At 72.0% G+C, this 53496-nt stretch carries 64 protein-coding genes, 1 tRNA gene and 2 pseudogenes (2 of these 67 running past the window's edge); 16 read left to right on the forward strand and 51 right to left on the reverse strand.

Going from position 1 to position 53496, the window contains the following annotated elements; translation table 11 throughout:
- The 7 genes from RM572_RS00630 to RM572_RS00660 form a co-directional block, all read right to left on the reverse strand.
- Positions 1 to 711, reverse strand: the 5' portion of a protein-coding gene (locus tag RM572_RS00630; protein WP_311671286.1) for a hypothetical protein. It extends 81 nt beyond the left edge of the window; the window shows 711 of its 792 coding nt (coding positions 1-711); it begins with the start codon at positions 709 to 711; its stop codon lies off the left edge, out of view.
- Positions 708 to 1406, reverse strand: a complete 699-nt coding sequence (locus RM572_RS00635) for a nuclease-related domain-containing protein (protein ID WP_311671287.1) — start codon at positions 1404 to 1406, stop codon at positions 708 to 710. Before RM572_RS00635 ends, RM572_RS00630 begins: the two co-directional genes overlap by 4 nt.
- Positions 1407 to 1416: 10 nt before the next feature.
- Positions 1417 to 2520 carry a hypothetical protein gene (locus RM572_RS00640; protein ID WP_311671288.1) on the reverse strand — a complete coding sequence of 368 codons (1104 nt, stop codon included), beginning with the start codon at positions 2518 to 2520 and terminating at the stop codon, positions 1417 to 1419.
- Between the two features lie 85 nt (positions 2521 to 2605).
- Positions 2606 to 3280, reverse strand: a complete 675-nt coding sequence (locus RM572_RS00645) for a hypothetical protein (RefSeq protein WP_311671289.1) — start codon at positions 3278 to 3280, stop codon at positions 2606 to 2608.
- Between the two features lie 98 nt (positions 3281 to 3378).
- Positions 3379 to 3618 carry a hypothetical protein gene (locus RM572_RS00650; RefSeq protein WP_311671290.1) on the reverse strand — a complete coding sequence of 80 codons (240 nt, stop codon included), beginning with the start codon at positions 3616 to 3618 and terminating at the stop codon, positions 3379 to 3381.
- The gene (locus tag RM572_RS00655) at positions 3618 to 3776 is read right to left on the reverse strand and encodes a hypothetical protein (RefSeq protein WP_311671291.1); all 159 of its coding nucleotides are present in this window, start codon (positions 3774 to 3776) and stop codon (positions 3618 to 3620) included. Before RM572_RS00655 ends, RM572_RS00650 begins: the two co-directional genes overlap by 1 nt.
- Positions 3773 to 3997, reverse strand: a complete 225-nt coding sequence (locus tag RM572_RS00660) for a hypothetical protein (protein ID WP_311671292.1) — start codon at positions 3995 to 3997, stop codon at positions 3773 to 3775. Before RM572_RS00660 ends, RM572_RS00655 begins: the two co-directional genes overlap by 4 nt.
- A 253-nt stretch (positions 3998 to 4250) precedes the next feature.
- On the opposite strand from RM572_RS00660, the gene RM572_RS00665 reads away from it, so the two are divergent.
- Entirely contained in the window at positions 4251 to 4544 is a 294-nt protein-coding gene (locus RM572_RS00665; RefSeq protein WP_311671293.1) for a helix-turn-helix domain-containing protein, read from the forward strand.
- Positions 4545 to 4710: 166 nt separating this feature from the next.
- On the opposite strand, the gene RM572_RS00670 is transcribed toward RM572_RS00665, so the two are convergent.
- The 18 genes and pseudogenes from RM572_RS00670 to RM572_RS00755 all read right to left on the reverse strand — a co-directional run bounded on the left by RM572_RS00670 (position 4711) and on the right by RM572_RS00755 (position 16008).
- Positions 4711 to 5316 carry a DUF4352 domain-containing protein gene (locus RM572_RS00670; RefSeq protein ID WP_311671294.1) on the reverse strand — a complete coding sequence of 202 codons (606 nt, stop codon included), beginning with the start codon at positions 5314 to 5316 and terminating at the stop codon, positions 4711 to 4713.
- A 113-nt stretch (positions 5317 to 5429) separates the two neighbouring features.
- Complete coding sequence (locus RM572_RS00675) at positions 5430 to 6098, reverse strand: hypothetical protein (RefSeq protein ID WP_311671295.1); 669 nt, start codon at positions 6096 to 6098, stop codon at positions 5430 to 5432.
- A 143-nt stretch (positions 6099 to 6241) separates the two neighbouring features.
- A complete protein-coding gene (locus RM572_RS00680; protein ID WP_311671296.1) occupies positions 6242 to 6676 on the reverse strand; it encodes a hypothetical protein in 435 nt (144 codons plus the stop codon).
- A gap of 51 nt (positions 6677 to 6727) precedes the next feature.
- Entirely contained in the window at positions 6728 to 7039 is a 312-nt protein-coding gene (locus RM572_RS00685; RefSeq protein WP_311671297.1) for a hypothetical protein, read from the reverse strand.
- Between the two features lie 33 nt (positions 7040 to 7072).
- Positions 7073 to 7489, reverse strand: a complete 417-nt coding sequence (locus tag RM572_RS00690; RefSeq protein WP_311671298.1) for a hypothetical protein — start codon at positions 7487 to 7489, stop codon at positions 7073 to 7075.
- A gap of 171 nt (positions 7490 to 7660) precedes the next feature.
- Positions 7661 to 7858: a hypothetical protein gene (locus RM572_RS00695; RefSeq protein WP_311671833.1), complete on the reverse strand. Its 198-nt coding sequence runs from the start codon at positions 7856 to 7858 to the stop codon at positions 7661 to 7663.
- Between the two features lie 744 nt (positions 7859 to 8602).
- Positions 8603 to 9115 (reverse strand): annotated as a pseudogene (locus RM572_RS00700) (DNA cytosine methyltransferase); the annotation flags it as partial.
- A gap of 98 nt (positions 9116 to 9213) precedes the next feature.
- Positions 9214 to 9822 carry a hypothetical protein gene (locus RM572_RS00705; RefSeq protein ID WP_311671299.1) on the reverse strand — a complete coding sequence of 203 codons (609 nt, stop codon included), beginning with the start codon at positions 9820 to 9822 and terminating at the stop codon, positions 9214 to 9216.
- Between the two features lie 284 nt (positions 9823 to 10106).
- Positions 10107 to 10874, reverse strand: coding sequence for a hypothetical protein (locus RM572_RS00710; protein ID WP_311671300.1), 768 nt, complete (start codon positions 10872 to 10874; stop codon positions 10107 to 10109).
- Positions 10871 to 11161: a hypothetical protein gene (locus RM572_RS00715; RefSeq protein ID WP_311671301.1), complete on the reverse strand. Its 291-nt coding sequence runs from the start codon at positions 11159 to 11161 to the stop codon at positions 10871 to 10873. Before RM572_RS00715 ends, RM572_RS00710 begins: the two co-directional genes overlap by 4 nt.
- Positions 11155 to 11355 carry a hypothetical protein gene (locus RM572_RS00720; RefSeq protein ID WP_311671302.1) on the reverse strand — a complete coding sequence of 67 codons (201 nt, stop codon included), beginning with the start codon at positions 11353 to 11355 and terminating at the stop codon, positions 11155 to 11157. Before RM572_RS00720 ends, RM572_RS00715 begins: the two co-directional genes overlap by 7 nt.
- Positions 11352 to 11858 carry a DUF7352 domain-containing protein gene (locus RM572_RS00725; RefSeq protein WP_311671303.1) on the reverse strand — a complete coding sequence of 169 codons (507 nt, stop codon included), beginning with the start codon at positions 11856 to 11858 and terminating at the stop codon, positions 11352 to 11354. Before RM572_RS00725 ends, RM572_RS00720 begins: the two co-directional genes overlap by 4 nt.
- A 21-nt stretch (positions 11859 to 11879) precedes the next feature.
- Complete coding sequence (locus tag RM572_RS00730; protein ID WP_311671304.1) at positions 11880 to 12482, reverse strand: hypothetical protein; 603 nt, start codon at positions 12480 to 12482, stop codon at positions 11880 to 11882.
- Entirely contained in the window at positions 12479 to 12757 is a 279-nt protein-coding gene (locus tag RM572_RS00735) for a hypothetical protein (RefSeq protein ID WP_311671305.1), read from the reverse strand. The genes RM572_RS00730 and RM572_RS00735 overlap by 4 nt, the downstream gene beginning before the upstream one ends.
- Before the next feature lie 316 nt (positions 12758 to 13073).
- On the reverse strand, positions 13074 to 13874 hold the full coding sequence (locus RM572_RS00740; protein WP_311671306.1) for a hypothetical protein: 801 nt from the start codon (positions 13872 to 13874) through the stop codon (positions 13074 to 13076).
- 65 nt (positions 13875 to 13939) lie between these two features.
- Positions 13940 to 15382 (reverse strand): glycosyltransferase family 2 protein, encoded by a 1443-nt coding sequence (locus tag RM572_RS00745; RefSeq protein ID WP_311671307.1) that lies wholly within the window; start codon positions 15380 to 15382, stop codon positions 13940 to 13942.
- Complete coding sequence (locus RM572_RS00750; protein WP_311671308.1) at positions 15379 to 15618, reverse strand: hypothetical protein; 240 nt, start codon at positions 15616 to 15618, stop codon at positions 15379 to 15381. The genes RM572_RS00745 and RM572_RS00750 overlap by 4 nt, the downstream gene beginning before the upstream one ends.
- Before the next feature lie 99 nt (positions 15619 to 15717).
- Positions 15718 to 16008, reverse strand: a complete 291-nt coding sequence (locus tag RM572_RS00755; protein WP_311671309.1) for a hypothetical protein — start codon at positions 16006 to 16008, stop codon at positions 15718 to 15720.
- A gap of 114 nt (positions 16009 to 16122) precedes the next feature.
- Here RM572_RS00755 and RM572_RS00760 point away from each other — a divergent pair, with 114 nt between their 5' ends.
- On the forward strand, positions 16123 to 16344 hold the full coding sequence (locus RM572_RS00760) for a helix-turn-helix transcriptional regulator (RefSeq protein WP_311671310.1): 222 nt from the start codon (positions 16123 to 16125) through the stop codon (positions 16342 to 16344).
- Between the two features lie 35 nt (positions 16345 to 16379).
- Here RM572_RS00760 and ssb read toward each other — a convergent pair whose 3' ends face one another.
- From ssb to RM572_RS00820, 12 genes are all read right to left on the reverse strand, one after another.
- Positions 16380 to 16862 (reverse strand): single-stranded DNA-binding protein, encoded by a 483-nt coding sequence (gene ssb / locus RM572_RS00765; RefSeq protein WP_311671311.1) that lies wholly within the window; start codon positions 16860 to 16862, stop codon positions 16380 to 16382.
- A 4-nt stretch (positions 16863 to 16866) separates the two neighbouring features.
- Positions 16867 to 17208: a zinc finger domain-containing protein gene (locus tag RM572_RS00770; RefSeq protein WP_311671312.1), complete on the reverse strand. Its 342-nt coding sequence runs from the start codon at positions 17206 to 17208 to the stop codon at positions 16867 to 16869.
- 118 nt (positions 17209 to 17326) lie between these two features.
- Positions 17327 to 18724 carry a helix-turn-helix domain-containing protein gene (locus RM572_RS00775; protein WP_311671313.1) on the reverse strand — a complete coding sequence of 466 codons (1398 nt, stop codon included), beginning with the start codon at positions 18722 to 18724 and terminating at the stop codon, positions 17327 to 17329.
- 198 nt (positions 18725 to 18922) lie between these two features.
- The gene (locus RM572_RS00780; protein ID WP_311671314.1) at positions 18923 to 19249 is read right to left on the reverse strand and encodes a WhiB family transcriptional regulator; all 327 of its coding nucleotides are present in this window, start codon (positions 19247 to 19249) and stop codon (positions 18923 to 18925) included.
- Positions 19246 to 19830 carry a hypothetical protein gene (locus RM572_RS00785; protein WP_311671315.1) on the reverse strand — a complete coding sequence of 195 codons (585 nt, stop codon included), beginning with the start codon at positions 19828 to 19830 and terminating at the stop codon, positions 19246 to 19248. Before RM572_RS00785 ends, RM572_RS00780 begins: the two co-directional genes overlap by 4 nt.
- Positions 19827 to 20135: a hypothetical protein gene (locus RM572_RS00790; protein ID WP_311671316.1), complete on the reverse strand. Its 309-nt coding sequence runs from the start codon at positions 20133 to 20135 to the stop codon at positions 19827 to 19829. The genes RM572_RS00785 and RM572_RS00790 overlap by 4 nt, the downstream gene beginning before the upstream one ends.
- A 108-nt stretch (positions 20136 to 20243) precedes the next feature.
- On the reverse strand, positions 20244 to 21725 hold the full coding sequence (locus tag RM572_RS00795; RefSeq protein WP_311671317.1) for an AAA family ATPase: 1482 nt from the start codon (positions 21723 to 21725) through the stop codon (positions 20244 to 20246).
- Positions 21725 to 22384, reverse strand: coding sequence for a hypothetical protein (locus RM572_RS00800; protein WP_311671318.1), 660 nt, complete (start codon positions 22382 to 22384; stop codon positions 21725 to 21727). Before RM572_RS00800 ends, RM572_RS00795 begins: the two co-directional genes overlap by 1 nt.
- Entirely contained in the window at positions 22381 to 23142 is a 762-nt protein-coding gene (locus tag RM572_RS00805) for a BN159_2729 family protein (RefSeq protein ID WP_311671319.1), read from the reverse strand. Before RM572_RS00805 ends, RM572_RS00800 begins: the two co-directional genes overlap by 4 nt.
- A complete protein-coding gene (locus RM572_RS00810; protein ID WP_311671802.1) occupies positions 23139 to 23750 on the reverse strand; it encodes an RNA polymerase sigma factor in 612 nt (203 codons plus the stop codon). The genes RM572_RS00805 and RM572_RS00810 overlap by 4 nt, the downstream gene beginning before the upstream one ends.
- A gap of 45 nt (positions 23751 to 23795) precedes the next feature.
- Positions 23796 to 24098, reverse strand: coding sequence for a hypothetical protein (locus tag RM572_RS00815; RefSeq protein WP_311671320.1), 303 nt, complete (start codon positions 24096 to 24098; stop codon positions 23796 to 23798).
- The gene (locus RM572_RS00820; protein ID WP_311671321.1) at positions 24095 to 24418 is read right to left on the reverse strand and encodes a helix-turn-helix domain-containing protein; all 324 of its coding nucleotides are present in this window, start codon (positions 24416 to 24418) and stop codon (positions 24095 to 24097) included. The genes RM572_RS00815 and RM572_RS00820 overlap by 4 nt, the downstream gene beginning before the upstream one ends.
- A gap of 180 nt (positions 24419 to 24598) precedes the next feature.
- On the opposite strand from RM572_RS00820, the gene RM572_RS00825 reads away from it, so the two are divergent.
- The 3 genes from RM572_RS00825 (at position 24599) to RM572_RS00835 (ending at position 27509) form a co-directional block, all read left to right on the forward strand.
- Entirely contained in the window at positions 24599 to 25072 is a 474-nt protein-coding gene (locus RM572_RS00825; RefSeq protein ID WP_311671322.1) for a helix-turn-helix domain-containing protein, read from the forward strand.
- A gap of 86 nt (positions 25073 to 25158) precedes the next feature.
- Positions 25159 to 25992 (forward strand): hypothetical protein, encoded by an 834-nt coding sequence (locus tag RM572_RS00830; RefSeq protein ID WP_311671323.1) that lies wholly within the window; start codon positions 25159 to 25161, stop codon positions 25990 to 25992.
- On the forward strand, positions 25989 to 27509 hold the full coding sequence (locus RM572_RS00835; protein WP_311671324.1) for a site-specific integrase: 1521 nt from the start codon (positions 25989 to 25991) through the stop codon (positions 27507 to 27509). Before RM572_RS00830 ends, RM572_RS00835 begins: the two co-directional genes overlap by 4 nt.
- Positions 27510 to 27620: 111 nt before the next feature.
- On the opposite strand, the gene RM572_RS00840 is transcribed toward RM572_RS00835, so the two are convergent.
- A tRNA-Val gene (locus tag RM572_RS00840) sits at positions 27621 to 27692 on the reverse strand.
- Positions 27693 to 27821: 129 nt separating this feature from the next.
- Here RM572_RS00840 and RM572_RS00845 point away from each other — a divergent pair.
- Positions 27822 to 29081, forward strand: coding sequence for a coiled-coil domain-containing protein (locus RM572_RS00845; protein WP_311671325.1), 1260 nt, complete (start codon positions 27822 to 27824; stop codon positions 29079 to 29081).
- A gap of 66 nt (positions 29082 to 29147) precedes the next feature.
- Positions 29148 to 29369: an FmdB family zinc ribbon protein gene (locus RM572_RS00850; RefSeq protein ID WP_311671326.1), complete on the forward strand. Its 222-nt coding sequence runs from the start codon at positions 29148 to 29150 to the stop codon at positions 29367 to 29369.
- Between the two features lie 60 nt (positions 29370 to 29429).
- On the opposite strand, the gene RM572_RS00855 is transcribed toward RM572_RS00850, so the two are convergent.
- The 3 genes from RM572_RS00855 to RM572_RS00865 are packed head-to-tail and all read right to left on the reverse strand — an operon-like array spanning position 29430 to position 33999.
- The gene (locus tag RM572_RS00855) at positions 29430 to 30257 is read right to left on the reverse strand and encodes an HAD family hydrolase (protein WP_311671327.1); all 828 of its coding nucleotides are present in this window, start codon (positions 30255 to 30257) and stop codon (positions 29430 to 29432) included.
- Entirely contained in the window at positions 30254 to 32824 is a 2571-nt protein-coding gene (locus RM572_RS00860) for a phosphoribosyltransferase (protein WP_311671328.1), read from the reverse strand. The genes RM572_RS00855 and RM572_RS00860 overlap by 4 nt, the downstream gene beginning before the upstream one ends.
- Positions 32825 to 32832: 8 nt before the next feature.
- The gene (locus RM572_RS00865) at positions 32833 to 33999 is read right to left on the reverse strand and encodes an HpcH/HpaI aldolase/citrate lyase family protein (RefSeq protein WP_311671329.1); all 1167 of its coding nucleotides are present in this window, start codon (positions 33997 to 33999) and stop codon (positions 32833 to 32835) included.
- 186 nt (positions 34000 to 34185) lie between these two features.
- Between RM572_RS00865 and RM572_RS00870 the strand changes: the two genes are divergently transcribed.
- Positions 34186 to 35163, forward strand: coding sequence for a TerD family protein (locus RM572_RS00870; protein WP_311671330.1), 978 nt, complete (start codon positions 34186 to 34188; stop codon positions 35161 to 35163).
- A gap of 54 nt (positions 35164 to 35217) precedes the next feature.
- Here RM572_RS00870 and RM572_RS00875 read toward each other — a convergent pair whose 3' ends face one another.
- From RM572_RS00875 to RM572_RS00900, 6 genes are all read right to left on the reverse strand, one after another.
- On the reverse strand, positions 35218 to 35967 hold the full coding sequence (locus RM572_RS00875; protein ID WP_311671331.1) for a Tellurium resistance: 750 nt from the start codon (positions 35965 to 35967) through the stop codon (positions 35218 to 35220).
- A gap of 147 nt (positions 35968 to 36114) precedes the next feature.
- On the reverse strand, positions 36115 to 37251 hold the full coding sequence (locus tag RM572_RS00880; protein ID WP_311671332.1) for a DUF475 domain-containing protein: 1137 nt from the start codon (positions 37249 to 37251) through the stop codon (positions 36115 to 36117).
- Positions 37252 to 37297: 46 nt separating this feature from the next.
- A complete protein-coding gene (locus RM572_RS00885; RefSeq protein WP_311671333.1) occupies positions 37298 to 37876 on the reverse strand; it encodes a TerD family protein in 579 nt (192 codons plus the stop codon).
- Positions 37877 to 38004: 128 nt separating this feature from the next.
- Complete coding sequence (locus RM572_RS00890; RefSeq protein WP_027762897.1) at positions 38005 to 38580, reverse strand: TerD family protein; 576 nt, start codon at positions 38578 to 38580, stop codon at positions 38005 to 38007.
- Positions 38581 to 38695: 115 nt separating this feature from the next.
- Complete coding sequence (locus RM572_RS00895) at positions 38696 to 39157, reverse strand: peroxiredoxin (RefSeq protein WP_311671334.1); 462 nt, start codon at positions 39155 to 39157, stop codon at positions 38696 to 38698.
- Positions 39158 to 39302: 145 nt separating this feature from the next.
- A complete protein-coding gene (locus tag RM572_RS00900) occupies positions 39303 to 39743 on the reverse strand; it encodes a DUF3052 domain-containing protein (RefSeq protein WP_027762895.1) in 441 nt (146 codons plus the stop codon).
- A 393-nt stretch (positions 39744 to 40136) separates the two neighbouring features.
- Here RM572_RS00900 and aceE point away from each other — a divergent pair, with 393 nt between their 5' ends.
- Positions 40137 to 42869, forward strand: a complete 2733-nt coding sequence (gene aceE, locus RM572_RS00905; protein ID WP_311671335.1) for a pyruvate dehydrogenase (acetyl-transferring), homodimeric type — start codon at positions 40137 to 40139, stop codon at positions 42867 to 42869.
- Positions 42870 to 42945: 76 nt separating this feature from the next.
- Here aceE and RM572_RS00910 read toward each other — a convergent pair whose 3' ends face one another.
- Positions 42946 to 43338 (reverse strand): peptidase inhibitor family I36 protein, encoded by a 393-nt coding sequence (locus tag RM572_RS00910; protein WP_394813506.1) that lies wholly within the window; start codon positions 43336 to 43338, stop codon positions 42946 to 42948.
- 375 nt (positions 43339 to 43713) lie between these two features.
- Positions 43714 to 45330: an MFS transporter gene (locus RM572_RS00915; RefSeq protein ID WP_311671337.1), complete on the reverse strand. Its 1617-nt coding sequence runs from the start codon at positions 45328 to 45330 to the stop codon at positions 43714 to 43716.
- Positions 45331 to 45442: 112 nt separating this feature from the next.
- Here RM572_RS00915 and RM572_RS00920 point away from each other — a divergent pair, with 112 nt between their 5' ends.
- Both RM572_RS00920 and RM572_RS00925 read left to right on the forward strand, forming a co-directional pair.
- A complete protein-coding gene (locus tag RM572_RS00920; RefSeq protein ID WP_311671338.1) occupies positions 45443 to 46066 on the forward strand; it encodes a TetR family transcriptional regulator in 624 nt (207 codons plus the stop codon).
- Positions 46067 to 46145: 79 nt separating this feature from the next.
- The gene (locus RM572_RS00925) at positions 46146 to 47057 is read left to right on the forward strand and encodes a DUF4429 domain-containing protein (protein ID WP_311671339.1); all 912 of its coding nucleotides are present in this window, start codon (positions 46146 to 46148) and stop codon (positions 47055 to 47057) included.
- 31 nt (positions 47058 to 47088) lie between these two features.
- Here the strand turns inward: RM572_RS00925 and RM572_RS00930 are convergent, their stop codons facing one another.
- Entirely contained in the window at positions 47089 to 47901 is an 813-nt protein-coding gene (locus RM572_RS00930; protein ID WP_311671340.1) for a serine hydrolase domain-containing protein, read from the reverse strand.
- Between the two features lie 81 nt (positions 47902 to 47982).
- Between RM572_RS00930 and RM572_RS00935 the strand changes: the two are divergent.
- Positions 47983 to 48456 (forward strand): annotated as a pseudogene (locus tag RM572_RS00935) (MerR family transcriptional regulator); the annotation flags it as partial.
- 122 nt (positions 48457 to 48578) lie between these two features.
- Positions 48579 to 49595, forward strand: coding sequence for an aldo/keto reductase (locus RM572_RS00940; protein ID WP_311671341.1), 1017 nt, complete (start codon positions 48579 to 48581; stop codon positions 49593 to 49595).
- A 33-nt stretch (positions 49596 to 49628) separates the two neighbouring features.
- Here RM572_RS00940 and RM572_RS00945 read toward each other — a convergent pair whose 3' ends face one another.
- Positions 49629 to 50300: a pirin family protein gene (locus RM572_RS00945; RefSeq protein ID WP_311671342.1), complete on the reverse strand. Its 672-nt coding sequence runs from the start codon at positions 50298 to 50300 to the stop codon at positions 49629 to 49631.
- A gap of 42 nt (positions 50301 to 50342) precedes the next feature.
- On the opposite strand from RM572_RS00945, the gene RM572_RS00950 reads away from it, so the two are divergent.
- The 3 genes from RM572_RS00950 to RM572_RS00960 all read left to right on the forward strand — a co-directional run.
- On the forward strand, positions 50343 to 51581 hold the full coding sequence (locus tag RM572_RS00950) for a PucR family transcriptional regulator (protein WP_311671343.1): 1239 nt from the start codon (positions 50343 to 50345) through the stop codon (positions 51579 to 51581).
- A gap of 101 nt (positions 51582 to 51682) precedes the next feature.
- Complete coding sequence (locus RM572_RS00955; protein ID WP_311671344.1) at positions 51683 to 52618, forward strand: ACP S-malonyltransferase; 936 nt, start codon at positions 51683 to 51685, stop codon at positions 52616 to 52618.
- Positions 52619 to 52631: 13 nt separating this feature from the next.
- A protein-coding gene (locus tag RM572_RS00960) for a ketoacyl-ACP synthase III (protein WP_311671345.1) crosses the window boundary here: on the forward strand, positions 52632 to 53496 show its 5' portion. 170 nt of this gene lie beyond the right edge of the window; the window shows 865 of its 1035 coding nt (coding positions 1-865); its start codon is at positions 52632 to 52634; its stop codon lies off the right edge, out of view.

Genomic DNA, 53496 nt, shown 5'->3' on the forward strand with positions numbered 1-53496 from the left:
CCAGGCGTTCCGGGTCTTGCGGTCGAGGACGTACAGGCCGGCGGCGAGGACGTAGTGGTCTGCGAGGTCCCAGGTGGCGAGGGTGGGCTGCTGGGCGAGGTAGGCGGCCTCGGTGGTGCCCCAGGTGACGAGGTCGAAGCCGGTGAGGGTGCCGAGGACCCAGCCGGAGCCGGCGAGGGCAGCGGTGCCGTTGTAGATGAGCCAGCGGTCTCGTCCGCGCATGGAGGTGAGGACGTCGGCGAGGGCGGCTCTCGGGGCGCGGCCTGCGGGGGTGAGTCGGCCGAGGACTGTCCTGCGGGGGTGGTGTCCGTCCGGGGTGTCCGGCGTCCTGTCCTGTCCCGTGTCCTCTCGGGGTGTCCCGTCCTGTCCGGTGTCCGTGTCCGGGGCGTCCGTGTCCGGCCGGTCGGAGTGCGCCGAGTCGGCGGTGTCCGTAGGCTCCTCGTCCGGGCGGCTGGTGGTGTCCGCGTCCGGCTGTCCGCTGTCCCGTCCGGTGTCCTGTCCCGTGTCCGGCGTCGTGTCCTGTCCCGTGTCCGGCGTCGTGTCCTGTCCCGTGTCCGGGGTGTCCTTGTCGAGGTTGAGGGTCTGTCCGGTGCGCCAGTCCGGGAGGCGCCCGGAGCGGCCGGTGACGCGCACGACCCGGCCGGGCCGGGCGGCGGTGTCCGTGGACGTGCCGTCGTAGAGGCGGTCCCACCAGTCGGGCGGTGTGGTCATCGCGTGGTCCTGGTCTCGTAGTGCGGGAGGAGGCGGTCGGCTCGGCGCGCGAGGGTCCGGCCCGGCACGGCCGGGGACGGGGTGGTGCGGTCAAGGCGCTGCAGCACGGCGAGGGCGCGGTCGGCGGGCACGATCAGCACGCCGCGGTGGCGGAGTTCGCCGCCGGCGACGGGGGCGCCGTCGATGACCGCGACCGGCAGGACGGCGGTGCCGAGGAGTTCGGCGACGGTGGACGCCTCGTGGTGGAGGCCGTCCAGCCGGTGGGTGACGTCGCGGGTGCCGTGGAGGAGCCGGTCGCGGGCGGTGTGGAGGCGGTAGCGGGCGGACCAGCGCTTGGAGTCGACCAGGACGACGACACCGCGGCGGCTGATGGCGAGGTGGTCGACGTTGGCGCGGCTGCTCGGTAGGGCTCGGTCGTGGAGCAGCGTCCAGCCCTGGTCGGTCAGGGGTTGGAGGCGGTCGGCGGTGCGGCGTTCACCGTCGGCTCCGGCCTGCCAGCGTGCGGCCTGCCGCCCTCGGCGGGTAGTGATGCCGAGGGCGTCCGCGAGGCGTACGGCGGGGGTGCGGATTTGGCGGGCACGGTTGGCGGCGGAGGCGCCGGCGCCGTGCCGAGGGCGGCGCCAGAGGCGGCCGCGGTGGAGCCAGGCAGCGGTGCCGGCGGCAGCTGCAATGAGGAGGAGGTCGGAGAGGTCCACCGAGGGCCTTTCAGGCGTAGAAGCCCTCGCCCTTTTCGAGGGCTTTGCGGGCGCGGTTGCGGGACTTGATGAACGTGTCGGGCTTCACCTCGCCGTGGACCTCGCGGACGGCGGCGAGGAGGGCGTCCCGGTCCTCGATGTCCACGCCTTGCTTGCGGACGGCGGTGACGATGGTGTCCTTCACGGATGGATCGCCCGTGCGCGGCTGCATGACGGCACGGGCGGGGACTGTCCGGGCTGGTGTCCTGTCCTGCTGTCCGGTCTCCTGCTGTCCCGTGTCCGGGCGGGCGTCCTGTCCGGCGGGGGCGTCCTGGGCGGTGACGAAGACGGGGCGCCTGTCCTCCTGCGCGGTGGTGTCCGTGTCCCGTCCGGTGTCCTGTTCGGCCTCGTGTCCGGTGTCCTGTCCGCGTGCGGCGGTGTCCGCAGACGTGAGCGCGCGGGCGGCGCCGGCGGCCGGGCCGTAGACGGCGGCGGTGTACGCCTCGTCGTCGTGCAGGCGGCGGAGCTGTCCGGACAGGGCGCGCTGCGCGTTGATCTCCTCCCGGCGCTGCTGGAGCCACCCGGCGGTGCCCTCTCCGAGCGTCACGGCGAAGTGGCGGAGGACGAGGGTCCACAGGCCCTTTGCGATGACGGAGATGCCTGCGCCGACGATGCCGGCGGCGAGCTGGTCGAGTTGCGAGCCGTGAGCGATGACCGCGGCCACTGCGATGCCGAGGGCGAACCAGCCGACGACGGCGGCGGCGCGTGCGCGCTTCGGGTCGTAGCGGTCGAGCCACTGGAGGACGAGGCAGGTGATCCACGCGAAGTCGAAGACTCCGGCGGCGGCGTAGGCGACGGCGGCCGGGGCGGTGAGGGCCAGGAGCTGGCCGATGCTGGCGGTCGTCCAGGCGACGGAGACGGCGGTGGCGGCGACGGCGGCGCCGGTCACGGCGCGGAGGAGGATGTGGTCCCAGTCGCGGGGCGGTTGGGGCACCAGGACCTCGTAAGTCTTCTGTGTCTGGCGGGGCTGGCCGTCGAGTTCGGTGGTGACGGTGCGGGTGCGCTCCTCGGCGCGGTAGCGGACGCCGGAGATGGGGTGGCCGGGCAGGTGCTCCGGGGGCGGCTTGGTGGCCATCGGGGGGCGGGTCCTTCCGTGGGCGGCTGGGCGTGGGCGGAGCGGGGCGGGGTGCCCGCCCCGATGCCGGGGCGGGCAGGAGCGGTCAGCCGGTGGCGCGGGTGGTGAGCTGGGAGACCTGCTGGACGTGGGTGCGCTGCTTCTGGACGGCCTCGCGGACGATCCGTGTGAGGGGCGCGCCGCAGTAGGCGTCGTAGTCGTAGGTGCAGCCGACGACCCACCCGTCCGTCTCGACGCCGGCCCGCTCGTACGCCTCGTGCTGAGCGAGGTCGCTGTAGACGTAGTCGTCGTGGACGCGGGCGATGCCACGCGCGAGGTCGTCCCAGTCGCGGGCGGCGTCGAGGGCCTTGTCCTGGGCGTCCACGAGCTGGGAGACGGTGGAGGTCCAGTAGGTGTCCGGGGTGGTGTCGAGGGTGCGGCGCAGATCGGTCATGTGCTGCTGCGCCCGCTGGTAGGCGTCCCACAGGGCCGGGGCCTCGGTGGTCGCTGTCTTGAGGTCGCGGACGTAGCGGGCGCTCCACCACAGGCGGCGGGCCGCGTCGTACTCGGCGGTCAACAGGTCACGGGCCGCGTCCGGGAGGTCGTCGTCCCGGTAGGAGTCGCGGGGCCGGATCGGCTCCTCCTCGTTGCCGGTGAACGGCGCGAACGCGAAGACGACCCGGCCGTACCGGTTACGGCCGGTGCCCTGGTAGTGGGCGTGGTGGTACTTCGCCGCCTGCTCAGCGGTCTGCTCGACGTCCCCCGGGGTGGCGGTGGTCATATGTGTACTCCGATGCTTCGGCAGAGGTGGGTGGTTGGGGCCGGGCCGGTCCCTACTCGGGGTCAACGGAGTAGGAACCGACCCGGCGGGCGAAGGGGTTAGCGGCGTCGGCGGCCGAGGGACCGGCCGTGCTGCTCCTGCCAGCGGTCGGCGTCCTCCCAGGCCTGGCCCTGGCGGGCCGCGCTGGTGGCTCCGCCACGGTGGTGGCGGGCGACGCGGCGGGCGGTGGCCGCCTCCTCGCGCTGCCGCGCCCGCTCGCTCGCGGACTTCTGGCCGGAGTACTCCTCGGCGGCCAACTTCGCGTCGTCACCTCCGAGGAGCCAGGACAGAGCACCCATCAGCGGGCACCTCCCTGGCTGCGCCAGGCACCGGCGGCGGCGTTGCCGTTCGTGCGGGCCTGCCCGAGCTGGGCGCGGGCCTGCGCGGCGCGCTGCTCCCGCTCCTCGGGGGTGCCGTAGTCGCGGCGGGCGGCCTCCAGCTCCTCTGCGGCGCTCACCGGAGGGCTCCGATCGGGGAGCCGCAGCGGGGGCAGGCCGAGCCGGACTCGGCGGCGGCGCTGCACTGCGGGCAGCTCGCATTGGTCGGCGTGGGCTTCGGGGGGCCGCTGCGCTGGCCGGGGATCTTCGGAATGGCCGGCCGGTTGTCGTCCTCGCCCCACGCGGTGGGGCGGAGGCGGGGTACTTCGCCGCCGGCGGGGCGGGTGGCAAGATGCTGCATGGTCAGTCTCCTGGTTGCTCAGGTGGCTGGTCGGCCCGGCCGGGTCGTCACACCCGGGCGGGGTTGGCCGGGCCCGGTGCGTCATCACCGGGCCCGGTTTGTTGCAGCCCTGGACTGGTGCGTCACCACCAGACCGGGGCGTTGTGCGTAGTAGCTGGGCTACTTGTTGTCACTGTAGGGGACCCCTACAGTAGACGCAAGCAGCCCCGCCAAGGCGGAAGGGGCCGAGTTGAGCGAAGAGGAGGTGCGGCGAGTGACAGACGCCTTGGACGAGGTGGAGCGGATCGAGGACCGGGAAGCCCGAGTGCGCGCGAAGAGCGCGGTGATGGCCGCCCAGGTGGAGCGCAACAAGGCGTGGTCCGCCGAACGCCGAGAGCTGATCATCGAACTGTGGGACGGCGGCAAGGGGCTGTCGTACCGCCAGATCGCGGACCGACTGAACTGCAAGCTGAGCACGGTCCAGGACGTCTTCCGGGGCTACTCGGGCTCGGGGAAGCACCGGCCCAAGTCCCCCCAGCCGAAGGCGGGCACCGAGCCGGCGGAGTAGTCATCGGCGTCTGGACGCAGGAGCCCCGCCCGGATAGATCGGGCGGGGCTCCTGTGTGCTCGACGGGGAAGGCATCAGAGTCGTGCGTTACCGGCGTCTCTCCCCGTCGAGATGCGGCCACGGTAGCCGGTGTGTTGCAGCAACGGGAGGGGGCGGCCGCAGCCGACTACTTCTCGGGCACGGTCCACTCGACGACGGTGTCGCTGCCACCGGGCGCGTACACGACTTTCTCGGGTCGCTCGTCGCCGGGGACGGGGAAGACGATGTTGCCGCGGACGCAGTCGCCGGCCTTCACGGTTGTGTCCATGAACGGGTAGGCGGGGCGGGGGAAGTCGCCGTAGGTGACCTGTGAGGGCTGGACGCGTGCGCCACCAGCGTAGGCGAGGCTCCACGGCATGTTGTTGACCCAGGTCTCGCCGGTGTTGGCACAGACCTTGACTTCAAGGGCTGCCCATTCGTAGCCGGTGGTGCCGAACTCCTCGTCGGGGGTGATGGAGGCGGTGACGGGCTGGGTGTAGGCGAGGACAGTGGTGTTGCCGGCGGCGGGCGGGTCGAGTTCGGAGTCGTCCCATTCCCATGCCTCGCCGATGGCGAAGGTGGTGTCTTTGGTGGGGCTGGCGCTGGGCCCGGTCGTGGTGGAGTTGGACGGGTCGGGCTTGGCGCCGGCTGCGGGCTCGGTGGAGTCGCTGCCGGTGGTGCAGCCAGAGAGTAGGAGTCCGACGGTGAGGAGTGCGGCGGCAACCGCGGTACGGGCGTGGAGTCTTCGGCGCATGGGCGTGCCCCCTGAGCGGTGATGTTGTCAGGGGGCATGGTGCCAGGTTGTGGCGACGGCATGTGGCTTGTGTCTTTTTGGTGACGCACGGGTCGCCGAGAAGGGCGGTCGGGTCAGCCCTGGGACTTCCAGCCGCCGCATCCCCGGGCAGTGAACGAGCCGTCGGTGGAGGCGATGGTGACGGTGATGGCCTGGGCGGCGGTCGCGAACTGGTTGTCGATGATGTCGCCGTTGGGCGCGGTGCGCTCCCAGTAGCACTCCTGCACGTCGGTGACGGTGTAGGTGCCGGGTGCGACGGTGCCCTCCTTGCCGCTGGTGTTCACGGTGTAGGTGCCGTCGTGGAAGGTGCGGGGGAAGTCGCCTTCGAGCGCCTTGATGACGGTGTCTTCCCAGTCGGGGCAGAAGTCGGGGATGCCGGCGCGGAGGGCGGCGGCTTCGTCTTCGGTTGGGTTCTGAGCCTCGGCGAGGGTCTCGGCGGCCTCGTCGCCCCACGCGGGGAGGCTGGCGCACATGTCGTTGACGTAGTCGGCAGCGGTCTCGTAAAGGGTGTAGTCGAATTCCCAGCCCTTTTCGGCGGCGAGTTCGTTGAGCTTCTGCTCCTCGGTGTCGTAGACGGGGAGTTCGGGGGTGGGCTCGGGGGGCGGGGCGGGTTCGGCCTTCTTGGTGGCGGGCTTAGCGTTGTCGGCCCCGGCGGCGGGTTCGGTGGTGTCGGTGGCGCAGCCGGTGAGGGCGAGGGTGAGGCTGGCGAGGAGTGCGGCCGCGGCGGTGCAGGGTCTGTGCATGGCGTGTCCTGTCGGGTTCGAGGCGGCACGGTGGGGCGGATCGCCGGCGGGCGGAGTGTGGGGGTGGGGTTGGGAGTAATTGTCGCCCTGTTCGGGCGTCGTGGCACCCGGGCTGCGCGGCCGGGTGCCGGGCCTCGGAGCGGTCAGGCGTACCAGCGGCCGAAGTGGTTGCAGCGGCGGACGTACATCTCGCCGCGCGTCTCACCGTCCGGGTGGGGGAAGCGGATGAGGGCGCCGAGGCGGTAGGTGGCGAGGACTTCGGCGGGGCCGTGGCCGGTGGCGTGCTGGACGGTGATGGTGTCGCCGGTGGCGAGGCCGAGGAAGTCGGGTGTCGGCGTCTTGGCGGTGTTCGCCCACCACCAGGCCCACGCCTTGCCGTCGCCGCGGGGGGCGGGCGGCATGGGCTCGAAGAGGTCGCCGGGCTGGTAGTCGTAGGCGTAGCGGTCGTCGAGGGCGTAGCGGGTGATGTCGGCGGTGGGGCTGTAGAGGTGGCCTCGGTCCATGGCAGCGGGCACGGAGGAGGTTCCGGGGAGGGGGGCGGCGGTGTCGGTGAGGGTGGGCTGGTGCGTGGTGGTCATGGTCCCTCGAGGGAGCAGGGGCGGCGTGCCGAGGCGTTCCGCCGGTGGGGGTCAGCGGAGGTAGTCGTTGACGTTGGCGGAGATGCCATGGGCGGCGGCCTGGGTGGCCCATGCGCGGTTGTGGCGGGTCGTCCAGCGGGTAGCGGCGGGCAGGTCGTCGTTGGTGGTGCTCCAGACGTAGGTGGAGCGGAGGAGGTCCCAGACGCGGAGCCAGGGGTTGGCGTCGTTGATGCGGTGGATTTCGAAGCGCTCGCCCTGCTGGGCGGTGGTGACGCGTTCGTAGTCGCACTTCGGGGTCTGGCGCTCGAAGGTGGGCGGGGCGCAGTTTGGCCGGGCGAGGGGGAGGTCCATGCGGATGGCCACGGCGGGGTGTCCTGTCGTGTGGGGCGGTGACGGTCAGGCGTTGGTGATACCGAGGGCGTTCATGGCGGCGTGGTAGGCGGCCTTGCGGGTGCGGGCTCCGGTGACCAGGGGCACCTCGCCCTGGCGGGTGGCGTTAGTGACCCACCACTCGGGGCGCTGGCCGCGCTCGGCGTAGTTCTCGACGTGGTAGTCGCAGCCGCCGTAGGTGAAGACCCAGCGGGTGATGCCGCCGCCGTAGGGCTGCATGCGGGGGGCGGGGGCTTCCTTGTCGAGGACGGTGAGCTGGTCGTGGGTATTGAGGGCGGTGTTTCCGTTGTCGTACTCGACGGTGTAGGTGAGGGTGCCGTCGCCAGCGATGGTGTGGCTGCGGACGACTCCTTCGATGTTGCCTCGGCTGTGGCAGTTGACTGCGGTGTCGTTGGCGATGGGCTGCATGGCGTTCTCCGTCATAACGTTGTTTCTTTGATATTTACTAAGTTACGGGGTTGCGAGCGGCCCGTCAACGACCCGCGTGCCGGCCTCGTCGCCGGACGCCGACAACGTACCGCCGGGCACGGACAGCCGCCCCGCACGAGGAGCGCGCGGGGCGGCGACGCCCGGCGAGGGTGACCGGCCAGAGGGTCAGGCGGCGAGGACGTGGGCCAGCTGCTCGCGGAGCTCCGGATGGAGCTGTTCCCACAGCCGCGGGAGGAGGAGTAGCAGGGCGGCGCTGGCCTGCTGGGGGACGACGCCGTTGCCGAGGGCTTTGAGCTGGGCGGCGCGGGAGAGGCCGGGTACGCCGGTGACGTGACCGGCGGGGAGGCCCATCATCCACTCCACGAACTCCGGGCTCAGTCGACCTCGATCATCAGTTGGCCGGGGCACCCGTCGTCCGAAGACTTCTTCCCAGCGGTGGACGGCTTCGGTGTAGGCGCCCCACAACGGTTCGCCGCCGAGGCCAGAGTCAGGGCTCCCGTCCCGTACTTCTGGTTTGGGCTTCCTTTGGTCCCGTCGCTGGCCCTCGGGGTGGGGAGGAGTACCGCGGCGTCGCTCAGCGTCGTCCCGGAGTGGTGCCGGCTGCCCGGCGTCCTCGTGGCCGTCGCGTTGCGGCTGTTGCGGGAGTCCGCGACGGTCGGCGTTGGGAGCAGCGCCGGCGCCAGGGTCTCCAGGGAGGGCCGTACGGTCGCGCCGGTCGTCGGGGACTGGTTGTTCCCGTACCGGGCTGCCGTCGGGGTGGGCAGCAGCAGGCCCTTCTCGACCTCGTCCGCGAGGGTCGGGCCGTGTCCGCCCTGCTTCCTCTTGTCCGGGTGCTGGGTGCCGCCGTTGACTCCGAGGTTGCTGGTCGGTGTCTTGAAGAGGCGGGCGACGTTCGGGAGTCCGTCCTCGAATCCCTTCCCCTTGGCGTCCCGGGCTCTGGGGGTGGGCAGGGTCGCGATCCTCGCGCGGAGTGTGTCGTTGCGGTTGCCGTCCGGCGCGCCCGGCCCGTTCCATTCCCTCGTCGTCGGTGTCGGCAGCAGGACGGGGGCAGGCGAGGATGAACTCCCGGAACCTCTCGTGGCAGCCGCCGACGTCGAACGCGCGGAGACCCGTCCATTCCGCATCGAACCCGAGGTCGGCCAGGTCTCCGAGTACAGCTCCGAGTGCCCGCAGAGGAGGGACACGCTCGGGGTCTCCCATGCACCCCGGGCAGTGTTCCAGGTCAGTGTGGGCCGGGGAGGAGAGGATGCCGCGGACATTCTCGATCACCACCAGTCGGGGTTGGAGGACGCTGATCGCTCGTGCGACGTGGGCCCACAGGCCGGAGCGGGTGCCCTCCGCGAGGCCGGCTCGTTTCCCGGCGAGGCTGAGGTCCTGGCAGGGGAAGCCTGCGGTGAGTACGTCGATGGGTTCAACGCAGTGCCAGTCGACTCGTGTGATGTCGCCGTGGTTGGGGATTTCGGGCCAGTGGTGGGCGAGGATGCGGGCGGCGTTCTGGTGTTTGTCGTCGGGGTCGTACTGGCAGTGCCAGAGGACCTGGCCGCCGATGGCTTCCTGGACGGCCATGTCGAGGCCGCCGTATCCGGTGCACAGTGAGCCGATTCGCAGGTCGGCGGGCATGCCTTCACCTCCTGGGCGGCGCGTGGGGCCGCCTCTTGCAGGGGCGGCGGGGCCCGGCGCTGATGCGCGCGGGCCCGCCGCGTGGGTGGGGGTGGGGCTCAGAAGCTCAGGATTTCCGCGAGGAGGTCGGCGCCGGATACGGCGCTGTCGTCTCCGTCGAGGCGTGCGATGGCGTCGCGGACGGCCTGGGCTCGGGTGGTGCGGCGGGAGGCGAGCGGCTGGTGGATGCCGCCGGTCTCGTTGTGGACGTCCCAGAGCTCGGGGGCTCCGGGGTTTCGGGAGGCGACGCAGTACCTGTCGCCGTGGGTGAAGCCGTAGGCCCCGCGGAAGTCGCGGCAGAAGCGGGGCAGTGGGGTCTTGGCGGTCGCCCTGGTCGCCTTGGGCGTGCGGGCCTTGGCGACGTTCGGGCGGGGGGTGGGCTCTGCGGGGGCCGCGATGATCACGGGGGTGTCGGCGGGCATCGCGTCGCAGCAGTCGTAGGGGTAGCCGGTGGTGAGGACCACCACGTCACCGGCCTTGTCCTCGTCGGTGAGGGCGTCGTGGCCGGGGCAGCCGCAGTCGGGGTCGTTGGGGACGGGGGCGGCGGTGTACGGGTCGGCATTGAGGTCGTCGCACGTGGTGCCGCCGGGAGTGGTGATGACGGTGCCGAGCACCGTGTCACCGGCCTTGACCTGGTGGGCCGGGATGGTGCGGGTGTTGGCGGTCATGGTGTCCCCTTCCGAACTTTGCCTCGTTGACATTGATTACGTTAGGGGCGGCTCCTCGACTTTGTCAATGTGAGCGACACGATGTGTCGTGGCGGGCCAGCCTTCCTCCTCGGCTGCCGTCCCGCGCGGGCACCGCCGCCCGCACCGCGGGCACTGCCCGGCGGGGACGGCGGGTGGTGCGGGCGGGGGTGGAGCTGGCGGCGGCGCGGCCACGCGCACCGGGGCTGGCCCCTTGAGTCGCTGGCCCAGGCCCGGCTGCGGACGCAGGTCGCGCAGGCGGCCGATCACCGCTCGCCCCCTCCTCGGGCGAGGCGGGCGCGTGCCTGTCGCAGCTCCTCGACCTGGCCGTCGTGGTCCAAGAGGAAGCAGCGGTGCGCGCGTTGGCCGTCGGCCATGGCACGGGCGGCGACATCGAGGCGCTTCTCCAGCGGGGCCCGATTCCACAGCCAGATCCATTGCGCTGGGGTGCACACGGCCGCCTCGTCGTGTTGGGGTTCCTCGCCTGCCTGGAGGGCGTCCAGGCGGGCGGAGAGCTCCGCGACGGTGGCGGCCACGGTCCTTACGGCGTCGGTGACCTCGGCCCGGAGGAGGGGCAGGAGGGCGTCGGCGAGGTCGTACTCCGTCGGGGCGCCGTAGTTGCCGATCTGCCCGCCGAGTGGACCGGCCGGGGGCGATGGGGTGTTGCGGAGTCGGTCGCGGATGGCTGCCGCGACAGCCTCCCGCTTGGCCGCGGTCCACTCTTCGGCCGCCTCGCACACCTCTGTCCCCACGGCTCCGGCCGGCTGCTGCTCCTCGTCGCCGGTCGCCGTGTCGAATGGGCGGATGTGGCACCAGGATTCGCAGCCGTCGACGCGGGACCGCTTGCAGTGCCAGCAGCGGTGCGGACAGTCGTAGGAGACGGTGCAGGTGCACTGCCCGGCAGTGCCGGGGCAGGTGGCCTGCGCGGGGTCGTTGGTGATCCGGTCGGCGGCCGGTACCTCGTGGGGTGGGCGGCGGCAGCAGGGCATGAGGCCGAAGCCGGGGCCGGGCGACTGGTGCACGATCGTGGTCATCGCGTGGGCTCCTCGGAGTTATCGGGGACGGCGGGCACGGTGATGGCGGGGCTGCGCGGGGTGGGCGGGTCGTGGCGGTGGCGCCAGATGTGGACGGTGGCGGCCGGGCGTACGAGGGCATGGACGGCGAGGAGGACGGCCTGGCGGGGCCGGGCGCGGGTCCACTTCTTGCGGAAGGTGAGTTGTCTCCAGACCCAGGTGTCGAGCCGGTCCAGGGGCCGGAGACGGCCGAGGAGGTAGCCGGTCGCGAGGGCGGCGAGGACCGCGGCCGCGGCGGGGGTCAGCACGGGCCGTCTCCTTCCGCGTCGAGGAGGGCCAGGGCGTGGACGAGGAGGGCGCGGCACAGGGTGTGTTCACGCGCGACCGGCGGGGCGGCCTGGTCGACTCGGGTGACGGCTCCGGCGTCGCTGTGGACGTAGAGGAGCGCGGGGGCTTCCTCGGGGCGGGGGTGGACGGTGAGGGTGGCGGGCGGCTCGTTCACGGTCGGGCTCCTGCGGTGTTCTCGGCCCAGGAGCCGTCGGCCCAGTCCTTGGGGCCGAGGTGACCGGCCTTCCAGGTGCCGTCGGTGAAGCGGAGCCAGCCGAGTGCTTGGCGTTCGCCGGTGGCCGGGTGGGTGGTGATGGCGTCGCAGCGGAAGCGGATCAAGTGCGGCCCGTAGGTGTGGCCGGGCTGGAAGAAGTCGGCTGGGCCGGCCATCGGGGCTTCGGGGGTGCGGGTCTCCATGAGGTGCCAGACGAGGTGGCCAGCGGCGGCCAGGGCGGTGCCGCGGTGCTCGGCGTGCTCGGGGGCCGGGTGGCCGGTGCCGAACACGCGGAAGTGGCGGGCCGGGAGGTCTGGCCGGTGCCAGGCCCAGAACTCCACGACGCGGGGGTCTCGGCATGCGGTGTGGAGTGGGGTGGCGCATCCGGTGATCTGGTGCCACTCGTCGTCGACCGGCACCTCGTACCGGTAGATGGCGGGCGGTTGCTGGTCTGGCTGGTTCACGGCGGGGGTCTCCTCCGGTGGTCAGGGGCGGGGGGCGGGCGTGAGGGCGTGGTCGGGCCAGGTGGCTTTGGTGATGGCGGCGCGGTGGGCCTTGGGCATGGTGGTGAGGGGGTGTCCGAGCCAGTCGCGGCCGGCGGCCATGAGGACCACGGCGTCGGCGGCGTTGTCGTCGCCGCCGGTGATCCAGGCCGGCCAGCGGCGGGCGACGGCGTCGACCACGGCGCTCTTGGAGGCGGCGCCCTTGCCGGTGGCGTAGAGCATGCGCTGGTTGGTGGAGACGAGGGCGACGGGGATCTCTTGGTCGGTGAGGTGTGCGTACAGCTCCCACCAGAGCCAGGCCCGTTCGTGGCTGCCGCCGCCGGAGCGGGACGGTGCGGGGGTTTCCAGGACGGCGAGGTCGGGGCGGCCGATGTGGTGGAGGACGTCGTCCCGCACGAGGCGCATGGCCGCGAGACGGGCGGGGTGGGGCATCTTGGTGAGGGGGTTCTTCTTGTCGGTGTGGCCGGTGACGTTGCACCAGCCGCGGGAGGAGGCGAGGCCTGTTGCGGTGAGGGAGGAGTCGACGCCGACGACGGTCGGGCCGTGCTGCAGCTCGGCCGGGGCGGCGGGGGCGGTGGGGGTCACTGGTCGTCCTCGAGGGGGAGTTGTTCGGGCGGGGTCTGGTAGGTGTCGAGCGGGCGGAGTGTGCGGATGGGCTTGGCGTTCCAGGTGCGTCGGCGGCGTGGCTTCGCGGTGGCTGGGCGGGCGTTGTCGGTGAAGTAGCCGGCGGGGATGGGGAGTCCCTGGGCGCGTGCGCGGGCGATGAGCCGGTCGCGGCGTTTGCGGCGGCACTTCGGGCCGAGGCCGTCCGGTGAGGGCCGTTTGAGGAGCCGTTTGCACATCCGGCACGTGGCGGTCATGGCGGTCCGCTCCTCCCGGCCGGGTGGGTGGTGTGGTGCCAGGCGGCGGCCGTGGCGAGGGTGAACGTCCAGTGGAATGCGGCGACGGCGTGGGCGGTGTGGAGCCAGTCGGCGGTGCACAGGAGGCCAGTCGTCGGGGTACCGGTGCCGGTTCTCGGGCCGTACGGGCACGGTGGTCACCTCCTCCCGTGGCGGGGAGGGGCGGGTGGTGCGTGGCCGGTGGTGGCCGTAACGAGATTGGCGAGGAGGACCACGAGGGCGAGGGCGGCGAGGACTGCGGCCCAGTGCCGGGGTCGGGAGCGCCAGGGGTTGCCGGTCATGCGGGCTCGCCCTCCCATGCGGCCAGCTGCTCGGCGAGGTCGCTGTTCTCGTTGGTGAGTTCCTGGATGCGGCCGTGGAGTTCGGCGGTTTCGCCGGTGACGGCTCGGCGGGCGGCGGTGTGGAGTTCGGGGAGGACGGCGGCCAGGACGTTCCGGTAGAGGCGGCGGGTTTCCGTGGCGGACAGGCACGGGAGGGGGCAGCCGACTTCTTGGACGACGGTCTCCACGAGGCCGCCGGGGAGGTGTTCGGTCACGGGGCTGGTCACCGGGGCTCCTTGGGGTCGATGAGGTCGGCGGCGGCGTCGCGGCCAGCGCGCCATGCCCTCGGCGGGGCCGACCGGGCGCGGTGTGCTCGCCGGGCACTGGCAACCGGTACAGGCGGGGCAGTCGTCGAGGTTGCAGGCGCCGCAGCGTTGGCAGGCGTCTTCGGCGGCGCGCTCCGGCCCCCGGCCGGTGCTGCTGTGGCCGGCCATCCAGCCGGGCGGGGGCGTCGGGGCTTCGCGGAGGCCGGGCCACTCCAGGCGCTCCCCCGTGGTGTCCTCCGGCCGGGAGGGCGGCGGGTCGGCGGGGAGCTCAGCGAGGAAGTACCGGTTCGGCAGCTCCTCGGGCGTGCACTGCGCGGCGTCGGTGAACGGGGAGGCGCCGGTGAGGAAGGCGCGGCGGGAGGACCAGAGCGGGGTCTCGACCCACACGTGGGCTTCCTCGGTGTCTTCGCAGTCCAGGCGTCCGCCGAACTCGACGGCGATGACGGAGATGACGGTCAGTTTCATTCGGGACTCGGCAGGTGGTTTGCGCATCGGTGTGGCTCCTCGGGGCGAGGGGCCGGGCCGCGCGGTGGAGGGGCGGCCCGGCCCGGCGGTGGTCAGCGGGTGCGGAGGGGCTGCGCGACCTGGAGGGTGGTTTCGCTGTCGGGGTCGCGGAGCTTGACCAGCGGCACGGTGTCCTCGTGGCGCGGGGAGGGGATCGCGAGGGTGGGCCGTTCGTCCTCGTTGGCCGGCGTCGTCGGCCGCACGGGGGCGGCCAGGGGCTCCCCGGTGGTGTGGCCGGTGTCTTCGGCGCCGGCGGTGCGCGTGCCCCAGCCGTTGTCCCGGAGGGTGGCGAGGGAGTAGAGGCGCAGCGGGAGGAGGAGGCTGAGGTTGAGGAGGGCGTACAGCGGCGCGCAGGCGAACGTGGCCCACCGGTCCCCGAGGGGGACGCTGGCGGCGCCGCGGAGGTAGTGCACGGAGCGCAGCCAGGACATGACGCACACGTAGGCGGCGTACGCGCCGAGGATCGCCGGGCCGGCGGGGTGGGTGACCAGCAGGACGAGGGCGGCGATGAGGGCGGTGGTGAACACGCCCCACATGGCGAGTTCGAGGAGGTTGAGCCACCAGAAGGCGCGGCGTGCGTGGCGGAACTGGGCGGCGAGGAGGACGCCCTCGCGGATGAAGCTTTTGCCCCATCGGATCTGCTGCCGGACGTAGTGGCCGAGGCTTTTGGGGACGTCGGTGCGGGCGACGGCGCGGGGGTTGATGAGGGACTGGCCCTCGATCAGGCAGTAGTACGTCAGACGCCGGTCGTCCCCGAACGTCGCGGGTCGGCCGAGGAACCGTTGGCCGAGGAAGTCCGGGAGGTGCTTGCGGACGACCCAGCCGCGGTAGACGACGAGGGAGCCGCAGGCGCAGAGGACGGAGCCGAGCCGGCCGTACGCGACGCGCTCTCCGAGGAAGGCGTTGACGTACCGCATGTCGATCAACCTCGTGAGCAGGTTGACGGCGCGGTTGTGGGCGAGGACGAGGCCGGTCACGCAGTGGACGCGGCGGCGGGAGAAGGGCCGTACGGCCTCCTCGAGGGCGGCCGGTTCCAGCACGGTGTCGGAGTCGACGCACACGTAGAGGTCGGCTGTCCAGTGCTTGCGGAAGCCGGTGGCCAGGCCCTCGCGCTTCCCGCGATTCTGGGGGTGGCGCACGTAGTGAAGTTCAACGCCGGCCCAGCGGTAGGCGGAGGCGAGCTCTCGGCAGACGTGGGCGGCGTCGTGGTTGGGGGTGCCGTCCCGATTGCCTGATGCGTCGTCCACGACGGTGACGGAGAGGGGCGGGCGGGTCTGGTCGAGGAAGGATTTCAGGCAGCGGCGCAGCATGGCCAGGGGCTCGTTGTGGGCGGTGACGATCGCGTGGAGCGTCAGGTCCTCGTCGCGTTCCCGAAACTCCGGCCCGGCCGTGCGCCGCTGGCGATGTGGGAGGGGGATGGAGAGGAGCAGCTTGATGAGGAGGACGGCGCCGACGGCGATGCCGTAGGGGCCGATGGTGGCGAGCGCGCCGTTCACTGCCCACCCCCGACGGTGCGGGACTCGGTGTCGAGGTGGCTGGTGAGCTCGTGGTGGTGGGCGTCGAGGAGTCCGCCGGCGAGGACGGTGATCTGCCGCTGGAGCTGGTTGATTCGCTGCTCGGCGCTGACGTTGTCGCGGAGGTGTTCCTTCGCGCGGTCCTGGAGGGCTTCGCGGTAGTGGTCGCGTTCCTGCTCGGCGGCGTGGAGGCGTGCGGTGGTGGTGAGTCCGAACACGAGGGCTGGCTCCCTGGCGGAGGGGGCCGGGTCCCCAAGTGGGCCCCTGGCGTCCGGTGGTCTGCGGTTGCGGTGCGGTTGTGCTGCGGGTGCGGCGTGTTACTCGGGGATGGCGTCGGCGTAGTCGCCGTAGCCCGGTTCGGCGGCCGGGTCGGGGACGGTGGGCCGCTTGGTGCCGCACACCTCGAACCAGGCGTCGACGTCGGCGGGCGGCATGCCGGTCTCCGGCTCCTGGTCGACGCTGGCGGCCATGGCGGTTGCGGCGGCCTGGGCGAGGGTCGCGTACGCGGTGGCGAGTTGGGCGTCCACGAGGGCGCAGGCGGGGTCGTTGATGCTCTGGGCCCGGCGGGCGAGGCGTTCGGCCTCGCGGTAGTGGGCGGGTCCGTTCACGGGTGCGTCCTTCCGGTGGTGTCGGTGGGTCGCGGTGGACCCACACAGGGTGAATAGTAGCTCGCATACGATTCAAAAGTAGTTCAGCTAGAGGAGTTCGCTACGGTTGACGGCATGGGCCTCCCCGACCTCACCGGCTGCGTCTCCTCCGACGAGGCGGCGAAGCTGCTGCAGATCGACCGTCAGTCGCTCTACAACCTCGCCTCGTCGCGGGCGGGGTTCCCGCGGCCGGTGAAGGTCGGGCGTACGTCGTTGTGGCAGCGTGCGGAGCTGGAGGCGTGGCTTGTTGAGCATCCGCCGCGGCCGAAGTCGCGGCACCGGCCGCGCGCGGAGTAGTCGGCGGTGGGGCATGCGGCCGTGGTGGCGGGCCATCAGAACGGGGGCTCGTCGCTGTAGCCGCCGGGGCCGGTGGCCCACGGGTCCTCCGGCGGCGGCTGGCCGCCGGTGTTCCAGCCGTTCCCGGCCTGCCCGCCGCCGGTGGAGGTGTCGGTCTTGCGGGGGTTCTTCTCCACCCGGGCGGAGGCGTACGCGAGGTTCGGGCCGATGGCCCTGATGTTCAGCGCGGTCGCTTGGCGCTTGTCGCCGTCCTGCTCCCAGGACTCGGTACGGAGTTCGCCGGCGACGTGGACCTCCATGCCCTTGCTGAGGGTGCCGGCGACGTTCTCCGCGAGCTGCCGCCAGGCGGTGCCGCGGATCCAGAACACGTCGCCGTCTTCCCACTCCTGCGTCTGCGGGTTGCGCTTGCGGGAGTTGAAGACGAGGCGGACGGCGGCGACCGCGACACCGGATGGGGTGAAGCGGAGTTCGGGGTCGTCCACGAGGCGGGCGACGCCGTGAATGCTGGGCAGGGCCATCGGGTCATGTCTCCTGTTCGTCTGTGAGGTCCAGCTGCTCCCCGAGGGCGTGGACGCGCGGGGTGCGGGCGGAGGGCTGGGTACGGACGGCCTCGGCGTCCCGCTCGGGGTGGGGTTCGGGCAGGGGGCGGCGGTTGGTGTCGGCGCACGGGGTGCCGGGCGTGACCTGGCAGGCCGGGCAGACGGCCACGGAGATGACCCAGGCGTTGCGGCGGGCCTGGTGGGTCATGTCGCGGCGGGGGCCGCGGCGCCGTACGGCGCAGGGCTCCCCGGGCGTGGCGTGGCACCAGGGGCAGGAGACCGCGACCTGGGGGAAGCGCAGCGGCGGGGGCTGCCGGGTGCTCACCGGGCTGTCTCCTCGGCCTGCCCGGCGGGGGCGGGCTCCGGGTGGTGGTTCACGTCTCCTCCTCCGGGTGAGGTTCGTGGTGGGTTCAACGCCATAGCGGCGGGACTGTTGGGCGGTGTCAGGCGGTGTCGTGCTCCCGCTCCTCGTCGTCGGGCGGGGTGCACGTGGAGTGGACGGTCTGGCCGGGGCGGAGCAGCGGGCGGGCGCAGTCGGGGCACCAGCCGTACGGCGGGGGCTCCTCGTCGTCGGGGCGGCCGTCGATGGCGGTGAGGAGTGGCGGCTGCACGCTGCCCGCGGCCGACCGCGGCGGCGTCGCGTTGCGTCGGCCCCTGGGAGCGGGAACCAGCGTCAGCGGCGCCACGGGCGCGACCGGCTCCTCGGGGGCGGCCCCGCTCGCGCGCTGCTCCTCGAGGGCGGCCGCCTCCGCAGCGGCGGTCTCCTCGCGGTACGCGGTCCGACGGCGCTCGGCCTCCTCCCGCTCGGCCTGCTCGCGGCGGTCCGCTGCGGCGGCGCGCTGGTCCTCCCGCCACCGCTCACACGTACGGCAAGCGGCACCGGTGTCCAGGTCGGTGCCGTCGTCACACCGCGGGCTGGTGCAGTGGTTCGCCAGCAGCGCGGCGACCACGCCGAGGGGGCGGCCGATCGGTTCGTCGGCGTAGCGCTGGTGCCAGCGGTCGGTGGCACGCTCGATCAGTCGGGCGACGGTGAGGCCGCGCTCCACCTCGGTGCGGACGATCTCGGCCACGTACGGCGGGAGTCGGCGGATGCCCACGGCCTCGATCGCCTCGCGGAGCGGCTGGGGCAGGCCGGCGAGGACGTGGCCCGCTACCGGGCTCCCGCTCGGCGGGCGGCTGCTGGGGGGTGCGGAGTTCTCGTCGGCCGCGGCGAAGCCGCCTCCACCGGTCCCCCTACTACCGGTAGGGGGCCTACGGCCGTGAGGGGGTGTTTCGGTTCCTGGTGGCTCCCATGGGGGTTCTTTGGTGGTTAGGGGGGTTCTGGCGCCGTTACGTACGTCGTCAGAGTGCGTTACGTAACGCTCTTCGAGGCCGTTACGTACGTCGTCGGAAGCCGTTACGGGGGGCTCGACGGGCTCGGGGGTAACGGCGTCAGAGTGCGTTACGTCCTCGGACGGCGTTACGGCCTTGGCACGGTGCCGCCGGACGCGCTCGGCGCCGGTGGCACGCTGGGCGTCCCGCTTGGCGATCAGGTCCTCCCAGTCGGAGGTCGGCCGGAGCTTGTGCAGGTGGAGTTGGTAGCGGGTGCAGCCGTACACCGTGCCGGTGGGCGTGATGAGCCCGCCGTCCTCCAACCGGCGGAGCGCCTTCTGCACGGTGCGCTCCTCGTAGCCAGTGCGGTGCTGGAGCTTGGCCACGGACGGGAAGGCGTTGCTGCCGTCCTCGTGGGCGAACTCCGCGAGGGCCTGGAGGACGTGGCGGGCGGTGGAGTCGTTCTTGCCCTTGGCTGTGCGCAGCATGGGCGCCTCGTCCATGGCCCAGGTCACTGCGTCAGTGCTCACGCGTCTCTTCTCTCTGTGCCGTGGGGGTGGTGGCGTCAGCGGCCCGCTGTGCGGTTCAGCCGCGGAGGTCGGCGCGCGTGCGTGAGCTGGAAGCCACCGACGAGGCGGCCGGCTGACACCGCGGCCGGGCGCGCGACGGGCCGGGAGCACCCCGAGGGGGGTGTTCCCGGCCCGCACCATGTGGTGGTGGATGGCATCTCAGGCGCCGCCCGCCGCGGCCTTCTCTGCCTCACGGGCGGCCCGTTCGGCGTTGACGCGGCGCCGGTACAGCGCCCACCGCTCCGCTCCCGACAGGCCACCCCAGATCCCGGCGCGCATGTTGTGCGGCAGGCAGCCCTCCGCGGCCATGGCCGCCTCCAGGCACTCCCGCAGCACCGGGCACGTGAGACAGATCCGCCGTCCCTCGTTCAACAGGGCTTGCGCCTCGCCGCCGCTGGCGCGGTCCGCGAACCAGAACGAGGAGTCATGGCCGTTGCACGCGGCCTCGTAGTGCCAGGCCGGCACCTGCAGCTCATCGAGGTTCACGCGACCACCCGCCCACCGGCGGCCGAGGCGGTCTTGCACGCCTGGCAGTAGGCACGCCAGTCCGGGCCGAGCCGGCCGTGCACGAGCTGGTCGTGCCCGCGCCCGCACACCGCCGGCCTGCGGGGCATGCCCGTCACGGCCCGGCCGTCGGCGCGGGCCTGCTGGACGCCGGCGCTGTCGCGCTGGTGGTGTCCGGTGACACACCACCGGTGCTCGCACCCGGCGGTGACGCGCCCTTTGGGCCACCATCCGTGCTCGAGGAACCAGGCGACGCGGCGCACCGTGTGGTGGCGCCCCTGGTGCTTGAGGACGGGGGTGCCGTCCTCGGTGCGGTGCCCCGTCCACAGCACGTGCCCGCCCGGCAGGCTCGTGGTTCCGGCGGTGAACACCTCCCCGAGTGACCGCGGCCGAGGCCTCGGGCGGGGAGCGGGCGGGTAGCCGAGGTCGCGGCGCAGGCGGCCGACGGTGCTGCGGTCCATGTGCAGCCGGGAGGCGATCTCGGTGTTCGTGCACCCGGCGTTGAAGAGGCGGATCACGTCGTCCTGCTTGTGGTGCAGGCGCGGGAGCGGGCGGCCGGTCACGGCTTCCACCACCCGGCCGGCCGGAGCTCCGCAAGGGCGGTGCCGTAGTGGGCGCAGAGCCCTTCGCAGTACCAGCGGGCAGGCTCCCGGCTGGTCTTGAGGTGGACGCGGACGAGGCCGTCCGGTGCGCGGCCGCCCTTGGCGGGGGCGACGGTGCCGCACTTCTCGACGGTGCAGGCGCCGGGGCGCTCCACGTCGCGGGGCGGCGCCGGCGGCCGGTCGGCGGTGTTGTTCCACAGCTTCGGCGGGTCCAGCCGCAGGCCGCTGGTTCTCTTACTGCTGCTGGTCTTCTCGGTGGTGGCCATGCAGGGGCCTCCCGTTCGTGTGCGAAGTACGGGGAAAGAGGAGGGCGGGGGCGGGGGCCCGGCCGGAGGGGGTTAGGGGCGGCCGGGCCCCCGCCAGTCACAGGGCGGTCAGTGGGCGCCGGCGGCCGTGGCCGCGGCGGCGGCCCACGCGCGGTCGTCGTAGCTGGAGCCGGGCGGCGGCTCGGGGTGCTCGGCCCTCACAGCGGTCACCTGGTCGCCCAGCTCCCCGCCGTCGCGCACCGCGTCGTCGGCGAGGTGGTGGAGCATTTCCTCCATCTGCTCCCGGCCGTTCGGCGCGCCCACGTAGGTGTGCAGGAACTCCAGGCACCTGGTGGCGTCGTGAGCGGTGAGCGCATCCGGGGACTGGACCGGCCGGCCGACGATGAGCGAGGCCGCGTTGAGTTTGGCGTCCGGTGTCTTCTGGCCGAGCCGGTGGAAGAGGTCGCTGACCTCCTTCATCTGCTCCGGGGTGATGGGGCCGGATGCGCGGCGGTCCAGCTCCTCCGCTGCGGCGGCCTCGACCTCGGGGTGCCCGGAGCCGAGGGCTGCGTGCAACTCCCCGTCCGTTGCCGGGGCATCCTCGCCCTCGTCCTGCTGCTGGGCCTCCTGGCCGTTGGGGGCCTGCTCCGCCGGGCGGGCCGGCGCCTCGCCCTGGCCGGCGGGAGCCTGGCCCTGCTGCTGTGTTGGCTGCTTCGGCTGCTCGGCCTCCTTGAGCGCCGTGCCGTGTTCCCGGATCAGCTCCTCCAGCGGGCGCACCTCTCCCGTCACCGGGTGTACCGCCTCGGCGGCGAGGAGGTTCCGCGCCTTCGCGCGGGTGTGCAACGCGAGGGCGCCGTGATACGTCTGCCCCTCCGCGTACAGCTCCTCAAGGAACGCGTCCACGGGGTTCACGCCCTGGCCGAGCTGTTCCAGGATGACCGCGGCCACCTCCTCGCCCGGGTGGTGCTCGACCATGCCGTCCAGCGGCGTGTACCGGGTCTTGGTGACGGTGCCGGTCCCCTCCACGAGATCCATCACCACGTCGACCTCGTACTCCGTGCCCTCACGCTGCACGGCCTTGATGCCGACCTTCTTCACCTTGGTGCCCTCGATCACGTAGTCGCCGCGGGTGCGCATCGTGACGATGAGGTGGCCACGGAAGTTGAGGAGGGCGTCGAGCATGTCCTGTTCGATCGGGTTGGCCTCGCGCCAGGCGCCGAAGGAGCCGCCGGAGCCGGGCCGTTGACCGGCCTGGTCCACGATCTCCAGCAGCCCGCCGCGGCCGTTCCAGAAGTGCGACCAGGTGTCCACGATCAGCACCGCGACACCCGCGGTCTCCGCGACCCGTACGGCCTTGATGAGGTTCCGCGGGTCGTGGTTGTCCATGGGGAGGTGCAGGAACTCGTGGGCTTCGATGTCCGGACGGCCCGGCACCGGCGCGTACTTGAGCGCGGAGCGCCGCTCGGTGTCCACCAGGCCGATCGGCCCGCCGGCGGCGAGGCCTTCGGCCAGCCGCAGCGCGGTCTTCGTTTTCCCCGACCCCGCAGGCCCTTGGAGGGCGATGCGGGCCATGGCGGACTCCCGCGTCGCCGGGGCGAAAGCGAACTCCATCAGTTGGTGCTCCCGTTCTGGTGTCCGCCGCGCTGCCCCGGAACGTGGGGAGCGGCGTGGTCGTGCCGGTCGTGCTGGTAGTCGGGGTGTGCCGGGTGCGCGGGCGTGCCGAGGGCGGCGGCGAAGAGGTCGCTCACGCCCTGGCCGACGAGGTCGATGCGCACTCCGTCGCGGTGGCCGGTGGCCTTCGCGGAGCGGCCGAAGTGCGTGACGCCGCCCGCGCGGGTGCGGTCCAGCCACCACCGCCACCCGTGCAGCGACGAGGGCTCCACGACGAGGCCGACGACGTCCGGGGCGGTGGCCTCCAGGCGGCGCACGTCCGGCTGTCGCTCCAGGTCGGCCACGAGCTGGCATGCGGGGCTGTCCTCGTCCGGCTTGACCACCTGGGGCGGCTCTGGCCGGTACGGGCGCGGGGCCTGGGTGAGGGGGTCGATCAGGTCCGCGACGTTGAATGCCGCGGCCTTCTGCCGCCGGAACGTGCGCGCCGTCGTGGAGGACTGGCCGGGAACGACGCGGTAGGCGTCTTCGGCGTAGGCGCGCTGACGGCCGGCGAGTTCGTGGGCGACCTCGTCGTCCCGCAGCGCGATGAGGCGGTGGGCCTCCTCGGCCGTCAGGGGCCGTCCGGTGAGTGCGGTGAACAGGTCCGAGTACGCGGTCATGCCTGCCCACCCCCGACCGTGGCGTCGGCGGCCGGGAAGCTGTCGCCCTCGTCCTCACCGCGCGCCGGGGCCGGGGCGGGCTGCGTCTCCTCGACGGCGGGTGCCTCGTCGACCGGCGGCGCGGGCGGGCTGGAGGGCTCGAAGTCTTCCAGGCTCACGGGCTCCGGCTCGTGCCGACGGGTGGCGGCGTCGAGGAGGTCCGGCACGCCGTGGCCGATCAGCCGCACCGGCACGTCCTCCAGGTGACCGACCACCCGCATCGCGTACCGGAGGTTCCGCGCGCCGAGCCGGTCACCGGCCACGTACTGGACCCACGTCTCGAAGTCCGCGAGAGCGGTGATGTTGAGCGTGACGACCACGGTGTCCTGCGCGGACTGAATCCCCATCACCTCCGGCCGGTCCTTGCAGCCGGCTCGGAGGCGGGCGGCGATGGTCGCCGCGGCCTGGCACTTGTGCACCCACAGCGCGGCCTCCCGCTCCAGAGCCGCGGGCATCTCCGGCGCCCCGGCGGGCGGCGCCGGAGCAGCGGCCGAGGCGCCGCCGTCGCTGGTGGCCCACCTGCCGCCCTCGTCCCGCTGGAGGACAGGGCCGTAGGACCGCTCGGGGTCGGTGAGCATCCCGGCCTCGTCCAGGTCCCGCGCGATGTTCGCGGAGATGACGTCCAGGTCCACCCGGCGCACCACGCCGTCCAGGTGGCGGTGGAGGTTGAGCCGCACGAGCATGTCGGCGTGCTTGATGTTCGCGTTAAGCGTGGTCATGCTGCGACCTCCATCAAGTCCGTGGTGCGCAGCGAGCCGAGGGCCCGGTGCCGCATGGTCTTCATCGCCCCGGTGGAGGGCAGGCCCATCGCGTGGGCGACCTGGGCGCAGGTCAGGCCGGCCCAGATCTGGAGGAGCAGCACCCGCCGGTGGTCCTCGGACAGGGCGGCCAGGGCGGTGTGCACCTGCTCCCGGGTGATCGCGGCGAGGACCGCGCCCTCGGTGCTGGTGGTGATGGCCCCGACGGGGGTGCAGTCCTCCGCGAACGTCTCGCCGGGGGTGAACTCCAGGACCTCCCGGCGCGTGCGGGCGGCCTTGTAGTGGTCCGCGACGAGGGTGCGGGCGATGGTGATGAGCCACCCGATGAACGGCGTGCCCTGCCAGGTGAAGGTGTGGACATTGCGCCAGGCCTTGGCGTACACCTCGCTGGTCAGGTCCTCCGCGAGGTGCGGGTCGCGCACCCGGTGGGTGATGTAGCGCTGCACTTCGCCGCGTGTCTCGTTGAACAGGGCAGCGAACGCTTCGGGATCGCGCCGGCGGGCGCGGGCGACGAGCTCGGGCTCCTCGCCCGCCTTCCTGCGGCTGGTGGTTCTGCGGCTAGCCTTCATGGCCACGGCCGCCTCCTTCTGTGATGGGTTAGGTGGGTGGTCGCTTCACAGGGCCGTTCCGGGATGGCAGTCCCGGGACGGCCCGCCCTGCTGTTGGGCAGGGGCCGGTGCCTCGGTGGCCCGCAGGGGGGCCAGGCCGAGGAAGGCGTGGAGGTCGACGGTGCGGGCCATGCGCCGGCGGCCGAGGGTGAACACCTCGATCGGCAGGCGGCCCTCCGCCGCAAGCTGGTAGGCGGTGGACTCTGCGAGGCCGAGGGCCCTGCCGACCTCGGGCCACAGCGGCACGACGGCGGGCAGGGCGAGGATTTCCGCGATGGTGAGCGGGCTCCGTCCGGTCGCGGCGGTCATACGGCGCCCGCCTCGACCGGCACCACGGACGCCACGGGCGGCGCTGCTGCCGGGGCCGGCTCGGCGGCAGGTGTGGGGGTGAGGGTGCGCTTGGCCTCCAGGACGACGAGCGGGCAGTTCAGCGCCTCCGCGAGCCTGAGCAGCACCCGCGGGGTGGCATTGCGCCAGCCGGATTCGATCTCGCCCATGAGTTGCGGGGAGATCCCGCACTGCTCAGCGAGGGCCCGCTTGGTCAGCCCGGCCTTCTCTCGCGCGTAGGTGACCGCCTCGGGCTCCTGGTTGAGCGGCCGCCTGGGCCGCCTTCGACGTGGGGCTGTCATAGGTCGAAATTAGCGCGTAGTTGCGCGTAGTTCAACCACTACGCGCTAGTTACGCGCGAAGTCGTGACGGATGCGCGCCTCCTACGCGCGCCCTACGCGCCACCTACGCGCTCACTCACGAGAGGGATGGCCGGATCCGACACTGGTAACTTGCGCGTAGTTATGCGAAGCTCTGGGGCCATGACTAGGAGCACGCGACCCCAGCCCCCGCCCGAGGGCGCGCTCCTCAAGGACGCCCTCAAACGCGCGGGGCTCTCCGCACGAAAAGCCGCCCGGCTCGCCGGCCTCTCCGAGGCCCGGTGGCGGCAGATCACCAGCGGCTACCAGACCGTCAGTGGTCAGCAGATCCCCGTCCACGCCCCGCCGGACACCCTCGCCCGCATGGCACACGTCACCGGGCTCACCGCCGAACAGCTCGAACGTTGCGACCGCGCCGACGCCGCCGAGGAACTGCGCAAACTCACCACCACACCCCGACCACCGGACCCCACCGCCACCGGCGAACCGTCCGACCCGCGCCTGCGGGCACTGTTCGCTATCTGGGAGACCCTCACCCCCGCCGAACAGGAGCAAGTCCTGCGGGATGAGCTGCGCCGACGAGGCCACCAGATCACCCCCGGTGACGGAGAGACGGGACACCAAGACGTCGGGTAGTCACAAAAGTGTCACAAGTGGCGCACATCTCTTTCACGGAGCGTTCAACGGCCGTAACCGTTTCCCAGCAAGAAGGGACGGTTTACATGACTCACCTGTTCTGCGCGGTCATCACGCTCGCCCTGGGCGTGGTGGCCGCTTTCGTCCTCAAGGTCAACCGCCGCAGCAAGGAGAACGAGCGGCAGCTCAACAACTTGCGCTACGACATCGTTCTCAAGCTCCACCAGCCGGGCCACAAGCCCGTCCCGCCGTCCCCCCACACCAAGAACCACCTGACGCTGATCCCCGGCGGGCTCGCCGCAATAGGCACCGCCCTGGCCGCCGCCGCCCACTGGGCCAACGAGATGTACCGGGCGCAGCGGCCGACCGCCCTCGCCACCGCGGCCACCACCACGCTCACCACCGCCGCCGCCGTCGCGACGCTCTCCATCGCTCCTCTCCAGCCGAAAGAGGCCCCGCCGTCCGACCTGCCGCCCGCGCCGACCGCGCCCGACACCGAGCCGGAGGCCGACGAACACGCTCTCCCCGACACAGCACCCGTCGGCGCCGCCCCCAAGACCACCGGAGAGCGCCCGGCCACCGACAAGGACAAGAAGAAAGAGCCAGCCCCCAGCGCCACGCCCACGCCCACCCCGGAACCGACGACCGCACCGGCACCCGCTGCCGGGCCGGCCACCACCGGGCAGTCCGGGGCGAGCACGGCCCCCTCGAATGACAAGCACCGCGACAGCCCCCGCCCCGACCTCCCGCGCCCCGAGGAGAAGGCCGACGACTCCCACGGGCCCAGCGACACCTCGCAGACCGACGCGCGCCCCGGCCGGTCCGGCAAGCGAGGGCGCGGCCTCGGCGGGAACCCGCCCGGCCACGACAGCCACCCCGAGCGCCCAGGCAAGGGCACGGAACGACGAGGAAAAGCGTGAAGGGATCCACCTACCGCCGCTGCTACTGCCGCGACGAGGACGGCAAACCGCTCGGCAAGAAGTGCCCACAGCTCACCAACCGGCGCCACGGCACCTACGCCCTCCGGCAAGAACTCCCACCACGGAAAGACGGGACCCGCCGCTCCTTCTCCCGCGCCGGCTACACCACAGCAAAAGAGGCCCAGGAAGACCTGGACACGGTCCGCGCCCTGCTCGCGCTCCCTGACGGCGACGACGCCGACGGACAAGTCCGCATCGGCGACCTGCTCGAACACGTCTCCCGTGACCGGAAAGCACCCCTCCCTGATCTGAACCAAGTCAAACTCCGGTTTCTCTCCGGCCAGTCCCTGACCTCGCACACGACTGTCGGGGAATGGCTGGATGAGTGGCTCGCTTCACGGCGCGGGCGACGAACGGGCATCAGCCGGGACGAGATCAACATCCGTAAACACCTGAGGCCCCGCATCGGGCCCGTGAGACTGGACCGGCTCCGGGTATCGCACCTCGTCGAGATGTTCGACTCCATCGCGGACGACAACGAGACGATCGTCGTGGAGAACCAGAACCGTCGCGAACAGGTGGCGAAGTGCAAGTGGGGGAAGCCCGGCGTTCCGCCCGTATCCGAGCGTGGGCGGTTGGCAGCGGAACGAGCGAAGCTGGCTGAGATGCCCCCCTTCCGGCACACCGTCGGCCCCGGCACCCGTCAGCGCATCCGCTCCACCTTGCGGGCCGCTTTGAACGATGCGATCGCACAGCAGCGCTTCGGAATTACCTTCAACCCGGCCGCTCACGTAGAGATGGACTCCGGCAAACGGCCGAAGGGCGTGCTGTGGACAGAGGAACACGTCGAACGCTGGCAGAAGACCGGCGAAAAGCCCTCGGCCGTCATGGTCTGGACACCGACACAGATGGGCCGTTTCCTTGAGCACGCAATGGACGACCGGCTGTACGCGCTGTTCCACCTGATCACCTTCCGCGGTCTACGACGCGGCGAAGCCATCGGACAACGGTGGACGGACATCGACTTGGACGCCGGTCTGCTGACCGTGGCCAAGCAAATCGTGCAAGACGGTTGGACGGTGTACGAGGACGACCCGAAGACAGATTCAGGTGCGCGCACGATCGCCCTCGACAGCCGCACAGAAATGGTTCTGCGGGAACACCGGGCACGGCAGTTGAAAGAGAGGATGGCGGCGGGCGCCGCCTGGACGGACACAGGCCGCATCTTCACGCAGGAGGACGGCAACTGGCTGCGTCCATCGAAGGTGACCGACCACTTCATGGAGATGGTCGAGGAGATCGGCCTTCCACCTGTGAGGCTGCACGATCTTCGCCACGGCGCGGCGACGATCGCGCACGCTGGCGGCGGAGACATCCACTACATCAAGGAGCTGCTGGGGCACTCCTCGATCGCGATCACCTCGGACACCTACGCCCACCTCCTACCGCAGGTCGATCGAGCAGTCGCTGAGGCCGCCGCCAAGCTGGTGCCACTCCCCCGCAGCAGTACGAGCTGACACGCCCGTTCACGCATCGCTCACGCAAGAGGCCTCGGACGCTTGGTCCGAGGCCTCTTGCGACGAGGCGGCAGGAGACTGCCACGCTGGTCAAGGCTGTTTCTCTGGCTGTGGGCGCAACAGGGATCGAACCTGTGACATCTGCCTTGTAAGGGCAGCGCTCTACCGCTGAGCTATGCGCCCGAGCTGGGGTGAGGGAACAGAGTACCCTGCCGCCGCAGACCGGGGGCAACCGCGGGCCGTGTGTTCCGGGGAGGCGGGTGGGAGAATGACCGGGCGATCCACTGGCGGCGGCGACGGGGAGAGACACAGGTGACAGCGAGCGGCGGCGGCACCCGCCGATGGGGATGGGGCGGCGGCCGGGCCGAGAACAAGCGTGCTGACGCGCAGGCCGCGAAGGACGCCGCAGCCGCCTCCTTCTACGAGCTGGACACGGCGCAGCGTGACCTGCGGATCTCCATCGAGACGATCACCGCCGTGGACGACTCGCCGCAGGGGCGCAGGGCGGCCGCGGACTTCGCGGAGTTCGGGACGCGGATCGACCAGGTGAGCCACCGCTACATCGCCGCCGTGGACGCGCACGACCTGGACCGGGACGACCTGGACGCGGGCACGGCGGCCCGCGCGCGGACCGAGCTGGAGCAGGCGCGGGGCGAGCTGGAGCGGACGAAGGCGGACCTGGAGCGGTTCCGGCAGGGGCTGGGGTCGCTGCTGGACCGGGCGGAGACGCAGTTGGCGCAGCTCGCGCCGGCGGTGGAGCGGGCCCGGCAGGGGCTGCTCGCGGCGACGACGGCGCTGGAGGCCGTACGGGCGTCCGGGCTGCAGGCGGACGACCTGGCGGCGCGGCTGGCGGCGCTGTCGCCGGAGCTGACGCGACTGAACGAGGGCGCCGGGCGCCACGGGGTGGCGGAGACGCTGCACCGCGCCGACCGGGTCGTGCGGGAGGCCGAGACGATCCGGCGGGAGGCGGACCGGCTGCCGGAAAGGGCGGCGGAGACGGACAAGCGGCTGGCGTCGCTCCGGACCCGCGCGCAGGCGCTGCACAACCGGGCGGGCAAGGTCGAGCCGGTGCTGAGCGAGCTGCGGCGTCGTTTCGCACTGGCGTGCTGGGAGGACCTGCAGGGCGTGCCCGAGGAGGCTGCGCGGGCCGTGCGGCAGGCGGAGGAGAAGCTGGGGGAGGCGCAGCGGGCGCGGGAGGAGCAGCGCTGGCCCGACGCGACGTCGCTGCTGGCGACGGTGCGGGCGCTGCTGAACACCACCGACGAGGCGGTGAAGGCGGCCGGGGACCGGTTGCAGCGGCTGAACGAGGTGAGCTTCGACCACACCCGCGAGGTGGAGAAGGCGCGGTTCGCGATCCGGGACGCGCAGCGGCTGGCCATGGCCGGTCGCAGCACGCCGGACCCGCGGCACGCGCAGCCGCTGGACCGCTCGGTGGAGCGGGTGGACCGTGCGGTGGCGGGGCTGACCGGGCGGCAACCGGACTACTGGCGCTTCGTGACGGAGCTGGACGCCGTGCGGGACGCCGTGCAAGAGGTGGTGGATCAGATCCGGCGGGAGATGGCCGGCGGGTGACGCGGTGCCCTTGCCTCGGGGACTCTCCTCTGACCTGGGACGACGTGCGGCGCTATGCTGCCTCGCATGCCACGTTACGAGTACCGCTGCCGCGAGTGCGGAGCCACGTACGAGCTTCGGCGCCCGATGGCGCAGTCCGACGCGCCCGCGCCGTGCCCGGACGGGCACCAGGACACGGTGAAGCTGCTGTCCACGGTCGCGGTCGGCGGCACGGCGAGCGCCCCTGCTGCCGGGCCCGGGGCGGGCGGCGGTGGCGGTGGCTGCTGCGGAGGCGGCTGCTGCGGCTGACCCGGACGGGCCTGCCACCCGCGCCGCACCGCCGGACACGAGCGGCAGGCCGCAGGCCGTTCACGCGGCGCGCAGCGCCTCGCGCAGGACGCGTTCACCCGCCGCGACTCCGCGCTCGGGCAGCGCGGTGACGTGCGGGGCGTGCCATCCGGTGTCGGCGAGTTCGCCGTGCCCGGGGCGCCAGCCGGCGTCGGCGTGGTCGAGCAGGTCGGCGTCGAGCAGGGAGTCCCCGGCGGCGAGCGTCCGCGTGGCGCCGGTGCGGCGGACGACCTCGGCGATGGCGGCGCTCTTGGTGAGCGGTCGCGGCACGGCGTAGATCTTGCGTCCCTGGAGGGAGACGGTCCAGCCGTGCGGGCCCGCCCAGTCGGCGAGTTCCTTGACCCAGGTGTCGGGCAGTTCGGCACGGTCGACGACGAGGTAGGCGAACAGGTCCTCGGCGACGCGTTCCTTGAGCAGCCACGCGGGGTCGGCGGTGCGGCGCAGGTGGTCGCGGATCTGGGCGAGCGGCGCGCAGTCGGAGAGGTTCCGGCGCACGTGGGTCTGCCAGTCGGGGTCGGAGACGCCGTCGACGAGCAGGTGCCCGCCGTTGGCGCAGACGGCGTACCGTGCGGGCGGGCCGGGCAGGTGGATGCGGTGGTACTGCTCGCGGGTACGGGTGGTGGTGGGGACGAAGACCGTGGCGTCGGCGACCTGCGGGAGCAGCCCGGCGGCGGTCTCCGTGACGTAGGACAGCGGGCGCTGCTGGTAGACCTCGACGCACAGCAGGCGTGGGGCCTGGTGGTCGGGGACGGTGAGGTTCAGGGCGGCGGCCGAGTAGATCAGCGTGCGGTCCAGGTCGCTGGCGAACAGCGTGCTCGCGGTGCGGGGGCTCTCCGTGCGCGTGGTCACCGCGTGGCCTCTCCGGCCGTCGTGACGGCCTTTCCGTCGGCGCCGGTGGCGCCTCGTGTGTAGCGGGGGTGGATGAGCCCCACGCAGGTGTACGGCAGGTCGTCGGTCTCCTCGACGGGCACGCCGCGCTGTTCGGCGAGCAGGCGTACGTGGTCGAGGTCGGCGCCGGCGCCGCGGCGGGCCAGGATGCGCCAGGGAACACGGCGGAGCAGCACCCGGGTGGTCTCGCCGACACCGGGTTTGACCAGGTTGACGTCTCCGATGCCGTACGCGTCGCTGATGCGCTCCACGGCCCGCCAGCCGGCCCAGGTGGGGGCGCGGTCGGCCGGGTCGGCGGCGAGCAGGGCGCGGACGTCCTCGGCGACCGCGTCGCGCACGTCGGCGAAGCGGGCGGCGACGGCGTCGAGGAAGTGGCGGGAGAGGTCGGCGCCGGCCAGTTCGCGGTAGAACTTGGCGCCGTGGAAGTCGTGCGGGCCGACCAGGTCGGCACGCAGCACGGTGCGGGAGACGAGGCCGGAGACGGTGGAGTTGAGGCAGGCGGAGGGGATGAGGAAATCCTCGCGGGTGCCGTAGGTGCGTACGCAGCCGCCGGGGTCGGCGAGCACCGCGATTTCCGGGTCGAAGCCGGGGAACGGTTCGAGGGCGGCGGCGAGTTCGCGGGTGATAGCGCCCTTGCCGGTCCAGCCGTCGACGAAGACGACGCCGGACGGTTCGTGGCGGGCGGCGAGATGGCGCAGCGCGTTGGTGTCGATGCCGCGGCCCCGGACGATGGACAGCGTGTAGTGCGGCAGGTCCAGGTCGTGCGCGTACCGGGCCCACCGCCGCATCAGCACGCCGACGGGCGTGCCGGCGCGGGCGAGGGAGGCGAGGACGGCGCCGTGGCCGCGTTCGGCGAGCACGGTCTCGGTGACGGTGCCGACGGCGCGCGCGATGCGGGCGGCGGAGGTGTCCAGGGCGCTGTGGAAGAGGCGCTGGTACTCCTCGCTGGGCTGGTATTCGACGGGCAGCGACTCCGCGTAGTGCGCGCCCCCGCGCTGGATGGCCTCTTCGCGTTCCTCGGTGGGCGCCTCCAGGGTGACGTCGGACAGGTCCTGGAGGAGCCAGCCCACGTCCTCGGGGTCGTAGGAGGAGAAGAAGGGGCCGCGCAGCGGCTGCGGCAGCGGGGTGTGGGAGGGCACGACGGCGAGCAGGACGGCGCCGGTGTGCGGCGCGAGGCGGGCGAGGAGGCCGCCTGCGGCGTGCAGGTCGGGGGTGTCCCCCGGCGTGTCGGTGAGGACGACGACGGCGTCGAAGCGGCGGGCCGGGTCGGCTCCGGGGGCGACGTTGTAGGTGTAGCGCTCGCCGGGGCCGTCGGACGGGTCGTCGTGTGCGGGGAAGGCGAGGCGGGTGCGGATGGCGTACCCGGGGTCGTCGACGGGGAGGACGGGCGAGCGGGTGGTGGTGGAGAAGCGGACCTCGGCGCGGTCGCCGAGGTGGTCCTGCAGGGCGCAGGCGAGCCGGATGGGAACGTACATCAGCTCCTCGCAGCCCAGCACGAGCACGCGCGGCGCGTGCGGCGGGCCCGGGGGGTGCTCCGGTCCGGCCGGGACGCCCGCCGCGGCGAGCCCGTCGGCGAGGCGGGCGGCCATGCCGGGCAGTGCGGTCTCCAGGCGTGCCCGGTGGGCGGGCAGGAAGCCGTGGCGTCCGCCGTCGGGGACACCGAGCGGCCAGCCGAGGTCGATCCGGCGGGCGGTGGCGGGGACGGCGGCGGGTGTGGCGGCAGTGGCCTGTTCGGGGCTGGCCGAGGCGGCGGGGTCGTGCTGGGCGACGAGGGCCTGGCCGCGCTCCAGTGCGTCGGCGGGGAGCCGGACACCCCCGGTGGCGAGGGCCACGACGTCGACGGTGGAGCCCAGTTCGGCGGCGAACTTCTCCAGGGAGGCCCGGTCCTCGGCGGACCGCATGTCGACCAGGGCGACGACGACGTACCGCCGTCGCGGGTACCGGGCGTGCAGCGCGCGAAGAGTGTTCCGGACGGTGTTGCCGGTGGAGAACTCGTCGTCGACCAGCACCAGCGGACCGTCTCCGGCGAGCAGCGCCGGGTCTTCGGGGAGCAGCAGGTGGCCGGTGGCGTGGCTGTGGCTCTCCTCGAACGTTCCCGCCTGGGTCGCGCCGGGGACCCTGCGGCGTGTGGAGTGCAGGTACGGCACCGGGCCCAGGCCGTCGGCGACCGCGTGGCCCAGTCCGGTGGCGGTCTCGGCGTAACCGAGGACCACGGTGCCGCGCAGCGCGGCTTCGTCGTCGGTGACGCCGCCGTCGGCGCCGGCAGCACCGTCGGCGGAGTGGCCCGGCGCGAGGAGTTCCCGCACCCGGCGGCCGAGCTCCAGACCCGCGCCGTACACGCGCTGCGGCCGCTGCGGAACGTGCTTGCCGAGCACGTCCGAGACCAGCAGGTGCGCACGCTTGGGGTTGCGCCGCAGCGCGAGGCCGACCAGCTCCCGCACGCCGCCGGTCAGTTCGACGCCCAGCTCGCGTGCGACCCACTCCCCCGGCCAGACTCCGCCGCCCGGACCCGGTATCCGTTCTGTCACGTCCTCGCTCACCTGACTCCAGCCGCCAGCAGTTCCACGAAGCCCACACCCTCGCGCGCCACGCCGAAGGCCTCGGCCCTCAGCAGCGTACGTTCGGCCCACGCGCGGTGCGGCTTCACCTCGTTCATCTTGTTCGTGTACGCGGAGCGCAGCACGCCTCCGCCCCCGCGCTCCGGGCGCAGTATGTCGGTCGCGTCGCTGTACTCCTCGTGCGAGACGACGGACAGCGCGTGGACCGGCGCCACGTGCGAGGGGTGTATGCAGGTCTTGCCGAGCAGGCCGTTGGCGCGGTCCAGCTCGATCTCGCGCAGCAGGCCGTCCATGTCGTGTTCGATCAGCTCGGCGCGCAGCGCCTCCGCACGGCCGCTGTGGAAGGGGCTGCTGCGCAGCTGCGGCTTGAACATACGTTCCTGCAGGCGGAAGTACTCCCACACCGGGCCGGTGACCGTGAAGCCGGTGCCGTCGGCGCGGCCCAGGACGTTGACCACGTCTCCGATGACGCCGGCGACGAGCTGCACGTCGTAGGCGGTCATCTCGGGCGTACGCCGCAGCCCGTACGCGGAGCAGAAGTCGGTGACGCCGAGACGCAGGGCGAGCACGCGGTCCCGGTACTTGGTGACGGCCCTCGAGATCCCCGCCAGGGTCTCGGCCCGGCTCTCCAGGTGGAGCAGCTCCGGCGACTCCAGCACGGGCATGGCGAAAAGTCGCCGTTCGGCGAGTGCCTCGGCCTCGGTCACGGCTTCCAGGAAAGGCACACCGCGGTCCTCGGTGAACTTCGGGAGCACGAACCCGGCGAGGAGTTCGGCGCCGCGTCCCAGGCGGCGGATCAGGTCGGTGATCTGCCCGGGCGTCCGCACGCGGACGAACAGCAGCGGCAGCCGGTCCCCCGACCGGCCGGGAGGCAGGGCGGCGAACTGCCGCACGAGGTTGTCCTCGGCCGCCGCCACGTCGGCGTCGTCGATGGAGTCCTCCAGGCAGAGCACCATGGAGACGACCCCGCGCCCGGCCTGCTTGACGATGTCGGCGGCGAGTTGCGGGCGGGTCGCGGGGCTGTAGAGGGTCGCGCCCAGGCACGTGCTGAGCAGGCGTTGCGGCGTGCCGACGTCGAACGCGACCGGTTCGCGGTGAAACAGCTCGCGCCGGAGGTGTGTCGGGAGATGCCCGAAGTGCCGCATGAAACAACCGCCTCCCCGTGTGCCGCGTTCCCTGCCGTCCTGTCCCGGAACGACGGGATCCGGCCGCTCATCGTACGTTCGGGAGGGGCTGCGGAGTTCCCGCGGAGGTGAAATCCGCGTTACCCGGAGGTACCCGCGGGGCACCCGCGTTGTCCGGGGGTGTGCCGGGAAGGCAGGATTGAACGTATGACGCACACGATGCTCAAGGGCTCGAACGTTCCGCTGGCGGCCTCGGCGGTGCGGGCCGTGCTCCGCTGGACGCCGTCCGGCGCCGGGGTGCCCGACGTGGACGCGTCCGCGCTGGTGCTGGGTGCCGCGGGCCGGGTGCGTGCGGACGACGACTTCGTCTTCTACAACCAGCCGCGGCACCCCTCCGGCCGCATCCGGCATCTGGGGAAGGGCCGGGACGGGAACGGCACGACCGACGCGGTGCAGGCCGACGTCTCCGCGCTGGAGGAGGAGGTGCACCGGATCCTGCTGGTGGCCTCGGCAGACGGCGGGACGTTCGCGCAGGTCTCCGGGCTGCGGCTGACCCTGCAGGACACCGCGAACGGTGAGGCGCTGGCGGCCTTCGACATCGAGCCGGAGACCGGTTCGGAGACCGCGATGATCTGCGGCGAACTGTACCGGCGCGGCGAGGGGTGGAAGTTCCGGGCACTGGGTCAGGGCTACGACACCGGGCTTACGGGGCTGGCGTCCGAGTTCGGGATCACGGTGGCCGACGAGGCGGACGCCGCCGCATCCGCTGCTGCAGGGGGCACGGTGCCCGATCCGCCGTCCGAGCCCGACTTCCCCGAGCCGTCGCCGGTGCCGGAACCGCGCCCGGAGCCGCATCCCGAGCCCGAGCCGGGGCCCGCGCCGGAACCGCCGGGTCCGGGACCGGTGCCGCCCGGCCCGGGGCCGATGCCCGAACCGCCGGGGCCGGACCCGCAGCCGCGCCCGGCGGGCGTGGGCGCGTTCGCCGCGTCCGACGAGCAGGCGACGGCGCCGTACGGCTATCCGCAGCCCGGCCCGGGCGGCGGTACGGGCTACCCGATGCCGCCGCAGCACCCGCCGCGCACCCAGCCGGCGTACGGCTACCCGCAGCCCGCGTACGGCTACCCGCAGCAGCCGGACCCCGCTTTCACGCTGCCGCCGCAGGGGCCGCAGTTCCTGCGGCGCTGACGCGGGGGCGGGCGCCGGCGCGGGCGGGCGTACGGTCCGATCCCGCAGGCGGGGTCAGACACGGTCGGTCTTGTAGCCCCGCCCCCAGTGCAGGCCCCAGCCGTAGAGCCGGTCCAGCTCCGACTGGAAGCCGTACACGTACCGGACCTCGCGGCGGACGACGAGTTCGCCCTTCTCGTGCTGCATGAGCACCACGGCGCAGGAGCGGGCCTGCGGGGCGCGCTCCTCCAGACCGACCTCGATGCGGGCACCGTTGCTGAGGATGACGGTGAGGAGTCCCTTCGCACGGTCGAAGGCGGGGGTGTTGTCGTAGATGTAGACGAAGAAGAGCAGGCGCTTGATCTCGTCCTTGTGGTCGAGGTTGACGTAGATCGTCTCACCGGACGGGGCGCCGAACCGGTCGTCACCGGTGAGCTTGACGAACGGGGCGGCCTGGAAGTCACCGAAGAGCGAGCCCAGGGGCTGGACCACGCCCCTGTTCCCGTCGGCCAGTTCGTACATGCAGGCCAGGTCCAGGTCGACCTTGTCCACTCCGCGGGTGTGGGCCTGCACGACCTCGGGCTTGAGCGACCGCAGCGGGTGTCGTAAGGAGCTCGACAGGCTGCTGCGACGGGTGAAGTCGGAGGTGTGCATCTGCCAGGAGAGGTTGACCTGGAGGCTTCCGCTGTCGGCGCCCTGCTTGGTCAGCGACACCACGGGGTGGCGGCGGGTGAGCTCCACCGCGTAGGTCGAAGGGCCGCCGACCGTGTCGAACTTCGGCCACTTGCCCATGCCCTGCCGCCAGTTCTCCCACAGGGAGACCATCTCGTACCCACCCCACAGACTCGTTCCAGGCCGCATGCCGGTCGGGGCGGCACCGAGCCGGGCTCGGTGCCGCCCCGAGGGAAGCGTTCCGCAATCGGACGGCCCTGACACCCCTGACGGGAAGTCAGGGGTGCCGGCCGCCGGGCGTCAGACGCCGGAGGTGACCTCGGTCTTCTCCGGCTCCTCCCCTTCTCTCTCCAGCGCACGGTTGCGCCGGACCGACGACCAGAACGACCAGGCGATGAGCGCCACGCCGGCCAGGCCGGTGACCACCTCGGAGATCTGGAAGCGGATGGTGATGAGCAGGATGGCGGCGAGCACGCCGATGGCGTAGTGCGCGCCGTGCTCGAGGTAGACATAGTCGTCCAGGGTGCCCTGGCGGACCAGGTAGACCGTGAGGGAACGGACGTACATCGCGCCGATGCCGAGGCCGAGCGCCATCCAGAAGATGTGGTTGGTGATCGCGAAGGCGCCGATCACGCCGTCGAACGAGAACGACGCGTCCAGCACCTCCAGGTAGAGGAACATGAAGAACGCCGCCTTGCCGGCCAGGCCGACGGCGCTCGGGTCCTTGCCGGCCTTGCGGGCCGCCTCAACGGCCTCCTCCTCACGCTCCTCCTCTTCCTCGAGCTTGTTCTCGAAGTGGCTGGAGAGGCCGTGCACCAGGAGGTAGGTGACGAGGCCGGCGACGCCGGCGAGGAGGACGGTGGACGACTTGTCCGCGTGTTCGCCGCCGTACTGGTGGGCGTGTGTGGCGAGGAACATCGCCGAGATCAGCAGGGTGATCAGGGCGACGCACACGGAGAGCATCTCCACCCGGCCGAGCTTCGCGAGGGGACGTTCCAGCCACGGGAACCACTTGTGCTCCCGCTCCTCGAACATGAAGTTCAGGAAGATCATCAGCAGGAACATGCCACCGAACGCGGCGATCGACGGGTGCGCGTCCGTGACCAGCTGCTCGTACCGGTCGGGATCGTCGACGGCGAGCTGCACGGCCTCGATGGGGCCGACGCCCGCACTCACGGCGACGATGACGACGGGGAAGAGCAGCCGCATGCCGAAGACCGCGATCAGGATGCCGATGGTGAGGAAGATCTTCTGCCAGAAGGCGTTCATCTTCTTCAGCACACCGGCGTTGACGACCGCGTTGTCGAACGACAGCGAGATCTCCAGGATGGAGAGAATCGCCACCACGGCGAAGCCCTTCCAGCCCCAGAAGAACGCGGCCAGGGCAAGACCCGCGGCGGTGACGCCGAAGGACCAGCCGAAGGTTCTCAGGATCACTGGTTACCCAATCTCTCAACTTGCCGGGGCTGTGGGCCGGGCCTCTTTACGAAACGTTGACTCCGAAGTCTAGGGCGATGCCCCGGAGGCCCGACGCGTACCCCTGTCCCACGGCACGGAACTTCCACTCCACCCCGTGCCGGTACAGCTCGCCGAAGATCATCGCCGTCTCGGAGGAGGCGTCCTCGGTGAGGTCGTAACGTGCGATCTCCTGGCCGTCGTCCTGGTTGAGCACCCGGATGTAGGCGTCGGTGACCTGCCCGAAGGTCTGTCTGCGGGTCTCGGCGTCGTAGATGGAGACGGGGAACACGATCTGGTCGACCTGCGCAGGGACCTGCTCCAGATCCACCAGGACCGTCTCGTCGTCGTCGCTCCCGGTACCGCCGACGAGTTCGTCACCGGTGTGCTCGACGGAGCCGTCGGGGCTCTTGAGGTTGTTGTAGAAGACGAAGTACTCGTCACCGAGCACCCGGCCGGCACCGCACAGCAGGGCGCTGGCGTCCAGGTCGAAGCCGGCGCCGGTGGTGGAGCGGGCCTTCCAGCCGAGACCGATCTCGACCCGTGTGAGGTTGGGTGCGGCCTTCGAGAGGGAGACGTTTCCCCCCTTGGCGAGCGTCACGCTCATGTGCTGCTTCCTCTCCGAAGTGTGTGGCCCGAGTGTGCTGCACGCACACGGCGCCGCACACTTCCCCGACCGGGAAGCCTGCGGCGCCGTGCCTTGCCGAGATCAGGTGGACGTCCTCGCCGTACGGCTCAGACGTTGACCCCGAAGTCCTGCGCGATGCCGCGCAGGCCGGAGGCGTAGCCCTGGCCGACCGCACGGAACTTCCACTCCGCCCCGTGGCGGTACAGCTCGCCGAAGACCATGGCCGTCTCGGTCGAGGCGTCCTCGCTGAGGTCGTAGCGGGCCAGCTCGTTGTTGTCCGCCTGGTCGACGATGCGGATGAACGCGTTACGCACCTGGCCGAAGCTCTGCTGGCGCGTCTCGGCCTCGTAGATCGAGACGGGGAAGACGATCTTCTCGACGTCCGCGGGCACACCGGCGAGGTTCACCTTGATGACCTCGTCGTCGCCCTCGCCCTCACCCGTGAGGTTGTCGCCGAGGTGCTCGACGGACCCGTCGGGGCTCTTGAGGTTGTTGAAGAAGATGAAATTCTTGTCGTTGCCGACCTTGCCCTCGCCGTTGGCCAGCAGGGCGCTGGCGTCCAGGTCGAAGTCGGTGCCGGTGGTGGTGCGGGCGTCCCAGCCGAGACCGACCATCACGGCGGTCAGGTTCGGGGCTTCCTTGGTCAGCGAGACGTTGCCGCCCTTGCTGAGGCTGACTCCCACGAGTCCTCCTGAGAATTGTTCGTGAGGAGCACGGCGTGCCCCCGTGGACTGAACGGATGCCGCTGGGTCAACGAGTGGATGCCGGTGAGCGGTTCCCCTCACCCCACCGGTTCACTCAGAGGGTTTCCAGCGCCTTGACGTAGTCACCCAGGTCGCGCGCGTCCGGCAGGCCGTTGACGACGGTCCAACGGATCACGCCCTCCTTGTCGATGATGAAGGTGCCGCGCACCGCACAGCCCTTCTCCTCATCGAAGACACCGTACGCGCGGGCGACCTCGCCGTGGGGCCAGAAGTCCGACAGCAGGGGGTACTCCAGGCCCTCCTGCTCGGCGAAGACCCGAAGGGTGAAGGGCGAGTCGCACGAGACCGCGAGCAGCTGCACATCGTCCCCGGAGAACGTGGGCAGCTCGTCACGCAGGGCGCACAGCTCACCCGTGCACACGCCGGTGAAGGCGAAGGGGTAGAAGAGCAGGACGACGTTCTTCTCACCCTTGAACCCGGCGAGGGTGACGGTCTCGCCGTGCTGGTTCTTGAGGGTGACGTCAGGGGCCTTGGTGCCGACCTCGAGGGGCTGCATGCCAGGGATCTCCTCCGGTTGCGTTGAGTGACCCGCCCAGCCTACGCAGGCCGGGAACGACCGTCCCCGGCAGCCTGGGCTGCCGGGGACGGTCGGAGTGCCGCGACGTGCGTCGGGACGGGGCGCGAGAAGGGTCGGGGCCCGCTCAGCGCTTACCGGACTTGGCCGCCTTGGGGGTCATCAGCCGGGAGCCGGTCCAGTCCTTGCCGGCGTTGACGTTGCCGGTCTGGGCGAGGCCTGCGGTCTGCGCGGCCTCGCCGATGTCGCTGGCCTCGACGTAACCGTCTCGGCCGGTCTTCGGCGTCAGCAGCCAGACAGGGGCGCCCTCGTCGATCATGGTGGTGGCGTCCACCAGCGCGTCCGTCAGGTCGCCGTCCTCCTCGCGGAACCACAGCACCACGGCGTCCGCGACATCGTCGTGATCCTCGTCGACGAGTTCGGTGCCCGTGATGGCCTCGATTCCCTCACGGAGTGCCTGCTCGGCGTCGTCGTCGTAGCCGAGCTCCTGGACCACCATCCCGGGCTGGAAACCCAGCCTTGCGGCGGGGTTGGTCCGCTCCTCCGCGTGGTCCGCGGTCGCGCTCACGGATTGCCTCCTGTCATGTTCCGGTACAAGGGTTGCGGCCTCGCCCTTCGCGCGAGGCTTTGGGCGTAGTCCACACGGGCGGGGCGGATCGCGCAAGTACCCGGCGCTCCGTCCCGCGCAAACGTCGACGTCTCCCCCCACAATGCACGATCCGTGGCACATCGCACCACAGCATCCGCCGTCGGCGCTCTCCCGGGCGTAGGGTGGGATTTCGGCCGCGCCCGACGATCGCGGCGCCGTACCGCCAGGACGGACACGCGGTTACCCCTCGGTAGGGGTGACGTACGCCCGGTCGCGGTACACGATGGAGGCGGCGCAGCCAGCAAGAGATCATCCGGCCCGGCCCATGACCGGACCCGGCCGGAGATCACCACCGAGCAGCGAAGGAACAGCGTGGCTTCCGGATCCGATCGCACCCCGATCATCATTGGCGGCCTTCCCAGCCAGGTCCCGGACTTCGACCCCGAAGAGACCCAGGAGTGGCTCGACTCTCTCGACGCGGCGGTCGACGAGCGCGGCCGGGAACGTGCCCGCTACCTCATGCTCCGCCTCATCGAACGGGCCCGCGCCCAGCGCGTCGCCGTGCCGGAGATGCGGAGCACGGACTACGTCAACACCATCGCGACCAAGAACGAGCCGTTCTTCCCCGGCGACGAAGAGGTCGAGCGCAAGATCCTCAACGCGACCCGGTGGAACGCCGCGGTGATGGTCTCCAGAGCGCAGCGGCCCGGCATCGGCGTGGGCGGCCACATCGCCACCTTCGCCTCTTCGGCGTCGCTCTACGACGTCGGCTTCAACCACTTCTTCCGGGGCAAGGACGACGGAAGGGGCGGTGACCAGGTCTTCTTCCAGGGGCACGCGTCCCCGGGCATCTATGCGCGCGCGTTCCTGCTGGACCGGCTGACCGAGGCGCAGCTCGACGGCTTCCGGCAGGAGAAGTCGAAGGCGCCGAACGGCCTGTCCAGCTATCCGCACCCACGGATGATGCCGGACTTCTGGGAGTTCCCCACCGTCTCGATGGGCCTGGGCCCGATCAGTGCGATCTATCAGGCGCGGATGAACCGCTACATGGAGGCCCGGGGGCTCGGCGACACCTCGCAGTCCCACGTGTGGGCGTTCCTGGGCGACGGCGAGATGGACGAGCCGGAGTCCCTGGGACAGCTGTCCATCGCGGCGCGCGAGGGCCTGGACAACCTGACCTTCGTGGTCAACTGCAACCTTCAGCGGCTGGACGGGCCGGTGCGGGGCAACGGGAAGATCATCCAGGAGCTGGAGTCGGCCTTCCGCGGCGCCGGCTGGAACGTGATCAAGCTGGTGTGGGACCGGTCCTGGGACCCGCTGCTGGCCCGCGACCGCGACGGGGTGCTGGTGAACAAGCTGAACACCACCCCGGACGGGCAGTTCCAGACGTATGCCACCGAGTCCGGTGCCTACATCCGCGACCACTTCTTCGGCGGCGACCAGCGCCTGCGGGCCATGGTCGAGGGCATGACCGACGACCAGATCCTGCACCTGGGCCGCGGCGGCCACGACCACCGCAAGGTGTATGCGGCCTACAAGGCGGCCAAGGAGCACAAGGGCCAGCCCACCGTGATCCTCGCGCAGACGGTCAAGGGGTGGACGCTCGGGCCGAACTTCGAGGGCCGCAACGCCACGCACCAGATGAAGAAGCTGACGGTCGACGACCTGAAGCACTTCCGCGACCGGCTCCACCTGCCCATCCCCGACAGCGAGCTGGAGTCCGGCGCGCCGCCGTACTTCCACCCGGGAAGGGACTCGGACGAGATCCAGTACATGCACGACCGACGCAAGGAGTGCGGCGGCTACGTGCCGACCCGGGTGGTACGGGCGGAGCCGCTGCCGCAGCCCGGGGACAAGGCCTACGCCACGGTCAGGAAGGGGTCGGGGCAGCAGCAGGTCGCCACCACGATGGCCTTCGTGCGGTTGTTGAAGGACCTCATGCGGGACAAGGAGATCGGCAAACGGTTCGTGCTGATCGCGCCGGACGAGTACCGCACCTTCGGAATGGACTCGTTCTTCCCGTCGGCCAAGATCTACAACCCGCTGGGCCAGACGTACGAGTCGGTGGACCGCGAGCTGCTGCTGGCGTACAAGGAGTCGCCGACCGGGCAACTGCTGCACGACGGCATCACTGAGGCGGGCTGCACGGCCTCGCTGATCGCGGCGGGCTCGGCGTACGCCACCCATGGCGAACCGCTGATCCCGGTCTACGTCTTCTACTCGATGTTCGGCTTCCAGCGGACCGGCGACCAGTTCTGGCAGATGGCCGACCAGCTGGCGCGCGGCTTCGTGCTGGGCGCGACCGCCGGACGGACGACGCTGACGGGCGAGGGCACGCAGCACGCGGACGGCCACTCCATGCTGCTGGCCGCGACGAACCCTGCGTGCGTGGCCTACGACCCGGCGTTCGGCTTCGAGATCGCGCACATCGTCAAGGACGGTCTGCGCCGGATGTACGGCGAGGACAGCGAGGACGTCTTCTACTACCTGACCGTCTACAACGAGCCGATCCAGCAGCCGGCGGAGCCGGAGAACGTCGACGTCGACGGCATTCTGCAGGGCCTCTACCGCTACCGGGCCGGCGAGCGGGGGACCCACCCCGCGCAGATCCTCGCCTCGGGTGTGGCCCTCGCGTGGGCGCTGGAGGCCCAGCAGATCCTCGCGGAGGAATGGGACGTCCGCGCCGACGTGTGGTCGGCGACGTCGTGGAACGAGCTGCGGCGCGAGGCGGTCGACGTGGAGCGGCACAACCTGCTGCACCCGGAGGAGGAACAGCGTGTCCCGTACGTGACGCGGAAGCTCCAGGGGGCCGACGGTCCGAAGCTGGCCGTCTCGGACTGGGAGCGCGGCGTGCCGGACCAGATCGCACGCTGGGTGCCGGGCACGTACCAGTCGCTGGGTGCGGACGGATTCGGCTTCGCCGACACGCGCGGGGCCGCCCGGCGGTTCTTCCACATCGACGCCCCGTCGATCGTGCTGGGTGTGCTCACCGAGCTGGCGCGGGAAGGCCGCATCGACCGGTCCGCGCTGAAGCAGGCGCTGGACCGGTACCAGCTGCTGGAGGTGTCCGCCGCCGACCCGGGCACCGCGGGCGGCGACGCCTGACCCGGCGGGAACGCGCGACTCCCCCGCCGAGGGGCCCCGGCCGCGGGCCGGGGCCCCTCGGCACGTCCGTGCCATCTCAGCGCTCCCAGATCTTGAAGGCGCGGACCTGGTAGGCCGAGCGGGGCGTCCAGGAGCCGGAGGGGTGGGTGTGGAACTCGCCTGTCGTGCCGCACTCCCGGCTTTGGTAGAGGGTCACGGGCCGGCCGGTGCGGTTGGCGTACGCGTCCGCAGTGTGCCCGGGTGGGAGCACGACGCAGCTCTCGATGGGTGTGCCGGCGAGCTCGAAGGCGAGCCGCTTCCCGGTGAAGTCCGGGTTCTCCCACAGGCACAGCTCTCCGGCGCCGCAGTCGCCGAGCACCGGCCGCGAGGTGTCCCCCGAGGCGGCGGCCGGCGCGGCCCCGAGCGCAAGGGCGAGAGCGGGCAGCAGCGCCGCGGCGCGTGCGGCTTTCCGCCGCACGGTGACGGCGATCCCGCGTGGTGCCGCCGGGGCGGCCGACGTGCCGGAGGGGGCGGCGCGGTGCCGGACGGCTGGGTCGTCCCGGTCGGACGGGCGCTCGGCGGACATGCTGATCACACTCCCCGTGGAGGGGCCGGGCAGCGGATCCGCCCGGCGTCGTGATCAAGGCTGGCGGCCCGCATCCGCCGCTGCCAAGCGCAACCGCCGGAAGTCACCGGTAGGGGTGGCCGAGTTGTCCACAGAGTGCCCTCCGTCCACAGATCTGGCGGGCGGCCCGCGGCGGTGAGGTCGGCGGGATAGACAGGTGCAGGGGCACGGTCCCCTCGGCCGTGCCCCTGCACCCCTCATCGCGCGGAACGGAACGACAGCTCCGTCCGTGCGAGTCCGCTACACGTGCACGGCGGGTCCCGCGTCATGGGCGCCCCGCTTGGTGAAGACCGCGACCCCCGCGGCCAGCACCGCGACGATTCCCGCACAGGTGAAGGCGAGTCCCATGCCCGAGATGAACGCGTCGTGCACCACGCTCGCCATGAGGTCGGCGATCCTCTCCGGGGTGCCCGCCGGAGCGGGCGGAGCGAAGCCGACGGCGGCGGCGTCCTCCAGCTGCTCGGCCTGCTGGGCCTTCAGGGGCGGCAGGCCGGCCTCGGCCCACTTCTCCCCCACCACGCCGCCGGCACGGGAGGCCATGACGGCGCCGAGGACGGCGGTACCCAGGCTCCCGCCGACCTGCATGGCCGCCTGCTGGAGCCCGCCGGCCACACCGGCGTGCTCGAGCGGCGCGTTGCCGACGATGACCTCGGTCGCGCCGACCATCACGGGAGCCAGGCCGAGACCGAGAAGGGCGAACCAGAGAGAGGTGGCCAGCGTTCCGCTGCCTGCATCCAACGTCGACAGACCGAACATCGCCAACGCGGTGATCACCATGGCCGCGACGAGAGGGCCGCGCGGCCCGACCTTGGTGATCACGGCGCCCGCCAGTGGCGACGACACGATCATCATGGCCGTCAGCGGCAGCAGGTGCAGGCCGCTCTCCACCGGAGACATGCCGTGGACGTTCTGGAGGTAGAAGGTGACGAAGAACAGCCCGCCCATGAAACCGAAGGCCATGAGCACCATCAGCACGGTGCCCGCCGACAGCGGCACGGAACGGAACATGCTCAGCGGCAGCAGCGGCTCCGGTGCCCGGGTCTCCCAGAGAGCGAAGACGGCGAAGAGGACCAGCGCGACGGCGAGGAAGCCGAGCGTGCCGGCATCGCCCCAGCCCCACTCGGGGGCCTTGATCAGCGCCCAGATCAGGCAGAACATCGCGCCGGAGAGGAGCACGATGCCGGGCAGGTCGAAGGATCTCGCCGTCTTCTCCGCCCGGTGGTCCAGCAGGAACGCCAGACCCATGCCCAGGGCGAGGACACCGACCGGCACGTTGATGAAGAAGACCGATTCCCAGCTGACGTGTTCGACCAGCAGCCCGCCGACGATCGGGCCGGCCGCGGTGGAGGCGCCGATCACGGCACCCCAGATGCCGATGGCCGCGTTGAGCTTCTCGGCGGGGAACGAGGCGCGGAGCAGCCCGAGCGCCGCGGGCATCAGGAGGGCGCCGAAGACGCCTTGGAAGACACGGAAGGTGACGACCAGCGAGACGCTGGGGGCGAAGCCGATGGCCGCCGAGGCGACGGCGAAGCCGACCACGCCGAAAAGGAATGCCTGCCGGTGGCCGAAGCGGTCGCCGAGCTTGCCCGCCGTGATCAGTGAGACGGCGAGAGCGAGGAGGTAGCCACTGGTGATCCACTGGACCTCGGCGAGCGTGGCGCCGAGATCCTGCTTGATCGCGGGGTTGGCGATGGCCACGATGGTGCCGTCGAGGGCGACCATGGTGACGCCGAGCGCCACCGTGAGGAGCGTGAGCCACGGGTGGCCACGAAGCCCTCTGGGCCGGGCGGGCTCTGCTATCGGCGGGCCCGGTGGTTCGGGCGCCCCCTTCGTGACGGTGGCGGTGTGCGAGCTCATGCCCGCGAGGCTAATGACAGCGTCTGACAATTGACAAACCAATTCATCAGTCTGCAGCTGTCATTCCGCTCACAGGTAGGGTGCCGCCCATGTCCAGGAAAGGTGGCCGAACGTGACCGGACTGCGGGAGCGCAAGAAGCGGCGCACCCGAGGGGCCCTCATCCGGGTGGCGCACGAGCTGATCGTCACCCGGGGCTACGACGACACGACCGTCGACCAGATCGCCGACGCCGTGGACGTGTCCCAGCGGACCTTCTTCCGGTACTTCTCCAGCAAGGAGGAGGTCGCGCTGGCGCTCCAGGACGAGACGGAGGCCGGCTTCTACGAGGCGGTGCGCGACCGCCCAGCACAGGAGTCGCCGATCCGCGCCCTGCGCAACGCCCTCGACGCGACCTGGGACCACTTCGGCGAGGCCATCACCGAGATCGTGCCGATCGGCCTGTACATGAGGATGTGGCAGGTCATCGAGACGACGCCGTCGCTGCTCGCCGCACACCTGCGCCGGTCCACCGAGACGGAGGCCCGCCTCGCCGCACTGCTCACCGCCCGCGAGGGCCTGTCCCCCGACGACCGGCGTCCCCGGGTGCTGGTCGCGTCGTTCACCGGCGTGATGCGGGCGGCCGGACGGGAGTGGGGCGAGGGCGAGGACGTCACGGTCGAGGCGGCACGCCGGACCATGGACACCTACCTCGACCTGATGGCGCCCGCGCTGAGCGACGGCTGGAGCCGCCGATGACGCGCGCCGAGGACCTCAGGCCAGTGGCACCGCGCGGCGCGGGGGGACGCGCGGGCGGGCGCCGCATACGATGACCCACATGGGTGACGTTCTGGCGGGAATCCACTCCTCCTGGGAGTTCGGTTCCGACTCCGTGCTCATCCGCTTCGAACGGGGGATCCGCACGCCGAAGCTCTTCCACGTGCTGGGAGAGCGGCGCATCCCGTACGAGGCACTGAGCCGGATCGAGCTGGCCCCCGGCGGGCGGCGCGGCACGATCGTGATGCGCGCGGTGCCGCGGGCCGGGGCCGACCCGCTGGTGGAGGCCGCGGACGGACAGCTCAAGGAGACCTGCGATCCGTACCGGCTGGTGCTTCCCGCAGAGCGCGAGCTGCTCGCCGACTACTACGTCAGCGAGCTGCGTTCGGCACTCGGTCCGGACGCGGCCGAGCCCGCCCCGGCGCACCTGGTCGCCGCGCCCGAGCCGCCGCTGACGTTCAAGGCGTACGACGGCAAGGCGCGTTTCAACGGCAAGGAGGTGTCCTTCCGCTGGTTCTGGACGGGGGCGTCCTCGGCCAAGTGGAAGGCGGGCGACCAGACGTTCGCGGTGGGCGAGCTCGAGGACGTGGAATGGCGCTCGCCCGAGGTCTTCAAGGGCCACCTGCGGTTGGTACCACGCGGCGCCGCCTCGCCCGCGCTACGCGCGTTCCCCGGCGTCGAGGTGGACCAGGACCCGGCCTCCGTGGTGTTCGGGCTGGGCTACGGACTGGTCCACGAGTCGCTGCCCTTCGCCGCCGCCGTGCTGGCCGCCGTACGGGAGGCGGAGCCGGTCCCGGCGCTGGACACGGCCACCGCTGCGAACCCGCCAGGCTCCGGCCCCGGTGCGAGCGACCGACGCGACCCGGCGGACATCGCCGAACGGATACGGCACCTCGGTGAGCTGCACGAGGCCGGGCTGCTCACCGACGAGGAGTTCTCCGCCAAGAAGGCGGACCTGCTCGCCGAGCTCTGACCTCCGCGCACGCGGGCCCGGGCCCGGCGGCCTACAGCGCGGCGAGGACCGCGTCGGTGAAGACCGGCCACACCTCGACGGCCCACGGACCGAAGTCGCGGTCGGTGAGCGCGACGCAGGCGGCACCGGCCTCCGGGTCCACCCACAGGAAGGTGCCGGACTGGCCGAAGTGCCCGAAAGTACGCGGCGAGGAGCGGTCACCGGTCCAGTGCGGCGTCTTCCCGTCGCGGATCTCGAAGCCGAGTCCCCAGTCGTTCGGTGACTGGTTGCCGTAGCCGGGCAGCACGCCCTTGCGTCCGGGGAAGGCCACGCCCGTGGCCTCCTGGAGCGTCTGCGGCGCGATCAGGCGGGGCGCCTGGAGTTCCCCCGCGAAGCGCACCAGGTCGTCCGCGGTGGAGACGGCGTCCTTGGCCGGGGAGCCCGCGAGTTCGGTGTCCGTCATTCCCAGCGGCGAGAGGACCGCGTCTCTCAGGTACTCCGCGAAGGGGATGTCGGTGGTCTTGGTCAGGTGCTCGCCCAGCACCTCGAAGCCGGTGTTGGAGTAGATCCGCCGCTCGCCCGGCGCCGCAACGGTCCGGTGCTCGTCGAAGGCGAGACCGGAGGTGTGGGCCAGCAGGTGGCGGACGGTCGCGCCCTCGGGGCCGGCCGGCTCGTCCAGCTCGAGCGCGCCCTCCTCCACCGCGACGAGCACGGCGTAGGCGGCCAGCGGCTTGGTGACGGAGGCGAGCGGGAAGCGCCGTCCGGTCTCGCCGTACTTCCCGGCCAGGGAGCCGTCCGCCGTGACGACGGCGGCGGCAGCGGCGGGCACGGGCCAGGTCTCGATCATCCGCAGGGCGCTGTCCATGCCAGGCAGCCTAACGCGGCGGAAATCGGCCCCCGAAATGTGCTTGCCTGGAGTGCACTCCAGGTCCGTAGCGTTTCCCCCATGACCGTGACGGAGCAGGAGACGGCGGACGAGAGCGAGACAGCGGGCAAGGCGGCCGACGCGGACCTCTGCGCGACCCGGAACGCCGTGCATCCGCGCCCGGACGGAATGGACCGGTACACCATCAGCGAGGTCGCGGCCTGCACCGGGCTGAGCGCGCACACCCTGCGCTGGTACGAGCGGATCGGCCTCATGTCGCACGTCGACCGCTCGCACACCGGGCAGCGACGGTTCACCAACAAGGATCTGGACTGGCTGTCACTGGTCGGCAAGCTCCGCCTCACCGGCATGCCGGTGGCCGACATGGTGCGGTACGCCGAACTCGTGCGGGCCGGCGAGCACACCGTGGACGCGCGGCGCGAACTCCTCGAGACGACCCGGCGGAACGTGCGTCTCCGCATCGCGGAACTGCGGGACACCCTCGCGGTCCTCGACCACAAGATCGGCGTCTACTCGGGGAAGCCGCAGATCCCGGCGCACTCCACGGAACCACCGACCGGTCCGGCGCAGCCCGGCGCAGCACAGCCCGCCGACGAGCGGAGCACCGAAGAGCAGACCACGGAGGCGTCGCCCTCCGGGAAGGCGGCACGGCAGCGATGAACACGGAGCGGATCGGCACGGAACGGCTGGGCGCGGACGGCCCGGAGGTGGGCGTCCAGGGCCTGGGCTGCATGGGCATGAGCTTCGCCTACGGTCCCACGGACGAGAGGCAGGCGCGCGCCACGCTGGAACGGGCGCTGGAGCTCGGTGTCACCCTCTACGACACCGCCGACATGTACGGCGCGGGCGAGAACGAACGGTTCCTGGCGCCCTTCGTGCGCGCGCACCGTGACGAGATCGTCCTGGCCACCAAGTTCGCCGTGGTGCTCGACCCGGACGACCCGCAGGCGCGCGGGGTGCGCAACGACCCCGCGTACGTGCGGCAATGCGTCGAGAAGAGCCTGCAGCGACTCGGCGTGGAGACGATCGACCTGTACTACATGCATCGCCGGGACCCGAGGGTGCCGCTCGAGGAGTCCGTCGGCGCCATGGCCGAACTGGTCCGGGAGGGCAAGGTTCGGCAGCTCGGGCTGAGCGAGGTGACGGGGAGCGAGCTGCGCACCGCGCACGCCGTCCACCCCGTGGCCGCGGTGCAGTCGGAGTGGTCGGTCTTCAGCCGCGACGTGGAGGAGAACGTGGTCGGCGCCGCACGCGAGCTGGGCGTGACCTTCGTGCCGTACTCACCGCTCGGCCGGGGCTTCCTCACCGGTTCGTTCACCGACGCCGACCGGGACCTCGGCAGCGACGACTTCCGCCGCCTCCAGCCGCGCTTCACCGGCGCCAACGCGACGGCGAACGCGGCCCTGTTGCGGCCGCTGCGACGGATCGCCGAGGCGCACGGTGCCACGAGCGGCCAGGTCGCGCTGGCCTGGGTACACCAGCGGGCGGCGGTGCACGGCCTGCGCGTGGTGCCGATTCCGGGCACCCGGCGCCCGGGCCGCGTGGACGAGAACACGGCGGCCACCCGCCTCACGCTGACCGAAGAGGAGCTGAGCGTGCTGGAGCCCGTCGCCGCGCAGGTGGCGGGCGCGCGGTACGCGGACATGGCCCTCACCTCGGCCGGGCGGGAGTAGCCCCTTCTGCGGCGAACCCGCACCGTCCCGCGGTCAGCCGTAGGAGGGTTCGGCGTGCATCTCCCAGAGCAGCAGCTCCGTGTCACCGTGAGCGGACGCCACCAGGCCGTCCGCCGCGGTGACACGGGCCGCGTCACCGGGTCCCAGCCGCTCACCGCCCAGGCGCACCCCGCCGCGGACCACGTGCAGGTGGACGAACTGCGCGTCGGGCACCGCCGTACGTGCGCCGTCGCCGAGCCGTCGCACGTGCAGCACGGCGTCGGTGCGGGGGATCGCGAACGGCGTCGCGTCGGCGATCCCCCGCACCACCTCGTACCCGGGCGGACCGCCGAAGCTTCCCGGCACCAGCCACATCTGCACGAAGCGCAGCACCCCCGTCCCGGCGTTGCGCTCCGCATGGCGGACGCCGGAGCCCGCCCCCAGGCGCTGCAGGTCGCCGGGGCGGACCAGCGTCGCGGCGCCCGTCGAGTCCTGGTGCTCCAGCTCTCCCTCCACGACCCAGGTGACGATCTCCAGGTCGCGGTGCGGGTGGAGTCCGAAGCCCGCTCCGGGCTCCAGGCGCTCCTCGTTGCAGGCGACGAGGAGGCCGAAGCCGACGTTCTCCGGGTCGTAGAAGCCGGAGAAGGAGAATGCGTGCCGGGTGTCGATCCCGGCGGCCCTGTCACCGCCGCGGTACCGGTCGGCTGCTCGCCGTACCTCAAGCATGCAGACCACCGTAGACGCCCCCGTACCCGCGGACGGCACCGGATGAGGCAGGCTTGTGCCGTGCCCGAACCTACGGAATCCGACGAAAATCCCGCGAACGACGCCGACGGCCGGTCGGCGCAGCATCCGCACGCGGCCACGCTGCGGCGGCTCCAGCAGTCCTCCGGCAAGCTCGCCGCGGCGGCCCTGTCCCGCATGGACGAGCAGCTGCCGTGGTACCGCGCCATGCCGCCGGAGAACCGGTCCTGGATCGGGCTGGTCGCGCAGGCCGGCATCGCCGCGTTCACCGAGTGGTTCCGGCACCCGGAGACGCCGCAGGCCATCAGCACGGACGTGTTCGGCACCGCGCCGCGCGAACTGACGCGGGCGATCACGCTGCGGCAGACGGTGGAGCTGGTGCGCACCACGATCGAGGTCGTCGAGACCGCGATCGACGAGGTCGCGGCCCCCGGGGACGAAGCGGTACTGCGCGAGGCGCTGCTCGTCTACGCCCGCGAGATCGCCTTCGCCACCGCGCAGGTCTACGCCCAGGCGGCGGAGGCCCGCGGCGCGTGGGACGCACGCCTGGAGTCCCTGGTGGTGAACGCCGTGCTGTCGGGCGAGGCGGACGAGGGCGCCGTGTCCCGTGCCGCGGCGCTCGGCTGGAACTCGCCCGAACACGTCTGCGTCGTGCTGGGCACCGCGCCCGACGGGGACAGCGAGCTCACGGTGGAGGCCATCCGGCGAGCGGCGCGGCACGCCAAGCTCCAGGTGCTGACCGGCGTGCTGGGCGAGCGGCTGGTGGTGATCGCGGGCGGTTCGGACGATCCGCTGCGCACCGCCAAGTCGCTGATCGGTCCGTACGCTTCGGGCCCGGTGGTGGCCGGACCGGTCGTCGGGGATCTGCTGTCGGCCACACGGTCGGCGCAGGCCGCGGCCGCCGGACTGCGGGCGTGTGCGGCGTGGCCGGACGCGCCGCGCCCGGTGCTGGCGGACGATCTGCTGCCCGAGCGGGCGATGGCCGAAGACCCGGCGGCGCGGAAGCTCTTGGTGGAGGAGATCTACAGACCGCTGGAGGAAGCCGGCTCGGCGCTGCTGGAAACTCTCAGCGTATATCTGGAGCAGGCAAGCAGTCTCGAAGGCGCGGCGCGGATGCTCTTCGTTCACCCGAACACCGTCCGCTACCGGCTGCGACGTGTGACGGACGTCACCGGGTGGTCCCCCTCCGACGTGCGTTCAGCGTTTACTCTGCGTATCGCGCTGATCCTGGGGCGTCTCGCAGACGGTGATCGAGAGCCGTAGGCTGAGCGTCGCGGGTTTGTCGGGGAGCCACAATTCCCCCGACTGTTCTTCGTCCCGGTCCCCACGGGCGGGGACCCACGTCCTCAAGAGAGAGTGTGAGAGTGCTCGTACTCGTCGCTCCCGGCCAAGGCGCCCAGAAGCCTGGCTTCCTGACCCCCTGGCTCGACCTCCCCGGCGTCGCGGACCGCCTCCGGGAATGGTCCGACGCCCTCGAACTCGACCTGGTGCACTACGGCACCAAGGCGGACACGGAGGAGATCCGGGACACCGCCGTGGCCCAGCCGCTGCTGGTGGCCGCCTCCCTGGTGTCCGCCGGGGCGCTGCTCGAGGGCCATGACGCGGCGCGGGCGGTCGGCTCGGTCGCCGGTCACAGCGTCGGTGAACTGGCCGCCGCGGCCACCGCGGGTGTCGTCTCCCCCGCGGACGCCATGTCCCTGGTACGCATCCGCGGACGCGCCATGGCCGAGGCCGCCGCGGTGACCGAGACCGGGATGGCCGCGGTGCTCGGCGGGGACGCCGACACGGTCACCTCGCACCTCGAACAGCTCGGGCTCACCTCCGCGAACATCAACGGCGGCGGCCAGATCGTGGCGGCCGGCACCGCCGAGCAGCTCGAGGCGCTGGCCGCCGACAAGCCGGAGGGGGCGCGCGTCCGGCCGCTCCAGGTCGCGGGGGCGTTCCACACGGTGCACATGGCGCCCGCCGTCGAGGCCTTGGACACCGCGGTGCGCGGCGTCGCCGTGCATGACCCGGTCCTGCCCTACGTGTCGAACGCGGACGGTCAGGTCGTGGACAGCGGTGCGGAGGTCGTACGGCGGCTGGTGCAGCAGGTGGCCAACCCGGTGCGCTGGGACCTGTGCATGGAAACGTTCGTCGCGCGCGGCGCGACCGCCCTGATCGAGGTGTGCCCGGGCGGAACGCTCACCGGCCTGGCGAAGCGCGGTATGCCGGGTGTCAGGACGCTGGCACTCAAGTCCCCCGACGATCTCGAGGCGGCCCGCACGCTCGTCGCCGAACACACCGCCGCGGCGGAATAGGAGCATCGAGAGCATGACCGCGAAGATCAGGCCCGCCAAGGGCTCCCCTCACGCGCGCATCCACGGCGTCGGCGGCTACCGGCCCACGCGCGTGGTGCCGAACGAGGAGATCCTCAAGCACATCGACTCCTCCGACGAATGGATCCGCTCGCGGTCCGGCATCGCGACCCGCCACTGGGCCGGTCCGGAGGAGACTGTCGCCGAGATGACGCTGGAGGCCGCGGGCAAGGCGATCGCCGACGCGGGAATCACGCCGGAGCAGGTCGGCGCCGTCATCATCTCGACGGTCTCGCACTTCAAGCAGACCCCGTCGATCGCCACCGAGGTCGCCCACCGTCTCGGCACGGGCAAGGCCGCCGCGTTCGACATCTCCGCCGCCTGCGCCGGGTTCGGTTACGGCCTGGGCATCGCCAAGGGTCTCGTCGTGGACGGCAGCGCCGAGTACGCGCTGGTGGTCGGCGTCGAACGCCTCTCGGACCTGACCGACCTCAAGGACCGTTCCACGGCCTTCCTGTTCGGCGACGGCGCGGGCGCGGCAGTCATCGGCCCGGCGGACGAGCCCGGCATCGGCCCCGTGGTGTGGGGCTCCGAGGGCGACAAGGCCGACGTCATCACGCAGACCGTCCCCTGGGACGCGTTCCGGGTGGGGGACGTCAGCGCACTGCCGGTGGACGACGCCGGCGAACTGAAGTTCCCCGCGCTGCGCCAGGAAGGCCAGACGGTCTTCCGCTGGGCCGTCTTCGAGATGGCCAAGGTCGCCCAGCAGGCGCTGGACGCCGCCGGAGTCGCCGCGGAGGACCTGGACGTCTTCGTCCCGCACCAGGCCAACATGCGGATCATCGACTCGATGGTGAAGACTCTGAAACTCCCGGAGACGG

It is taken from the genome of Streptomyces hazeniae, assembly GCF_031845485.1.
Lineage (GTDB): Bacteria > Actinomycetota > Actinomycetes > Streptomycetales > Streptomycetaceae > Streptomyces > Streptomyces hazeniae.

Excerpts from the sequence above, each read along its gene's own strand:
- RM572_RS00640 (WP_311671288.1), bottom strand. The coding sequence starts at position 2,520 with ATGGCCACCAAGCCGCCCCCGGAGCACCTGCCCGGCCACCCCATCTCC.
- RM572_RS00645 (WP_311671289.1), bottom strand. The coding sequence starts at position 3,280 with ATGACCACCGCCACCCCGGGGGACGTCGAGCAGACCGCTGAGCAGGCG.
- RM572_RS00650 (WP_311671290.1), bottom strand. The coding sequence starts at position 3,618 with ATGGGTGCTCTGTCCTGGCTCCTCGGAGGTGACGACGCGAAGTTGGCC.
- RM572_RS00660 (WP_311671292.1), bottom strand. The coding sequence starts at position 3,997 with ATGCAGCATCTTGCCACCCGCCCCGCCGGCGGCGAAGTACCCCGCCTC.
- RM572_RS00670 (WP_311671294.1), bottom strand. The coding sequence starts at position 5,316 with ATGCGCCGAAGACTCCACGCCCGTACCGCGGTTGCCGCCGCACTCCTC.
- RM572_RS00675 (WP_311671295.1), bottom strand. The coding sequence starts at position 6,098 with ATGCACAGACCCTGCACCGCCGCGGCCGCACTCCTCGCCAGCCTCACC.
- RM572_RS00680 (WP_311671296.1), bottom strand. The coding sequence starts at position 6,676 with ATGACCACCACGCACCAGCCCACCCTCACCGACACCGCCGCCCCCCTC.
- RM572_RS00690 (WP_311671298.1), bottom strand. The coding sequence starts at position 7,489 with ATGACGGAGAACGCCATGCAGCCCATCGCCAACGACACCGCAGTCAAC.
- RM572_RS00705 (WP_311671299.1), bottom strand. The coding sequence starts at position 9,822 with ATGACCGCCAACACCCGCACCATCCCGGCCCACCAGGTCAAGGCCGGT.
- RM572_RS00710 (WP_311671300.1), bottom strand. The coding sequence starts at position 10,874 with ATGACCACGATCGTGCACCAGTCGCCCGGCCCCGGCTTCGGCCTCATG.
- RM572_RS00735 (WP_311671305.1), bottom strand. The coding sequence starts at position 12,757 with ATGACCGCCACGTGCCGGATGTGCAAACGGCTCCTCAAACGGCCCTCA.
- RM572_RS00740 (WP_311671306.1), bottom strand. The coding sequence starts at position 13,874 with ATGCGCAAACCACCTGCCGAGTCCCGAATGAAACTGACCGTCATCTCC.
- RM572_RS00760 (WP_311671310.1), top strand. The coding sequence starts at position 16,123 with ATGGGCCTCCCCGACCTCACCGGCTGCGTCTCCTCCGACGAGGCGGCG.
- ssb (WP_311671311.1), bottom strand. The coding sequence starts at position 16,862 with ATGGCCCTGCCCAGCATTCACGGCGTCGCCCGCCTCGTGGACGACCCC.
- RM572_RS00790 (WP_311671316.1), bottom strand. The coding sequence starts at position 20,135 with ATGGCCACCACCGAGAAGACCAGCAGCAGTAAGAGAACCAGCGGCCTG.
- RM572_RS00795 (WP_311671317.1), bottom strand. The coding sequence starts at position 21,725 with ATGGAGTTCGCTTTCGCCCCGGCGACGCGGGAGTCCGCCATGGCCCGC.
- RM572_RS00800 (WP_311671318.1), bottom strand. The coding sequence starts at position 22,384 with ATGACCGCGTACTCGGACCTGTTCACCGCACTCACCGGACGGCCCCTG.
- RM572_RS00805 (WP_311671319.1), bottom strand. The coding sequence starts at position 23,142 with ATGACCACGCTTAACGCGAACATCAAGCACGCCGACATGCTCGTGCGG.
- RM572_RS00810 (WP_311671802.1), bottom strand. The coding sequence starts at position 23,750 with ATGAAGGCTAGCCGCAGAACCACCAGCCGCAGGAAGGCGGGCGAGGAG.
- RM572_RS00815 (WP_311671320.1), bottom strand. The coding sequence starts at position 24,098 with ATGACCGCCGCGACCGGACGGAGCCCGCTCACCATCGCGGAAATCCTC.
- RM572_RS00820 (WP_311671321.1), bottom strand. The coding sequence starts at position 24,418 with ATGACAGCCCCACGTCGAAGGCGGCCCAGGCGGCCGCTCAACCAGGAG.
- RM572_RS00825 (WP_311671322.1), top strand. The coding sequence starts at position 24,599 with ATGACTAGGAGCACGCGACCCCAGCCCCCGCCCGAGGGCGCGCTCCTC.
- RM572_RS00830 (WP_311671323.1), top strand. The coding sequence starts at position 25,159 with ATGACTCACCTGTTCTGCGCGGTCATCACGCTCGCCCTGGGCGTGGTG.
- RM572_RS00850 (WP_311671326.1), top strand. The coding sequence starts at position 29,148 with ATGCCACGTTACGAGTACCGCTGCCGCGAGTGCGGAGCCACGTACGAG.
- RM572_RS00865 (WP_311671329.1), bottom strand. The coding sequence starts at position 33,999 with ATGCGGCACTTCGGGCATCTCCCGACACACCTCCGGCGCGAGCTGTTT.
- RM572_RS00870 (WP_311671330.1), top strand. The coding sequence starts at position 34,186 with ATGACGCACACGATGCTCAAGGGCTCGAACGTTCCGCTGGCGGCCTCG.
- RM572_RS00875 (WP_311671331.1), bottom strand. The coding sequence starts at position 35,967 with ATGGTCTCCCTGTGGGAGAACTGGCGGCAGGGCATGGGCAAGTGGCCG.
- RM572_RS00885 (WP_311671333.1), bottom strand. The coding sequence starts at position 37,876 with ATGAGCGTGACGCTCGCCAAGGGGGGAAACGTCTCCCTCTCGAAGGCC.
- RM572_RS00895 (WP_311671334.1), bottom strand. The coding sequence starts at position 39,157 with ATGCAGCCCCTCGAGGTCGGCACCAAGGCCCCTGACGTCACCCTCAAG.
- RM572_RS00915 (WP_311671337.1), bottom strand. The coding sequence starts at position 45,330 with ATGAGCTCGCACACCGCCACCGTCACGAAGGGGGCGCCCGAACCACCG.
- RM572_RS00925 (WP_311671339.1), top strand. The coding sequence starts at position 46,146 with ATGGGTGACGTTCTGGCGGGAATCCACTCCTCCTGGGAGTTCGGTTCC.
- RM572_RS00930 (WP_311671340.1), bottom strand. The coding sequence starts at position 47,901 with ATGGACAGCGCCCTGCGGATGATCGAGACCTGGCCCGTGCCCGCCGCT.
- RM572_RS00940 (WP_311671341.1), top strand. The coding sequence starts at position 48,579 with ATGAACACGGAGCGGATCGGCACGGAACGGCTGGGCGCGGACGGCCCG.
- RM572_RS00945 (WP_311671342.1), bottom strand. The coding sequence starts at position 50,300 with ATGCTTGAGGTACGGCGAGCAGCCGACCGGTACCGCGGCGGTGACAGG.
- RM572_RS00950 (WP_311671343.1), top strand. The coding sequence starts at position 50,343 with ATGAGGCAGGCTTGTGCCGTGCCCGAACCTACGGAATCCGACGAAAAT.